The sequence below is a fragment of the Niveispirillum sp. FG156 genome (assembly GCF_057809555.1).
Genome location: NZ_JBMDKE010000019.1, coordinates 1 through 57,671, shown reverse-complemented (window position 1 = coordinate 57,671; position 57,671 = coordinate 1). Strand labels below are relative to the sequence as shown.

The window sequence follows — 57,671 nt, the reverse complement described above, 5'->3', positions numbered from 1 at the left end:
GGCGGCCACAATCGCGGCCTCCACCTCCAGATGATCATCGCTGATCACCGCCTCCACGCCATATTTGGCGGCGGCATCGCGCACATCGCGGGCAAATTCTCGCATATAAGTGCCAAGGCCGCAGACCCGGAACCCCAGTTCCTCCGACGCGATGCGGGCGGCGGCGATGGCGTGAGTGGCATCGCCGAAAATGAAAACCCGCTTGTTGGTCAGATAGTTGCTGTCGATGGAGCGGCTGTACCAGGTCAGGCGGTCGCGGGTGCTGCCCTCCCGCGCCGGCAGGCCGGCCATGGCCCGCACTTCATCAACAAAGCTCTGTGTCGCCTGCACCCCGATGGGAATGGTGGAGATGAAGGGCATACCATGCGCGGTTTTCAGCCAGCGGGCCGTGACATCGGCAATTTCGGGATAGAGCACGATGTTGAAGGCCGCTTCCGGGATACGCGCCAGATCGGCGGGCGTGGCGCCCAGCGGGGCCACGACGCGCACGTCCAGCCCCTCTTCCGTCAACAGCTTCACAATCTCCGTCACATCATCGCGGCAGCGAAAGCCCAGCGACGTGGGGCCCAGGATATTGCAGCTATTGGCGGGAATGTTATCGGGGCGCGGGTTGCGGCCCACAAAGGCGCGGACCAGACGATAGAACGTCTCCGCCGCACCCCAGTTTTCCTTCTTCTGATAGGATGGCAGTTCCAGCGGCACCACCGGCACGGGCACATCAAGGGTGCGCGCCAGACCGCCCGGATCATCCTGCAACAGTTCCGCCGTGCAGGACGCCCCGACCAGCAGCGCCTCCGGCGTGAAGCGTGCCACCGCATCACGACAGGCCTTCTTGAAGATATCCGCCGTGGACCCGGCCAGATCGCGGGCCTGGAAGGTGGTATAGGTGACCGGCGGGCGGGATTGCCGCCGTTCGATCATGGTGAACAGCAGGTCGGCATAGGTATCGCCCTGCGGCGCATGCAGCACATAATGCACACCCTGCATCGAGGCGGCGATGCGCATGGCGCCCACATGCGGCGGGCCTTCATAGGTCCACATGGAGAGCTTCATCGCACAGCCTCCCGCCGCTCGACCCCATTGGTCAGGATGGCGTTGCGCATCAGGGGGCGGGCGAACAGCTCCGCCAGATCACCGGCCTGTTCAAAGCCCTGAATGGGGGTGAAGCTGAATTCGATGGACCATTTGCTGACCCGTCCCTCCGCCTCAAACGGATTGGCAAGGCCAAGGCCACAGACGATCAGATCGGGGTTGGCGGTGCGGCAGCGGTCGATCTGTTCATCGACATCCTGGCCCTCCGACAGGGTGACACCCGCCGGCAGCAGGGCCAACTCACCCGCCACATGCTCACGATGCAGATAGGGGCTGCCGACCTCCAGCAGTTCCGACCCCATTTCCCGCGACAGGAATCGTGCCAGCGACGGTTCCATCTGGGAATCGGGGAAGAAGAAGACACGGCGCCCTTCCAGCCAGGGCCGGTAATGGGCCATGGCCTCTGCGGCGCGGCGGCGCGGCTGTGCCACCACCGCATCGAACCGGGCCATATCGACCCCGAAGGTCGTGCAGATGGCGCGCAGCCAGGCGCTCGTCCCCTCCGCCCCCAGCGGGAAGATGGAGTCGATGCGCCGGGCGCCACGCGCTTCCAGCGCAGCGGCAGCGGCCCCCAGATAGGGCTGCGCCAGGATGAAGCGGGTTTCAGGACCGACCACCAGACCCTTGATGGCATCCCGGCCCGGCAGGAAGGTGACGCCGGACAGGCCCAACTCCGCGAACAGGCGGGAGAACTGATCCTCCACCACATCGGCCAGACAGCCCAGAACCACCAGCTTCGCGGCCTCACCAGCCGACCGGGTCGACGCCTTGTCAGCAATCAGGGCGGCCAGAAAATTGTCCTCACCCTGCGTGAAGGTCGTCTCAATTCCGCTGCCGGAATAGGCGATCACACGGTGGCGGGGGGCATGCACGGCATTCAGCCGGGACGCCGCCCGCGACAGGTCCAGCTTGATCACTTCCGACGGGCAGGAGCCGACCAGGACCAGCATGCGGATGTCGGGCCGGCGTTCCAGCAGGCGGGCCACCACATTGTCCAACTCATCATGCATGTCGGCCATCCCGGCCAGATCACGTTCTTCCATGATGGCGGTGGCAAAGCGCGGTTCGGAAAAGATCATCACGCCCGCCGCCGATTGCAGCAGATGCGCACAGGTGCGTGACCCCACAACCAGGAAGAAGGCATCCTGCACCTTGCGGTGCAGCCAGATGATGGAGGTCAGGCCGCAGAAAACCTCATGCTGGCCCCGTTGGCGGATGGGCGCCGGTTCGGCGCAGCTGGCGAGTTCGGGCATGCTCATGACACCCTCCCCGCTGCTGACAGGACCGCTTCAATACTGCCGGGATTGCCACCCATCGCCGCATTGGCGCGCCGCGCCGCGTCCAGCCGCGCCAGGCGCAGCTTCCACACGAACTGTCCGGCATTCACCATGTAGGTGGCATAGGCCGCCAGGGCCAGGACCATCAGGCCGGCAGTCCCCAGAGTGCCCGCCCAAAGCGCCACCAGATAGGCGCTGTGCAGGGCCAGGACCAGCATGGAGAAGACGTCTTCCCAGAAGAAAGGCCGGGCGAAGAGGTAAACCCCAAACACCTCCTTCTCCCAGATCGAGCCGGTGATCATGATCGCATAGAGGGTCAGGGTTTTGACCACGACCGACATCTGCGCCATGGCCAGACCTTCGCCGGTGGCGAGGTAGCGCATGATCAAACCCAGGCTGATCAGGAAGACCAGGAACTGAACAGGGGCAAGTATGCCCTGGACCAGAGTCCAACCGCTCGCATCGCGACGGCGCCGTTCCTCGTCGGTGTATAGAGCAGGGCCCGGATGAGGTTGGTTGATCTTACCGATCACGCTGTCTCCTTCTCCCCGTCCGGCTGTCCATCGGGCTCTCGGGATAGGCAACAGTCCCATCGAAATGCAAAAGTGTCAATCTAAGTTGACGTAAATTTTGATTTACATCACGGAGCAAGCCGGCCATTCTGAGGACGCTCGCCAGTGTGCTGGTCCCCTGAACCACACCCGCACCTTGCGCCGCGCAAGCTCTGGGTTGATAGGGGGGCGTTCTCGCGGCGGGCACATGGGCAGAATATTCGCAGACACCGACAGCCATTACAAAGTGCGCTCGACCCTGCGGGCCGAGGGGCCGGTGAGAGGGGTATCGCTTGCCCCCCAAGGCCAACCAGGGTACCTAGCGTCAAGCGAACGGGACGGGCTCCGCCGCATTATCCAAAGGACCGTGGCGCCAATGACCGCCGGAAAGCTGGCAGCGCGCTATGACATCGGATTGGAGCATGACCAGCGTTACGACGCGGCCCTGTCGGATTTCTGCGCCCAGGTGGTCCGACCGGGGGTGCGCGCGTCGGCCCTGCGCGAGTTCATGCGGCGCGAAATCCCCCACGACCAGCCGGATATTGTCTCGGTCCTGTTCATTGAGGCGGTGGCCCGCCTTCTTGGCCGCAGATGGGTCGATGACGATTGCGACTTCATCGATGTAACCATCGGCACTGCCCGGCTTCAGGAGATTATCCGACTGCTCTCCTTCGAGTTCCGTGGCCGGCAGCCACGCAGCTGGGTCCCGTTTGTCGCGCTGGTCACCCCGTACGGGGAGCAGCACACATTGGGCTCCCACATTCTGGGGCTGCTGTTCGATGCCATGGGCTGGTCCAACCAGATCCTTGAAGGGAGCGATCCGCAGGGGGTGAACCTGCGCTCCACCCTGAAGCGGGCGGACATCGTCTGCATCGGGTGGAGCAACCATCGGCTCAAGAAGGAGTTCGAGGATATTGTGGTCGCGGTGCGAGCCGTGTCGCCCGGTGCGCGGACACCGATTGTCGCAGGCGGGGTCGCTGCATTAGAGTTTGTTGATTTTCTGGTGGGTTTGGGGATTGACTGCATCTGTGACAGTGTTTATTCCGCGTCAAAGATATGTGAGAAATTTTATGAGCTGGAAGCATTCGGCCATCAGGCACAAGCATCTGGCCAAAGGGTCCTTGTCAATGACAGACGACCTGATTGGCTTCTAAGATGAAGACGCTCAACGGTAAGAACGCGATGCATGGCACCGAAGTTGCCCTCAGCCTGCTGAAATCGCTGGATGCCGATTCTATTTTGGCTCTTGTTGGTCTGGGCGCCGATATTGTTATGCTGGTCGGCCATGATCATACCGTCCATCGTATTCATTTTGCAGATCCTGATATGGGCAACTATGGCCTGACCAGGGCCGTCGGCAAGCGGCTTCAGGATCTGGTGACTGTGGAATCCGTGCCCAAGATCGACGCCATGCTGACCGGTCAGGACAGCGCGCGGCAGGCCCGTGGCTATCAGGTAAACCACAGCTGTGACGGCAAGCCGGACCTGCCCGTACTCTATTCGGGTTTTTCGGTGGCCGACTCACCCTACATGCTGGTGGTTGGCCGTGAATTGCGCCAGCAGATGAAGGATCAGCAGCGTCTGGTGGAAACCCAGATGGAGCTGGAGGCTGATTACCGCGAGCTGCAGGAGGCGGAGGCCCGGTACCGTACCGCCTTTCGCGTCTCAACCATCGCGCATGTCATGCTGGATGGTGAGCGCAAGACGGTGCTGGACGCCAATGCCGCAGCCATCAGTCTGGTCGGCGGCGGTTCGACCGGTGTCGTCGGCAAGCCTTTCCGCGATCTGTTCCGCAAACAGGATCGCGACGCGTTGAGCGATGCCATCGGCGAGGCGCGCCACAGCGCCAGCCCCGTGCGGCTGGATACGCTAAAAACGGTCAAGGGTGAACCTGTGTCGCTCTCCCTGCGGTCTTACCGCGAGAACGGCATCACCAATCTCATCATCTCTGCCTGGCAGAGCAGCGACGCCCAGGAAGCCCGGCGTCAGCAGGTGGAAAAGCGGAACGAGCGGCCGGTCGATCTTACCGACGTGCCGGAGCCCGCCGTCCAGACCAATGATCAGGGCCAGATTGTGGGTGCCAACACCCTGTTTCTGGATTTGGCGCATGCCCCGTCCATTGCACAGGTCGTTGGACGCAATCTGGGAACCTGGTTCTCCAAGACATCGCTCGACCTGCATGTTTTCTATTCCAGACTGGCCGAAGAACAGGTGGTGCGTGGCTTTGCCACGACCCTGACCGACAATCTGTCCGGTGATCGTCCGGTACTGGTTTCGGCCAGGCGCAACCCGGAAACCGGCCTGACCCAAGTGATCTTCGTACCGCAGCCGGTCGTCACGACGGAACGGCTGGCCATACCCGCCCCCGGCGCGCCGGAACAGGCTGATGGCTTTGCCAACCTTGTCGGGCGCGTTCCGCTAAAGGATCTGGTGCGCGAGTCGCTGGAAGTGATTGAGAAAATCTGCATCGAGGCGGCACTGGACCAGACGAACAACAACCGCGCATCGGCGGCGGAGATGTTGGGCCTGTCACGTCAGAGCCTCTATATCAAGCTGCGCCGGCACGGTCTGGAAGATTACCGCCCTTCCAACTGATCCCAATCCGCCCACCACTACCCAACCCCGGCCCTCCTGGTCCGGGGCTTCTGCGCGCGTGCGCAGACAGTGGCATGCAGAAAAGTGTCAAATCGGTGAAGTGTCAATTCAGATTGACACTTCCCTTTGGGCAGGCATAGCATCGCCCCCATGGAAATCACCCGCACCGAGATATTGCGACGTGACTGGCCGGGCCCCTCAGCGGTGCTCGCGCTGCTGAAGCCCATTACCTGGTTTCCGCCGATGTGGGCCTATGCCTGCGGGGTGATTTCGTCGGGCAAGCCGCTAAGTGCGGCTTTCATCGCGGCGGCATTAGGCGTTTTGCTGGCCGGCCCCCTGCTCTGCGGGACAAGTCAGGCCGTCAATGACTGGTTCGACCGGCATGTGGACGCCATTAATGAACCTGATCGTGTCATTCCATCGGGCCGGATGCCCGGACGATGGGGTCTGTATATCGCGATCCTGATGTCGCTGCTGTCGATGGCCGTTGCCTCCTTGCTGGGGCCGCTGGTTTTTATCGCGGCACTGGCCGGCCTTGCACTGGCCTGGGGATACAGCGCCCCTCCCTTCCGGTTCAAACAGAATGGCTGGATCGGCAACGCCGCTGTCGGGCTGAGCTATGAGACATTGCCCTGGATCACCGCAGCGACGGCCATGACGGGGCTGATGCCGGCGAACCCGATCCTTCTGGTGGGCCTGCTCTATGGCATCGGCGCGCATGGCATCCTGACCTTGAATGATTTCAAGTCGATCCGGGGCGACAGCGAAATGAAGATTTCGACGCTGCCCGTCCTGCACGGCGCACAGGCCGCAGCCCGCATCGCCTGTATCGTGATGGCGCTGCCGCAACTGACCGTGGTCGGGCTTCTGGCCTATTGGTCACTACCCTACCACGCCCTGGCGGTCGGGGGATTGCTGGCGGTGCAGGTAGTGTGCATGCGCCGCTTCCTGGGCGATCCGGTGGGGCGTGCCGTCTGGTATTCGGCGGTCGGCGTCGGCCTTTATGTCACCGGCATGATGGTGACCGCCTTCGGCCTGCGTTACGCCGCGCTCTCCCCCTCTCCCGGTTGAGGATACTGAAATGAGCCAGAGCGCACAGGCCCTGTCCCACCGCGACGGTTCCCGGAAGACAGGTACGGGTGTCAGGCTGGGCTGGATCGATATTCTGCGTCTGGGTCTTGTCCAGGCGGCGTTGGGGGCCATTGTGGTCCTGACCAATTCGACCCTGAACCGCGTGATGATCGTCGAACTGGGGTTGGCCGCCATTGTGCCGGGCCTGCTGGTCGGTGTGCATTACGGCGTGCAGATCACGCGCCCCCTCTGGGGCCATCGCTCAGATACGGGCGGCTCCCGAACGGTATGGATTCTGCTGGGTCTGGCGCTGCTGGCATTGTCGGGCACGCTGGCATCGGCGACCACCCTGCTGTTTGCAGACAGCCACGCAATGGGCCTGGCCATCGCCTTTATCGCCTATGTGCTGATCGGGGTTGGAATTGGGGCCAGCGGCACCTCGTTGCTGGCGCTGCTGGCCACCCGCACCCCGCCGGAACGGCGGGCAACGGCGGCAACGATCACCTGGATGATGATGATCATGGGCATCATCGTGACATCCATCATCACCGGCATCGCACTGGAGCCCTATTCTCACCTGCGCTTGATCGAGGTTACGGCGGCCACAGGCGCCGCCGCCTTCCTGATCGCCTGGCTGGCCGTGCTGGGGATCGAACGCAAGCCGGCGATCACACCGGTGCAGGCCGCATCAGGAGCACCGGCCCGGTTCAACGACAGTCTGCGGGAGGTCTGGCACGATGGCGAGGCACGGCTGTTCACGCTGTTCATCGCCATGTCCATGCTGGCCTATTCCACACAGGACCTGATCCTGGAACCTTTCGCAGGCCTGCTGTTCGGCATGTCACCCGGCCAGTCCACGCAATTGTCGGGCACACAACATGCGGGCGTTTTCGCCGGCATGGCCGTGGTCGGCCTCGGTGGTTTCCTGCTGGGCAAGCGGGTACCGGGCCTTTCCCGGCTGTTCATCATTGCCGGCTGTCTTGGCTCTGCCGCCACATTGGCGCTGCTCTGTCTGGCGTCCACCGTCGCACCGCATTGGCCGCTGGCCCCGCATATCTTCGTGCTGGGCTTTGCCAACGGCATGTTCGCCGTTGCCGCCATCGGCACCATGATGCAACTGGCGACACGCGGACGAACCGGCAATGCCGGCATGCGGATGGGCGTGTGGGGCGCAGCACAGGCGATATCCTTCGGGCTTGGCGGTCTGCTGGGCAGCATCGCGCTGGACCTGGGCCGGCTGATCGCCGGTTCCGATGGCAGTGCATTCGGTCTGGTTTTCGGTCTGGAGGCGCTGCTGTTCCTGGCCTCCACCATGGTGGCCCTGCGGATCGGACGGGACACCGCACGGTCGGGCAGCATGGTGAGCCCGCATTCCCCCTCCATCCAGGCGGCGGAGTAGATGATGATGGCGACCGGCACACATACCAACCCCACCATGATCGGGAATGACTGGCCACCCTTGTTCGATGTGGCGGTGATCGGCGGCGGCCCCAGCGGGGCGATGGCGGCAGAGCGTCTGGTGGAACTGGGCCACGATGTGTTGCTGGTCGATCCGGGCAACCGGATCAAGCCCTGCGGCGGCGCCATCCCATCGCGCACCCTGCGTGATTTCGCCATTCCGGAAGAAATGCTGGTGGCGCGCGCCGGTGCGGCGCGGATCATCGCCCCGTCGGGCCGCGAGGTCGAAATGCGGATCGGCGATATCGGATTTGTTGGCATGGTGGATCGCGCCACTTTCGACCCCTATCTGCGTGCCCGTGCCGAACGGGCCGGTGCCCGCCTGTTCGTCGGCAAACTGGCGGGGCTGGAGGAGCGGTCGGACAAGACCTTGCTGCTGACCCTGACCGCCACGGGTGCCGATCCCGCGTCCGTGCCAGTCACATTGTCAGCCCGGATGGTGATCGGTGCGGACGGCGCCAATTCCACTGTTCGCCGCCTGATGTTTCCCGCCGGCAAACGGCCGCCCTATGTCTTTGCCTATCATGAGATCATTGAAAGCCCTCCCGATGGCGAGATCCGGGCCTTCGCGCCTGATCGCTGCGACGTCATCTATGACGGGCGCATTTCCCCCGATTTCTATGGCTGGGTTTTCCCGCATGGAAGCCATACATCGGTCGGGTGCGGATCCGGCGTGAAGGGCCATGACCTGCGCGGTGCAACAGAGGATCTGCGACGCGCCGCCGGTCTTATGCACTGCAAGGTCATCCGCCGCGAAGGCGCGCCATTGCCGTTGAAACCCATGCGCCGGTGGGATAATGGCCGCAATGTCCTGTTGACCGGCGATGCCGCCGGTACCGTCGCCCCGGCCTCGGGCGAGGGTATCCATTACGCCATGCTGTGCGGGCGCCTTTGTGCGGATGCCGTCCATACCAGCCTGGAAACGGGGCGCGCCTCCGCGCTACGGCAGGCAAGGCGGCTTTTCATGGGGGCGCATGGCCGTGTCTTCCTGATCCTCGGGATCATGCAGGCTGTCTGGTACCGCAATGACCGGTTCCGGGAGAAATTCGTTTCCATGTGTGCTGACCCTGATGTGCAGCGCCTGACCTGGGAATCCTACCTGAACAAGGCCCTGGTGCGGCGCGATCCGCTGGCCCATATCCGCGTGTTCTTGAAGGATACGCTGGCCTTGCTTGGCATCCGGGCAGGTGGACATGACCCTGTTGCTTGATGGGTTGGCGAATGGCTGGATCAGCCTGATCGCCATCCTGATCCTTTGGGTGGAGACCCTGGTTCTCTCCATGCTGTCCAGCCGGCCTCAGCGGCGGTTTCGCGCCCTGTGGGCCAATGCTTGTTCAGGAACTTGCCTTCTTGCTGCCCTCGGGCTTGCCCTTCGCGGGGTTGGACCTATCTGGATACTCGTCTTGCTAGCCGGCTCTCTGGTCGCGCACGGCATTGACATCCTGCTGCGCGCACCGTCTCACGGACGAGTGTTCAGTCGCAGGACGGAGTAGTTGAGAAATCCAGCTGTTGTGACCCACGCCAGATAGGGGAGGAACAGAAGTGCCGCGAGGTCTGAAACCGGCCAAGCCGTCAGGATGAAGCCGAGAATCGAGGCCCAGAGAACCATGATATCCGCCAGCGCCAGGCGCATTCGGCGCAACCCGAAAAACATCCATGACCACATGGCATTGACCACAATCTGGAGGCCCCAAAAAATAATGGGCAGCGACCATCCGGCCAGGGTCCAGACCCGCCAGCCGGCATAGGCGATGGCCATGTAAAGCAGCGTCCACACGACCGGAAAGGCCCATTTCGGTGGGGTCCAGGATGGCTTGCGGAGGCTTTCATACCACTCACCGGGCTTGAAAACAGCCCCGCTGGAAGCGGCAGCGAATACGAGTACAATAAAGACGAGCGCCGCCATGGAATGCTCCTTTGTCCCGATAGGCAGTTGTGACAGTAAACGAATGACGATTTTGTGCAATGACGCGTTCGGGCTTTTGCCGTAATCGGTCATCAGCCACTGGAAATCTTGCTGGCCCTTCGGCCTCAAGAACTGCAACTACGTTTCGGGAGGTAAGTATGTCGAAATTCCTCACACTCGCTTGCTTGATGACCCTGGCCATCGCGCCGACGGTCGCCCATGCCGATGAGGGCGATGCCGCAGCGGGCAAGCTTGTGTTCAACAAATGCATGGCCTGCCACAATGCCGAGAATGACAAGCCGAAGGTCGGGCCGTCGCTGATGGGCCTGTTCGGGCGGCAGCCGGGAACGGTCGCGGGCTACACCTATTCCAAATCGATGGTCGATTTCGGGGCCGGCAAAACCTGGGATGAGGCTCTGCTGAAGACCTACCTCCCCAACCCCAAGGCGTTGGTCAATGGCACGAAGATGGCCTTTCCCGGTCTGAAGACCGACAAGGAAATCGCCGACGTGATCGCCTATCTGAAGCAGTTCAGCCCCCGGAAATAAGGGCATGAAGGGCGCCACCCGTTCATCGGGTGGCGCCAAAATCATCAAAAAGTGTAAATAAAAGTTTACACACAAGCTGGTTTACCTGACAATCAATCTTGTCACGCCTTGCCTTAAAGGCTTCTGGCGTCCACGCAAAAAGAACGCAGGAACCACCTGCGGGCGCGGGGCGGTTGGTGCTCATGCGCGGGAGGATACGCAATGAGCCTTGTATCCCTATCTTCACAGACGCCCTTGCTCGACGCCATTCAGGAACCGTCGGACCTGCGGGCCTTATCGGATACCGATCTCCTGTGCCTTGCCGGGGAATTACGATCGGAAACCATCGATGTGGTCTCCCAAACGGGGGGGCATCTGGGGTCGAGCCTGGGGGTTATCGAACTGACCGTGGCCATCCATGCCGTTTTCGATACGCCACGGGACAAGCTGATCTGGGATGTGGGGCATCAATGCTATCCGCATAAGTTGCTGACGGGCCGGCGGGAAGCCATGCGGACGCTTCGGAAAAAGGGCGGGGCATCCGGCTTCACGCGGCGCGCCGAAAGCGCGCATGACCCGTTCGGGGCCGCCCATTCCTCCACCTCCATCTCCGCCGGGCTTGGATTCGCGGTAGCACGCGATCTAGGGGCTGATATTGGTGATGTGATCTGCGTGATTGGCGATGGCGCCCTTTCCGCCGGAATGGCGTTCGAGGCGATCAATAATGCAGGTGCGCTGGGCCGTCGAATCTTCGTCATCCTTAATGACAATGCGATGTCGATCTCCCCGCCTACCGGCGCCCTGTCCACCCATCTGGACCGGCTGGCCGGGCCGGTTCGGGCCAGTTCGGGGAACGCAGCGCCCGCTGGCGTGACCAGTCTGTTCGAACAGATGGGCTTTGCCTATCACGGTCCGGTTGATGGTCACGACCTGACAGGGCTCCTCGATACGCTCCGCCATCTGCGGCAAACCGCCGACGGTCCCGTCCTGCTGCATGCGATAACGCGCAAGGGTGCGGGTTATGTGCATGCCGAACGGGCAGCGGACAAGCTGCACGGGGTTTCCCCCTTCGATGTCGCGACAGGCACTCAGGCCAAGGCACGTGCGACCGGCCCCAGCTTCACCAAGGTTTTCGCAACCGCCCTGGTGGCGGAGGCCGAACAGGACCCAAGGATTGTCGCGATTACCGCTGCCATGGCCGGCGGCACAGGCCTTGATATTTTCGCGCGGTCGTTCCCCGACCGGACATTCGATGTGGGCATTGCCGAACAACATGCGGTGACATTCGCGGCTGGCCTTGCCGCCGGCGGCTTGCGCCCCTTCTGCGCGATCTATTCCACCTTCCTTCAGCGCGCCTATGACCAGATTGTTCATGATGTGGCGTTGCAGGGGCTGCCGGTACGGTTTGCCATCGACCGGGCCGGTCTTGTCGGCGCCGATGGGCCCACCCATGCGGGGTCATTCGATATCGGCTATCTCGCCAATCTTCCCGGCTTCACGGTAATGGCCGCCAGCGACGAGGCGGAACTGGTCCATATGGTGGCGACGGCTGCCGCGCATGACGCCGGACCCATTGCCTTTCGCTATCCACGGGGCGAAGGATCGGGCATTGAGATGCCAGCGCGCGGGACCGTTCTGCCCATCGGGCGGGGCCGCGTGATCGAAACCGGCTCCACAGTGGCACTCCTGTCCTTCGGCACACGGCTTGGCCAATGTCTTGCCGCCCGTCAGGCGCTGGAGGCACAGGGTATCTCGGTCACCGTCGCGGATGCCCGCTTCGCCAAGCCGCTGGACAGGGCCCTGATCGAAGATCTGGTATCCCGTCACAAGCTGCTTGTCACGATTGAGGAAGGGGCGACAGGCGGATTCGGGGCACTTGTTCTTCACCACCTCGCCGCCCGCGGCATGCTGGATGGCCGTTGCGGCCTGCGAACCATGACGCTGCCGGACAGCTTCATTTCACATGCCTCACCGGATGAGATGTATGCGGCGGCGCGCCTGAACGCTGAACATATTGAACGTCTGGTCCTGGGGGCATTGGCCCATTCCCGGCGGCGGCATGCGCTGCCCCTGCCCTATGACGGGACCAATGGCGCAGTCAACGGTTCACGAACCATCGCTGCGGAGTGAGTAATCAGCCCCAATCAATGACTAATATCAATCGATCGATGAAAAAAATTGCAGAAACGTGGGGATACGGTAAGCTTTCTGAATAAGGGAGGCTTACTTCCCAGGCCAATCACCGGGGGGGACATGGCCGAGAATGATGATAGCGGACTGCACGGGTTGCAAAACCCGGCGAGATCCGCCAGATCCGGACATACGAAACCAACCGCCATCGAACCCCAGCTCAGCAGCAGCGATCATCGCACGCTTGAGCGGGCAATCCGTGGTTCGGTTTCCAGCATTGTCGGTGCCAGTCACCCGGACAGCATGGCCCCCCATCATGGGCCAAACAGCGAGCATGACCTCGCCCTGCATCCGGAACATCATCCGCTGGCACGCCAGATGCCGGGCGCTGAACAAGCCATAGGTCATCGTGACAGCCTTCTGGCCTGTCTGATCGATCCCGATCCGCGCCGCCACCGCAGCTTCATTGAGGAACTGGTGCGTGCGTCGGTTCCTGTGCGTACGCTTGCCGTGCATCTTTTCGCGCCGGTCGCGGCAGAGCTTGGCAACCGCTGGTGCACGGATGAGGCTGATTTCATGCAGGTTGCCGTGGCCTCCACTCGCCTCAGCATGGTCGTCAACCATGTGTCCCATGCCGCCGCCCATTCAACCGTGGAACCAAGGGCGCAGCGTCGGATTTTGTTGACCCGCACACATGGGGCTCAGCACACGATCGGCGTATCCATCGTCGCCTCCTGCTTTCGCGACATGGGGTGGGCGGTCGAAGGCGGCAGCGATCTTGAAATCGATGAAAGCCTTTACACACGCCTGTCCGACAAACCCTATGATCTGCTGGGTATTTCCGTCAGCCGCGTGGACGAGGTGCGTGACTGTTCGGAGGTGATCCGCCGGGTGCAGGCCACGCCAAAGATCAGGAGGATGAAAATTGCCGTCGGCGGCCCCGCCGTCGTCGCCTCGCCCCTGCCGTTTCAGCGTATCGGTGCGGATTTCGTGACGCGCTCCGCCCTCGACGTCATGCAACTGGCCAGCCACGTCTGAAATATCAGCGAAAGTGGCTAAGTTTCCGCCCGATAGGGTGTAAAACGCGTCGTCGTCTCGTCAACGGTGAGGGGGCGGCCAATGGCCGGGAAGGCCCGTTGCGCGCAATCCCGCCGCTCGCACACCTTGCAGCCGGCACCGATAGGCGTCGCGGCATCCATATCCGACAGGTCCATTCCCTTGGCATAGACCAGCCGCGCCGCATGCCGGATATCGCAGCCCAGGCCGATGGCAAACTGTTTGGCAGGGGTACCATAGCCGCCGGCACCGTGGCTTACCGTCCGCGCCACCCACAGATATTGGCGGCCATCCGGCATCACCGCCCGCTGCGTCAGGATGCGGCCAGGCTGGGCAAAGGCCTCGTACACATTCCAAAGGGGACAGGAGCCACCCACGCGGGAAAAGTGGAAATCGGTGGCCGATTGCCTTTTTGAAATATTGCCGGCCCTGTCGACCCTGACAAAGAAGAAGGGCACGCCGCGCGCGTCGGGGCGTTGCAGCGTGGAGAGCCGGTGGCAGATCGTCTCGTACCCCACCCCGAACTGCCGCTCCAGCCGCTCAATGTCATAGCGCAGGCTTTCCGCCGCCGACAGGAAGGGCTGGTAGGGCAGGATGACCGCGCCCGCGAAATAGTTGGCAAGCCCGATCCGGGCGAGGCGCCGCGCCTCCTCGTCAGAGAAATCAGCCTGGGCCGTCAGTTGTTCCAATGCTTCTGCCTGCTCCAGGAAGGCGACCTGCGTTGCCATGTGAAAGGCCCGCTGCCCCGCCGTCAGATCGGCGGACAGGTAAAGCGTGCGGCTGGTGCGGTCAAAACGGCGGGACGCACCATCACTCTCCAGCCCGCGTTCCACCATCACCACCCTGACATCATGGCGCCGTTCCAGATGTGCCTGAAGGCCGGGTGCCATGTTGCCGATGGTCAGATTGGCGCTGCGGTGCATCTTCTCCGCAGCGCTGTCCAGCGGTTCAACATGGTTATGGCGGGCATAGAAGAAATCCCGCACCTCCTCAAACGGCATCAGGGGTTTTGGCGTGGCCTGCCAATCCTCTCCCAGCCGGGTCGACACCTGCTCCAGCCGTCCCGTGGCCTCGCGGTAACGGCGGTGCAGGAACAGAAACGCCCGGCCCACCGCCGGCATGCTGGACGCCAGTTCCTTCAGTTCCGCAAGAGCCACCCCCTCCTTCACGCCGGTTTCGGTCATTGCCTCCCTAAGGTTGGCCACCAGACGCGCCTCCTCATCCTCGGAGAAGAGTTGCACATCGACGCCGAAAACCGCGTTGATCTTCAACAGGACGGGAACGGTAAGCGGCCGGAGATTCTGTTCCAACTGGTTCAGATAGCTGGGCGACAGTTCAAGCGCCCGGGCCAGCGCCGCCTGGCTCAGCCCCCGCTCCTCCCGCAACCGGCGCAGCCGGACCCCCACAAACTGCTTACGCATGCCACACCATTTGCATCATTCGCAATTTTTCAACACGCTCTGCACAAATATTCACAATATTTAGCAGCAGACGCGATCTCAATTTGCGAATATTGAGAATGATGGAGCACTTGGCAAGCAGATTGAGCGGAGCACCATCACAGTGAATATCAGCCCATACTGGCCGCCCCCTCCGATGCTTCACGATGGCTCAGCGCCATGTTCACAAAGGCCCGCAGATAGTCGATGTCGGCATCGGCCTCACGGAAACCCAGGAAAATCTGCTTGCCGACACCGTCGGGACCCAACCGCACCGGCGACACCCCGAACTTTCCCCCGAGCTCCTCCACCATCCAACGCGGCAATGCCGCCACCCCGCGCCCGTGGGAAACCATCAGCAGCATGATGTCGGTGGTCTCAATCTCCTTGTGCCGCTTCGGCGCCACCCCCGCCGGCATCAGGAAACGGGTATAGATGTCCAACCGGTCGGTCGGCACCGGATAGGTGATCAGTGTCTCGTCCGCCAGTTGCTGTGCCTCGACATACTCGACCCCGCGCAGCCTGTGGTCCGGCCCGACAACCAGCACCTGCTCGTAATCGAACACAGGCTCAAACCGCAGACCGGGCTTGAACAGCGGATCAGGCGTCACAAGCATGTCAATATCATAGCCGAACAGCGCGCCGATGCCACCGAACTGCACCTTCTGCCGGACATCGACATCAACACGCGGCCAGGCATCCAGATAAGGTGCCACGATCTTCAAAAGCCATTGATAGCAGGGGTGACACTCCATCCCGATGCGCAGGTTGCCCCGCTCCCCCTTGGCGAACTGCTGCAACCGCTCCTCGGCATGGGTCAGTTGCGGCAGCAGCCGATTGGCCACCGCCAACAGCCATTCCCCCGCCTGGGTTGGACGCAGGCTGCGCCCTTCCCGGTGCCAGACCGCAATGCCGATCTGATCCTCCAGTTTACGGATGGAATGGCTCAACGCCGACTGGGTCAGGTTCAACTGGCCGGCGGCAGCGGTCAGTGAACCTTGGCGGTCCACCTCACGGATGATGGAAAGATGGATACGTTCCAGGATCGACATGGCGGCTCACGCATGAACAGATTTCATTAATGCATGAAATCATACCATTTTTATTCATCATTTTCACATCCTATGGTCCGGGTCGCTCCCCATTTCCAAGGCGAAAACCATGGTAACGACCCACAATCTCGGTTTCCCGCGCATCGGCGCCAAACGCGAACTGAAGTTCGCCCTGGAAGCCTATTGGAAAGGCCAGAGTTCCCGCGACGCGCTGATCACCACGGGCGCTGATCTGCGGGCCCGCCACTGGCGTGACCAGGCAGCCCTTGATCTGGTGCCTGTGGGCGATTTCAGCTTCTATGACCAGATCCTGGATATGAGCTTCACGCTGGGCAACCTGCCGGAACGGGTACGCGGCTTCCATGGTGATGCGCTGGACAACTATTTCCGCGTCGCGCGGGGCCGTTCGGCGGCGGGCGGTGATGGTCACACCAATTGCTGCGGCGGTGTCGCCGCCGGGGAGATGACCAAGTGGTTTGACACCAACTATCATTATATTGTCCCCGAATTCGACGCCGATACAAACTTCACCCTGGATGCGTCGCGCCTGCTGGAACAGGTGGCCGAAGCACGTGCACTGGGCCTGGCGGCCAAGACAGTGATCGTCGGCCCCGTCACCTATCTGGCCGTGGGCAAGGCCAAGGATGGTTCCGACAGGCTTTCCCTGCTGCCACGCCTGCTGCCTGTCTATGCCGAACTGCTGCGGACCCTGGCCAGCCAGGGCGTGGAATGGGTGCAGATCGATGAACCAATCCTGGTCACCGATCTGGATGCGGCATGGGTAAAGGCCTTCACGCAGGCCTATGCGGCCCTGAAGGACAGCGGCGTCAACCTGTTGCTGGCGACCTATTTCGGCGAACTGCACGAAAACCTGACGCTGGCTGCCAGCCTGCCGGTCCAGGGCATCCATCTGGATGCCATCAATGCCCGCGACGAGGTTGAGGCGCTGATCCGCGCCGTGCCGGATGACCGGGTGATCTCCCTGGGCGTCGTCAATGGCCGCAATATCTGGAAGACCGACCTGACGGCGGTGCTGAACTGGCTGGAGCCGGTGGCCCGGCAACTGGGACATCGGCTGTGGATCGCGCCTTCCTGTTCCCTGCTGCATGTTCCCGTCGATCTGGCGGGGGAACGCAAACTGGATGAGGAAGTGAAGCCCTGGCTGGCTTTTGCAGTCCAGAAATTGGCCGAAATCGACCTTCTGGCCACGGCCCTGCGCCGGGGGCGTGATGCGGTCGCGGCGGAACTGGCCGCCAATGCAGGGGCCATCGCCGCACGCCGTGCATCGGCGCGTGTCAACGATCCGGCGGTGAAGGCTGCCGTGGCGGGGATCGATGCCGCGATGGGGCAACGCAAGGGCGGCTTTGCCGACCGTACGGCCAAGCAGCAGACCCGCCTGAACCTGCCGCTCTATCCCACCACCACCATCGGCTCCTTCCCGCAGACCAGGGAAATCCGGCTGTCGCGCAGCGCCTTTAAGGCCGGCACCCTGGATCTGCAAGGCTATCAGCAGGCCATGCGGCAGGAGATCGAACGGTCGGTGCGCGAGCAGGAGGCCCTGGGCCTGGACGTGCTGGTTCATGGCGAGGCCGAGCGCAACGACATGGTGGAATACTTCGGCGAACAGCTGGACGGGTTCACCTTCACGCAAGCGGGCTGGGTCCAGTCCTATGGCTCGCGTTGTGTGAAGCCACCGATCCTGTTCGGCGATATTAGCCGCCCGCGCGCCATGACATTGGACTGGATCATCTACGCCCAGTCGCTGACGGCGAAGCCGATGAAGGGCATGCTGACCGGTCCGGTCACCATTCTGAACTGGTCCTTCGTGCGCGACGACCAGCCGCGATCCTTGTCCTGCTATCAGCTTGCCCTGGCCATCCGCGCAGAGGTGCTGGACCTGGAAAAGGCCGGGATCGGCATCATCCAGATCGATGAGGCGGCCTTGCGCGAAGGCCTGCCGCTGCGCCGGTCGCAATGGGGGGAATATCTGGCATGGGCGGTGGAAAGCTTCCGCATCACCGCCAACGGGGTGGCGGATGACACCCAGATACACACCCATATGTGCTATTCGGAATTCAACGACATCATCGCCGCCATCGCGGACATGGATGCCGACGTCATCACGATCGAGACGTCACGGTCGGACATGGAACTGCTGAACGCCTTCGACAGTTTCAACTATCCCAACCAGATCGGTCCCGGCGTCTACGACATCCATTCGCCGAACATCCCGACCGAGACCCAGATCATCGACCTGATGAACAAGGCGGCCCAACGCATCCCCGCCGAACGGCTGTGGGTGAACCCCGATTGCGGCCTGAAGACACGCCAATGGAGCGAGGTGGTGCCAGCCCTTGCCAGCATGGTTAATGCCGCCCGGACCTTGCGCGGCCAGGCGGCATGACGGATGGTCTGCGTTGGCGGGGACCCATGGGAACTGTTGCCCCCTCACCCTCCCACGCCTTGGCAGGCGCGGGAGGGTGAGGGTCAGGTGTACCGTTTATCCAGCGCATCCCAATGCGGTTTGCCGACAAGGCGCTGACGTTCGGTGAAAGGGGTGACGAGGCCGCTGGCCTCCGTCACTTCCCGCTCATCGCGCAGCACGGTCAGCGCCTTTTGCATGCCCATCACCGCGCCCTGCAGGGCGGCATTGGCATAGAGCACGATGCCGTACCCAAGACCTGCCAGTTCGGTGGCATTGAAGATCGGGGTCTTGCCGCCAATGACCATGTTCATCAGTTGCGGGCGGTCCAGACGCTGTGGCAGGGCGCGGACCTCTTCGGCCTTGGTCACCGCCTCCACGAACAGGATATCGGCCCCGGCTTCGGCAAAAAGCTGGGCGCGTTCCACCGCCGCCTCGAACCCGTGCACGGCGGCGGCGTCAGTGCGGGCCATGATCAGCAGGTCGGGGTCACGGCGCGCATCGACGGCAGCCTTGATCTTGGACACCGCCTCCTCGGTGGAGATCACATCCTTGCCGTTGAAATGGCCGCAGCGCTTGGGCGCCACCTGATCTTCCAGCTGAATACAGTCGGCACCGGCCCGCTCCAGGGTACGGACGGTGTGATAGACGTTGAGCGCATTGCCGAAACCGGTATCGGCATCGACCAGCAGCGGCACCTCCACCGTATCGCGGATGCGGGCGGTGTGGTCGGCAATCTCCGACAGTCCCATGAAGCCCTGGTCGGGCATGCCAAACCACATGTTGGTGACGCCGGCCCCGGTGACATAGATGGCTTCGAACCCAAGATCCTCCACCACCTTGGCGGACAATGCGTTGAAGGCACCGGGGACGATCACGCCGCGCCGGGCTTCCACCAGGGCTTTGAGCTGCTTGCGGGTAGACATGGCTTTTCCTTCAATCATTCAAATAGGCGGGCGGGGACACGCACCCAGCCTTCCATCAGGATGCGGGCACTGCGGCTCATCACCGCCTTGGTCACCTGCCATTTGCCATCAATCAGGGCCGCTTCGGCCCCGACGCGCAGGGTGCCGGACGGATGGCCGAAGCACACTTCATTGCGGGTGCCGCCGCCGGCTGCCAGATTGACCAGGGTGCCGGGAATGGCTGCCGCAGTCGCGATGGCGACCGACGCGGTTCCCATCATGGCATGGTGCAGCTTGCCCATCGACAGGGCGCGGACCAGAAGGTCGATCTCACCCGCCGGCACGGTCTTGCCGCTGGACGACACATAATCGGCGGGCGGGGCGACAAAGGCGATCTTGGGCGTATGCTGGCGGCGGGCCGCCTCACCCGCGTCGCGGATCAGGCCCATGCGCAGGGCGCCGACGGTACGCAACGCCTCCATCCGGGCAAGCGCCTTCGGGTCCTTGTTGATGTCGCCCTGCAATTCCGTGCCGCGATAGCCGATATCGGCGGCATTCACGAAAATCGTGGGGATGCCGGCATTGATCAGGGTGGCGTTCAGCCGCCGCCCCTCAAACTCCAGCTCATCGACCGGGCTCCCGGTCGGGAACAGGGCATCACCCGCCTCGCCCTCCTCCGCCGGGTCCAGGAATTCCAGCACGATCTCCGCCGCCGGAAAGGTCACGCCATCCAGCAGGAAACCGCCGGTTTCCTGCACCCTGCCGCCCGCGATGGGCACATGGGCGATGATGCTCTTGCCGATATTGGCCTGCCAGATGCGCACCATGCAGACGCCATCCTCCGGCACCAGCGCAGGGTCGATGAGGCCGGCATGAATGGCAAAGGCACCCGCCGCTGTGGACAGGTTGCCGCAATTGCCCGACCAGTCGACAAAGGCACTGTCGATGGCGACCTGACCATAGAGATAATCCACATCATGGCCGGGGCGCCTGCTTTTCGACAGGATCACGCATTTGCTGGTGCTGGACGTGGCGCCGCCCATGCCGTCGATCTGCTGGCCATAGGGGTCGGGGCTGCCGATCACCCGCAGGAACAGGCGGTCGCGGGCGGACCCCGGCACGCGGCAGGGCTCCGGCAGATCGTCCAGCCAGAAGAACACGCCCTTGCTGGTGCCGCCGCGCATATAGGTGGCGGGAATGCGCATCTGGGGGGTGTCAGACATCAGACCGCCTCCCTCTGCGGGTTCTGCGCGGCCAGGAAATCCTGGGCAAAGCGCTGCAGCACGCCGCCCGCCTCATAGATCGACAGCTCCTCTTCGGTATCCAGGCGGCAGGTGACCGGGACCTCCACCCGTTCCCCGTTGCGGCGGCGGATGGTCAAGGTCAGGTCGGCACCAGGCCGGCGGTCGCCCGCCACATCGTACAGTTCCGTGCCGTCCAGACCCAGGGTCAGGCGCGTCGTGCCCGGTTTGAACTCCACTGGCAGGACGCCCATACCGATCAGGTTGGTTCGGTGGATGCGCTCAAACCCCTCGGCCACGATCACCTCCACCCCCGCCAGCCGCACGCCCTTGGCCGCCCAGTCGCGGCTGGAACCTTGGCCGTAATCGGTGCCGGCGATGATGATCAGGGGGCGGCGGCGGTCCAGATAGGTCTCGATCACCTCCCACATCCGCATGACCGTGCCATCCGGCTCCAGACGGGCCAGCGATCCCTGCTGCACCACCCCATCCACCACGGCCATTTCATTGACCAACTGTGGGTTGGCGAAGGTGGCGCGCAGCGCGGTCAGGTGGTCGCCGCGATGGGTGGCGTAGGAATTGAAGTCCTCCTCCGGCACCCCCATCCGCGCCAGATATTCCCCCGCTGCCGAGTTGGCCAGGATGGCGTTGGACGGCGACAGATGGTCGGTGGTGATATTGTCGGGCAGGATGGCCAGCGGGCGCATATCCTTCAACGTCCGGGGATGGGCCGCCAGCGCCCCGACCCCGTCGGTATCCCAGTAGGGGGGCCGGCGGATATAGGTCGACTGCGGCCGCCAGTCATAAAGCGGGCTGACCTTCGCCACCGCTTTCCGGCCCGTGCCGAACATGGGTTCATAGATCTGCCGGAACTGTTCGGGCCTGACACTGGCGGCCACGACGGCATCAATTTCCGCATCGCTGGGCCACAAATCCTTCAGCGTGACCGGGTTGCCATCAGGATCGATGCCCAGCACATCACGTTCAATATCGAAACGCACCGTGCCGGCAATGGCATAGGCGACGACCAGCGGTGGCGAGGCCAGGAAGGCTTGTTTGGCATAGGGATGGATACGGCCGTCGAAATTGCGGTTACCGGACAGAACGGCGGCGGTGTACAGGTCGCGGGCCACGATCTCCCGCTGGATGGCCGGGTCCAGCGCGCCCGACATGCCGTTGCAGGTGGTGCAGGCATAGGCGACGATCCCGAAACCAAGCCTCTCCAGCTCCGTCAGCAGGCCCGCCTCTTCCAGATAGAGCCGGGCCACCTTGGACCCCGGTGCGAAGGAGCTTTTGACCCATGGCTTGCGCAGCAGTCCCAGGGCATTGGCCTTGCGGGCCAGCAAGCCGGCGGCCACCACATTGCGCGGGTTGGACGTGTTGGTGCAACTGGTGATGGCCGCGATGATGACGGCGCCATCGGGCAGCAGCCCGCCCTGTTCCTGTGCCAATGCCTGGCCAAGGTTCCCGGCGATACCGCGTTCCGCCAATGCCGTGGTCGGCAAATGCCGGTGTGGATTGGACGGGCCGGCCATGGCGCGGACCACGCCGGACAGGTCGAATTCCAGAACCCGTTCATATTCCGCCGTCCGCAGGGCATCCGCCCACAGGCCCAGCGTCCTGGCATAGGTTTCGACCAGTGCCACCTGTGCCGGTTCCCGCCCGGTCAGGCGCAGATAATCGATGGTCTGCCGGTCGATATGGAACAGGGCGGCGGTGGCTCCATATTCGGGGCACATGTTGGAAATCGTAGCCCGGTCACCGATGGACAGCCCGTCCGCCCCCTCCCCGAAAAATTCCAGCCAGGCACCAACCACGCGCGCGCCGCGCAGGAAGGATGTCAGCGCCAGCACAATGTCGGTGGCGGTGATCCCCGGCTGGCACTGTCCCGTCAGCCGCACCCCGACAATATCGGGCAGCCGCATCATGGAGGCCCGGCCCAGCATCACCGTTTCCGCCTCCAACCCGCCGACACCGATGGCAACAACGCCCAGCGCGTCCACATGCGGCGTGTGGCTGTCAGTGCCGACGCAGGTGTCGGGAAAGGCCACCCCGTCGCGCGCCTGGATGACGGGTGACATCTTTTCCAGATTGATCTGATGCATGATGCCGTTGCCGGCGGGGATTACGTCGACATTCTCGAACGCGTGCTTTGCCCATTCGATAAAATGGAAACGGTCCTCATTGCGCCGGTCCTCGATGGCCCGGTTCTTGACGAACGCGTCCGGATCGAAACCGGCATGTTCCACAGCCAGCGAATGATCGACGATCAGCTGTGTCGGCACCACCGGGTTCACACGGGACGGATCACCCCCCTGTTCCGCGATGGCATCGCGCAGCCCCGCCAGATCAACCAGGGCCGTCTGCCCCAGAATGTCGTGACAGACGACGCGGGCCGGATACCAGGGAAAATCCATGTCCCGCCGCCGTTCCACCAGCTGTCGCAGCGCATCGGACAGCAGGGATGGATCACAGCGGCGCACCAGTTGTTCGGCCAGGATGCGGGAAACATAGGGCAGACCCGCCCACGCCCCCGCACGGATGGCGTCCACGGCAGCGGGCGCGTCGAAATAGTCGAGCCCAGTACCGGGTAGCGGTTTGCGATAATAACTATTCATGGCACTTCCGATCTTAAACCAGCCTGTGACGGTACGGTCAGAACCGTTGGTCCAAGGGTACGAAGGCGCGGTCTTCGGGGCCGACATAATTGGCGCTTGGCCGGATGATGCGGTTGTCGAGGCGTTGTTCGATGATATGGGCCGCCCAGCCGGAGGTGCGGGCGATCACGAACAGCGGCGTGAACATCGCCGTGGGCACGCCCAGCATGTGATAGGAGACGGCGCTGAACCAGTCCAGGTTCGGGAACATCCGCTTCACGTCCCACATCACGGCCTCAAGCCGGGCGGCGATATCGAACATCTTGGTGGAACCCGCTTGCGTGGAAAGCTGATTGGCCACCCGCTTGATGATTTCATTGCGGGGGTCGCAGACGGTGTAGACCGGGTGACCAAAGCCGATCACCACCTCTTTACGCTCCACCCGCGCGCGGATATCGGCTTCCGCCTCGTCGGGGTTGTCGTAGCGCTTCTGGATTTCGAACGCGACCTCGTTGGCGCCGCCATGCTTGGGCCCGCGCAGGGCGCCGATGGCACCGGTCACGGCGGAATACATGTCCGATCCCGTGCCCGCAATCACCCGGCCTGTGAAGGTCGAGGCATTAAACTCATGCTCGGCATAAAGGATCAGGGATGTATGCATCGCCCGCTCCCACGGCGCGGACGGCTTCGTACCATGCAGCAGATGCAGGAAATGCGCGCCGATACTGTCATCATCGGTATCGACATCGACGCGCTTGCCATTCGTGGACCAATGGTACCAGTAGAGCAGCATCGACCCCAGCGAAGCCATCAGCCGGTCGGCAATGTCGCGCGCACCGGGGATGTTGTGATCATCCTTTTCCGGCAGGGCACAGCCCAGGGCCGAGACGCCGGTACGCATGACATCCATCGGATGCGCCGATGCGGGCAGGCATTCCAGCGCCTGCCGGACATTGGTCGGCAGGCCACGCATGGCGCGCAGCCGGGCCTTGTAGGCCTTCAGCTCCGCCGCTGTCGGCAGCTTGCCATGGATCAGCAGATGGGCCACCTCCTCGAACTCGCACCGCTCCGCGATGTCCAGGATGTCATAGCCCCGGTAATGCAGATCATTGCCGGATTTGCCAACGGTGCAAAGGGCGGTATTGCCGGCCGTAACGCCCGACAGTGCCACGGATTTCTTCGGCTTGAACGCGGATACGGTCTCGGCCACTGCTGCACTCATGGGGCGTTTCCTGTTCTTGATGTGCGTGATAGCGCATCATCGCGGGAACGCCCCCGTCAGGTGAATGGCTGAAATGGTGAATATCTGCCGCGAAAAACCTGTTAATCGGTGAATGTTGTGAAGGCGCACCTCACGACGGCTTGGATGCAACCCGCCATGCCGCCAGGGCCGCGATGGCCAGGGGCACTGCATAGATCAGGAACAGCATGCCGCGGTCGGTACCGATCTGCATCAGGTAACCCGCCGCCAGCGGGCCCAGAATGGCGCCGCTGCGCCCCACGGCCATAGCGGTGCCAATGCCCGTGGTGCGGATTTCCGTGGGATAAAGTTGTGCCGCCATGGGATAGAACGCGTTGAACCCGCCCTGCACCAAAACACCCAGAACCAGAATGGTGGCGAAGGTTGCCATGATCGGCAGGGAGACCCAACCGAACAGCAGCATCGCCAGGGTCGCAGCGCCCAAGAACCCAGGGATTAGCCGGTTCAACGGCAACCGCGTCGCCAGAAGGCCGATGCCCGCACTGCCGACGAAGGCGCCGATATTGAAGGTGGCGCCGGCCATGATGGCCTGATCCAGCGGCAGGCCGGCATTGACGGCGATGCGGGGGATCCAGCTGATCAGGAAGTAAAGCCCGGCCCAGCCCATGGTCATGCCCAACCACAAGGCGGGGGTGGAGCGGGCCAGATGCCCCTCGAACAGGGCCGACAGTTTCACCCCGCGCTTGGCCGGCAGGGGCGGGGCTTCGTTCAAGGCCGGCTGACCCAGTTTCACCAGAAGATGGTTCATGCGCGCCAACCGGTCGGGCGCATCCTGTTTGGCCAGGAACTGCAATGATTCCGGCATCAGCCAGGCGACCACCGGCAGAATGATGACCGACAGAAGGCCCGACCCGACAAATAGCGGCTTCCAGCCATAGACCTGGATCAAGACGGCGGACGCAAAGCCGGTGATGATGGCCCCGATGGGCCAGCCGGCCTGCAGAAACGCCACCCAGAAGCTGCGCAGCCGGGCGTTGGAGAATTCCGAGGTGATGGAGGCCATGGAGGCCAGGATGGCCCCGATGCCCACCCCCGTCACAACCCGCCAGATGGCCAGCATCACCATGTCATGGGCCGTGGCGGCCAGCAGCATGCCGGACCCGATCAGGGTGATGGCGATCAGCACCACCTTGCGCCGCCCGATCATGTCAGCCACCGGCCCCATCAGCATCGATCCAAAGGCCGTACCCAACAGGCTGGCCGTCAGCACAATGCCAAGCGCCCCATCCTTCAGCCCCCATTCCTGGGCGATGACAGGTGCCGCGTAGGTGAGCAGCACCACATCCACCCCGTCCAGCAGGTTCAGGACGAAACAGAGCAGCACCACGATCAGGCGCGTGCGCCCCATGGGTGCGGCCTCCAGGGCGGCGACACGCGCCTGGAATTCGGCACTGGCCCGGTCGGTCTTGTGGCCCGGCTTGTTCGACATTCTTTTCCTCCCTGGTCCGTGCAAGGCCTTCTGTCGGGCCGCGTCACGGCGATTAAGGCAGCATTGCCTTGAAATCCGTCCCCATGTCACCGGCATTCGGTTCGATGCCGGTGAACAGCCGGAAGGCGCCCACCGCCTGGAACAGGGCCATGCCGCCGCCATCCAGCGTGCGGCAGCCCAGCTGGCGGGCCGTGCGCAGCAGTTCCGTCTCAATGGGGAAATAGATGATTTCCGCCACCCAGAGGTCAGGGCGCAGCAGCGTCTGCGCCACCGGTAGGCCCGGATAGTCGGCCATGCCGCGCGGCGTGGTGTTCACCAGACCATGGGCGTGGGGCAGCACCGCATCCGGCGACTGCACGGCCCTGGCGCGCCCTTCCCCGAACAGGCTGTTCAGGCGATCGGCCAGTTCCTCAGCCCGCGCCAGCTGCACATCGAAGATCGACAGGCGGTCGGCACCCAGCCGCAGCAGCGCATAGCCGACGGCGGCCCCGGCCCCACCCGCCCCCAGCTGCACCACATGGCGCAGATCGGCATCGGGCAGGCCGCGCCGGAACCCCTCGGCGAAACCCCACCAGTCGGTATTGTGGCCGGTCTTGCGCCCATCCTTCAGGACGACAGTATTGACGGCACCGATGGCGGCGGCTTCGGGCGACAGTTCGTCCAGCAGCGGGATCACCGCCTGTTTGCAGGGATGCGTGATGTTCAGGCCGTTGAAGCCGAACCGCTGCGCGCCTGCCACCAGATCGGGCAAGGCCGCCACATCCAGACCCAGCTGTTTCAGGTCGATCAGGCGATAGACATAGCGGAGGCCCTGACGCGCCCCCTCCTGTTCATGCATGCGCGGTGTCAGGGATGCCTGTATCCCCGACCCGATCAGGCCCGCGAGGATGGATTTCCCGCTCATGATGGGCTGTTCCCGAGGCTGTTGGCGAGAAAGGTGAGGGCGGCCAGATATCCATCGGCACCAAGGCCGCAAATGACACCTGTCGCCGCCAGCGACACATAGGAATGGTGGCGGAAGGCTTCCCGCCGGTGGATGTTGGTCAGATGCACCTCCACCACCGGGATGGCGCAGGAAAGCAGCGCATCCATGATGGCGACCGAGGTGTGGGTATAGGCGCCGGGATTGAGGATGATCCCCGACGCGTCGCTGCGCGCCGCATGGATCCAGTCGATCAGCGCGCCTTCATGGTTGCTCTGCCGGCAGAGGACAGTCAGGCCCAGCGCCAGCCCATGCCGGCGGCAGCCATCCTCGATATCGGCCAGCGTGCGGCGACCGTATTTTTCCGGTTCCCGCGTGCCCAGCAAATTAAGATTGGGCCCGTTCAGGATGTGAACAGGCTTTCGTTCCACAGGGTCCGGCAAAATTCCCCCCTGCGCCCGGTGAAAGGCGGTGTTTGTCGTTGATCGGCCCATGGGATTGGCCGTTGCGTGAATGTGTACGAAATAGTACGTTCACGTCAAGGTGCGTCTTTCAACGACCCGATAATCAGCAGCAATCATGATAAGGGAGGGGTACCATGGAACGGGCGGAATTGCCGACCGGCGGCCTGGCCAAATCCATTGCGACCGTTTCGATCAGCGGCACCCTGACCGGCAAGCTGGAAGCCGCAGCGGCGGCTGGGTTCAGCGGTGTCGAGATTTTCGAGAACGACCTTCTGACCTTCGATGGCCGTCCCGCCGATGTGCGGCGCATCGCGGCCGATCTGGGCCTGACCATCACCATGTTCCAGCCCTTCCGCGATTTTGAGGGCATGCCCGGCACCCTGCGCACCCGCACCTTTGAGCGGATGCTGCGCAAGTTCGATGTGATGGCGGAACTGGGCACCGACCTGCTGCTGGTCTGTTCGAACGTTTCGCCACAATCGCTGCCGGAACGCGGGCGCATCGTGGATGATTTCCGCGACCTGGGCGAACTGGCGGCGGTGCGGGGGTTGCGCGTGGGGTATGAGGCGCTGGCCTGGGGCCGGCATGTGCATGATCACCGCGACGCCTGGGACATTGTCCACCGCGTCAACCATCCGAATATCGGCCTGATCCTGGACAGTTTCCATTCGCTGGCCCGCAATGTACCCATCGACAGCATCCGCGATATCGACCCGGCCAAGCTGTTCATCGTGCAAATCGCCGACGCCCCGCGCCTGGACATGGATCACCTGTATTGGAGCCGGCATTTCCGCAATATGCCGGGGCAGGGCGACCTGCCCATCACCGATTACGTCAAGGCGCTGATCGCCATCGGTTATCGCGGGCCGCTGTCGCTGGAGATTTTCAACGACCGGTTCCGCGCCGGCTCCGCATCTGGCATCGCGTTGGACGGCTACCGCTCGCTGAAACTGGTGGAGGATGAGGCGCTGGCCCGGCTGAAGCGTCCGGCCACCATGCCGCCGCGCATCGATGTGCGCGGGGTGGAGTTCATCGAATTTGCCGCCACGGAGGAAGAGGCGGGGCCGCTGGGCGCCATGCTGGCCAGCATGGGCTTTGAACCGGTGGGGCGGCATATCAGCAAGGCCGTCACCCGCTGGCGCCAGGGCGACATCAACATCGTCCTGAATGGAGAGACGGAGGGCTTTGCCCACAGCCATTCCATCGTGCATGGCGCGTCGGTCTGTGCACTGGCCCTGCGGGTGCATGATGTGCCGGCGGCGCTGGACCGTGCCGACAGCCTGCGCATCCCGCGCTTTGCCCAGGCGGTGGGGTCGGGAGAGACGGACATTCCTTGTGTCCGCGGGGTGGGCGGCAGCCTGATCTATTTCATCGAGGACGGGACCCAGGAACAGGTTTGGCGCAATGATTTCGTACCGCTGACAGAGGCGGCGGTGCCCGGCGTCGGCCTGACCCGCATCGACCATATCGCGCAGGCCATGGGGTATGAGGAATTCCTGTCCTGGCTGCTCTATTATTTCGCGCTGTTCGACGTGACCAAGACGCCGCAGCTTGAAATCGCCGATCCGCTGGGCATCGTCCATAGTCAGGCGATCGAGAATGGTGACCGGTCGTTCCGCGTCACCCTGAACGGGTCTGCGGCGGCACAGACCCTGACATCGCGCTTCCTGAACCATTATCTGGGTGCGGGCGTACAGCATGTGGCGCTTTCCACCGGCGATATCTTTGCGACCGCAAAGGCGTTGCAGGAACGCGGGCTGGAACGGCTGCCCATCCCCCGCAACTACTATGACGATATCGAGGCGCGGTTCGGCCTGGACCCCGATCTGGTGGAACGGATGGCGGCCCACGACATCCTGTATGACCGGACCGACGATGCCGAGTTCTTCCAGCTTTATTCCCGCGCCTTTGCCAAGCGCTTCTTCTTCGAATTCGTCCAACGGCGTGGATACGACGCCTATGGCGCGGCTAATGCCGCTGTCCGGCTGGCCGCACAGTCCCGGTTCAACACCGACACGGTTTATTGACCCCTTCGTCATCCCGGCGGAAGCCGGGACCCAGGGGCCACATGCCCAACCTTTCCATGATGTCAAACAATGCATCCGGTCGTTGTTCCTACAGCCCACGTGGTCCCGGCTTTCGCGGGGACCACGTGGGGGATCGGGATGGCGAGCGGGTCGTAAAAACAGGAGGAAACATGTCCATCTGGTCCCGCCTGCTACTGGGCGTTGCCTGCCTGTCCCTGCCCGTTATAGCATCCGCCCAGACCGTGACGGTCGATGGCGGCATGATCGAGGGCAAGCGGCTGGACAGCGGCGTCAACGCCTTTCTGGGGGTGCCGTTCGCAGCCCCGCCCCTGCGCGATCTGCGCTGGCGTCCGCCGCAGCCGGTTGCTCCCTGGACGGGGGTGCTGCATGCCGACCGTTTCGCGCCCATGTGCCTGCAACCCATGCGCGGGTCCACCATCAACCATTATTTCGGGCATGAGGCGATCAGCGAGGATTGCCTTTACCTGAATGTCTGGGCACCTAAAGAACCGGCACCGGCGGGCAAGCCCTATCCGGTCATGGTCTGGATCTATGGCGGGGCGTTCAATGTCGGCTCCGCCAGCATGCCCAACTATTCCGGGGAGTTTCTGGCAAAGCAGGGCGTGGTTTATGTCGCCCTCTCCTACCGTGTCGGCACACTGGGCTTTCTGGCCCATCCCGAACTGACGGCGGAAGGCGGGGGCCATTCCGGCAATTACGGGCTGATGGACCAGATCCAGGGCCTGCGCTGGGTCCGCGATAATATCGCGGGCTTCGGTGGTGATCCCGGCAATGTCACCCTGGTGGGGCAATCGGCGGGATCGATGTCCATCGGCCTGCTGATGGCCAGTCCGGAGGCCAAGGGCCTGTTCCACCGCGCCGTCGGCATGAGCGGCAGCCCCTTTGGCGCTCTGCTGCCGCCCATCCCGCTGGCCGATGCGGAGGCAGACGGCAAGCGGTTGCAGGACGCGTTGAAAGCCGGGTCCCTGGCCGACATGCGGGCGGTGGCCGGCGACCGGATCATCGCCACCGCCCTGCCCCGCCGCTCCCCCATCGTGCTGGATGGCAAGGTGCTACCGCTGCCGCCCGATCAGGCGATGAAGACGGACGGGCATAGCGACGTGCCGGTGATGATCGGCTTCACCCGCGATGAAAGCTTCCGCAGCTTGGGCGGTGCCGCCGATCTGCCCGCCTATGAGGCGCTGATCCGGCAATCCTTCCCCAATGTGGCGGACAAGGTCCTGAAGGCCTATGCCGTCAAGGAGGCAGGCGGCATTCCCCGCGCCATCACCGATATCCAGCGCGATGCCACCGTCGGCCGGCAGGTTGCTGCCTGGGCACGCGCGCAGAAGCAGCCGGCCTATGTCTGGCTGTTCACCCGCCGCCATCCCTATACGCCGGGTATCCGCTTCGCCGACCATGATCCGGCAACGGTGGGCGCCTATCATACCGGCGATGTGCCCTACTGGCTGGGCACGCTGGACGCGCTGAACCTGTTCCGCCGCACCCGCGACTGGGAACCGGTGGATATGGACCTCGCCACCCGCATGCAATCCATGCTGCTTTCCTTCGCCAGGGGAGCCGCCCCGTCACCCGACTGGTCGCGTTTCGATGCGAAGAAGCCGCGCCTGATGGAACTGGGTGAACAGGTGCGGGTGGCGGACTGGCCGCGCTATGCCACGCTGGACCTGCTGGCCGGGTGGGAAGCCCCGCCCCCGGCACCGGCCAGCACGCCGCGCGTGCGGGATTGAGGGAGGGCCTGATGAAATATCTGTTTTTGCTGCTGATGCTGCTCTGTCCCGCCGCCAGCCAGGCCTATGAACCGGTCCCCACGCCCGGCCTGCGCCTGGTCCTGCAAGCGCGTGTCACCGTCGATCCGGCGGTGGAGGTGGGGGTGAGCGACCATGGCAAGCGCCGCTTCATCCCCATCACCGGCGGTACCTTCACGGGTGACGGGATCAAGGGCGAGGTGATGGCCGGTGGTGCCGACTGGCAGATCGACCGGCCCGACGGCGTGCGGGAGATTGAGGCGCTCTATTCCCTGCGCACCGATGATGGCGCCGTCATCATCGTGCACAACAAGGGACTGTCGGTCCCCGACCCGCGTTACCTGATGACCACGCCCGCCTTCCATGCGCCCGCCGGCAAATATGAATGGCTGAACCGCCGCATTTTTGTCGGAAGGATCACGCCCGTGCCCGGTGGCGGGGCCGTGATCATCAGTGTCTTTGCGGCGGAAGGCTGAATTCGCTTCAAAACGCGCGGGGCCGCATTATCCTGTGGCCCCGCACCATCATCATCCAACGGATCATCCATGAACGCCCCGGCGCCCAAGTCGAAATCGGCAACCCCGGCCCGCAATCCCCGCGCCGCCGAAGCCGATGAGACCAAGGCCAATATCCTGGCCGTGGCCCGCCGCGAATTCGCCGACAAGGGCCTGATGGGGGCCCGCATCGACGAGATCGCGGAAAAGACCGACACGTCCAAGCGGATGATCTATTACCATTTCGGATCGAAGGAAGGGCTGTATCAGGCGGTCCTGGAACAGGAATATATCGCCATCCGTGATTCGGAGGCGGCCCTGCCCATCCTGGATGTCGGCGCGGAAGAGGCATTGAAGGCCCATATCCGCCTGACCTTCGACCACCATTTCAAGAACCCGGAATTCGTCCGGCTGGTGATGAACGAAAATATCCTGCACGGGTCGTTCATCGGCAATGTCGATGGCATCAAGCGCCGCAGCCAGCATGTGATCCAGGGCCTGAAGGCCATTCTGGACAAGGGTGTGGCCGAAGGGCTGTTCCGGGCGGATATCGACCCGGTCGAGTTGCACATGACCATTAGCGCGCTCAGCTTCTACAACGTCTCCAACCGCTACACCTTCTCCACCATTTTCGGCTACGAGCTGGGGTCCGAAGAGGCTGCGGCACGACGCAAGGAACAGGTGGTGGAGATCGTCATGACCTGGTGCCGCAAGGCCTGAACGGTTCTCAGTCTTCCTCAGGCGCCGGGCGCCGCCATCCGGCGGCTTGGCTTACACGGCATGGGCCGCGCGGCGGCGGTCGCCGCCGAGGCGGTTCCCAGCACGCAGAAAGCCACTCCCATCGCAGATGATTTCCAGCATCCGCAAAGAAACGCACTGCGGTATAACAAACACAATTGACGACGTACGAACTGTTTCGTACATTAACTCCATCGAAAGAAAAGTCGGGCCGTCTGGCATCGTCCGTCGGGACCCGCAAAATCAAAAATAAAGGTCGGGGGGAAGAATGAAGCGTTCCGTCACCGCCATATCCGCGTTCCTGTGCCTGTCGGCCACGGCCATCGGGCCTGTGGCCCATGCCGGTGGCGCCGATGTCGCGGCCAGTGCCGCTGTCGGTGCCTCGGTACAGCAGGTGGGGGCCGATACCTTTTCCACCATCACGGTGCCTTTCGCCGATGGCGTAACCGGTATGCCGGATGTGGTCTACAAGACCGTGCCGGGTTACAGGCCACTGAAGCTGGATCTGTTCCTGCCGGCAGGTGCGGGACAGGATGGCAAGACTCGGCCTGTCATCGTCTATATCCATGGTGGCGGCTGGATGGGTGGTGGCCCGCGCCGCAGTGCGGCCTTTCAGGATTGGCCCAAGGTTCTGGCCTCCATCGCGGCCCAGGGCTATGTCGTGGCCTCCGTCAGTTACCGTTTCTCCGGCGAGGCGCCGTTCCCCGCTGCGGCCAAGGATGTGAAATCCGCTATCCGCTGGCTGCGCGCCAATGGTTCCCGGTTCGGCGTCGATCCCACGCGGTTCGCTGCCTGGGGACAGTCGGCGGGCGGTCATCTGGCGGCCCTGGTGGGTGCAAGCTGCGCCGACCCGGCCTTTGCAGAGGATGCACCGGCCCCCGCCCGGCCCGCCACCGTTGAAACCGTGCCCACGGGTGCGGGTGGGGTGGAACAGGCGTCGGATTGCGTGCAGGCGGTTGTCTCCTGGTTCGGCATCTATGATCTGGCCACCATGCCCAGCTACCTGAACAAGGATGCGCCGCCGACGGAACCGATGCGCCGGTTCCTGGGCTGCACGGGTAGCGGCTGCGACGCTGACCGGGTGCGCCAGGCCTCGCCCATCGCGCATGTCGATGCCAAGGACCCGCCCTTCCTGTTGCTGCACGGCCGCGACGACAATGTCGTGCCGGTGGCACAGCAGGACCGGTTCGCCTCTGCCCTGGCCGCCGCCAATGTCTCTGTAAAGACCCGCATTTTCGACGGCGCCAACCATAGCTGGATCGCCGAAAAGCCCGAACGCACCGTGGAGGTTAGCCGTCAGGCGCTGGCCGACACGCTTGATTTCATCCAGACGGCAATCGGGCCCCGCTGACGGGGACCGGTCGCACAATCAGCAAAAGCAAAGCCGGGGCCCGTGCCGTTGCCGGAACGGTGACCCCTGCACGCTAAAAAGGGGAGGAAAACATGAACAAGAAGATGATCAAGACACGCCCGCCGGTTCATGGCCGGTTGCGGCACGGCGCCTCGCCGCTGGCCCTGTCGCTGGCCGCCGGCATGATGCTGGCCGGCCCGGCGCTGGCCCAGCAGGCCGATGCCGGCAAGGCCGAGCTGATCGAAGAGATCGTGGTCACCGGCTCCTTGATCCAGCGGCCCAACAATGTCGCGGTCAGCCCCATCACCACCGTATCGACGGAATCCATCAAGGAAAGCGGCCAGGTAGAGGTTGAGGCCGCGCTGAACCAGCTGCCTTCCTTCACCGCTGCCGGCACCTCCAGCACAGGCGGACAGGGCGGCGGTGGCCGCGCCAGCCTGAACCTGCGCGGCCTTGGCTCCAACCGCAATCTGGTGCTGCTGAACGGCAAACGCCTGCCGCTGTCCGACATCAACGGCAATGTCGATATCAACATCCTGCCCGAAGCCGTCATTGGCAGCGTCGATGTGATCACGGGTGGCGCATCCGCCATCTATGGTTCCGACGCCATGTCCGGCGTGGTCAATTTCAAGACCATCCAGCCCTTTGACGGTGTCCGCGCCGATGTGCAGTTCGGTCAGGACGAGCGCGGTGACGTTTTCAAGAAATCCGCCTCCGTCACGCTGGGCAGCGCCTTTGCCGAAGACAAGGGCCACATGATGCTGACGGCCAGCTATACTGACCGTCCGGGCCTGCAGGGGTCCAAGCGTTCCTTCTTCGAATTCGTCACCCCCTCCTCCTTCATCGGTACCGGTACCTATGTGCCCAACGCCGCCAACCTGCCGACCCAGGCCGCCATCAACAGCGTCTTTGCCAAATATGGCGTCACCTCCACCGTGGGCCGTACGCTGAACCTGGGCTTCAACAATGACGGTTCGCTGTTCGTGCAGACGGGCGCCTTGAACTACAAGGGTCCGACGGACAATGGCTATGCCATCATTGCTGGCAATGTCCGCATGCCCGTGGGCCAACAGGTGCAGTTCCAGAACTCCCTGGAACGCAAGACAGCCTTCGGCTCCTTCGATTATGAAGTGGCCGACGGCGTCACCGCCTATGGCCAGTTCATGTATGTCGACAGCCTCGTGAACACCGAAAGCGGCGGCAGCCTGACCCAGATCGGCAATCTGACCACCATTCCCACCACCAATCCTTTCATCCCCGCCGACCTGCGCGCCATCCTGGCATCGCGTCCCAACCCCAATGCCCCCTTCACCTGGAACGGTCGTTATGTCGGCATTGCCGACAAGAACTGGGACGAACAGTACAAGGTCAGCCAGTTCGCCCTGGGCCTGAAAGGCGATCTGGCCGGCAGCTGGAAGTGGGATCTCTACAGCTCCTATGACCAGAGCCTGCATGATCAGGCGCTGTACAATGCCGTGGTGAAGAGCAAGGTGCAGAACCTGCTGAACGCGACGGATGGCGGCAATTCGCTGTGCGCGGGCGGGTTCAACCCGTTCGGCATCAGCAATTCCACCCGCATCTCCGACGCCTGCAAGACCTATATGACCAAGACGGCGCTCAGCACGGAGAAGCTGAGCCAGAGCCAGGTACAGGGGCAATTGTCCGGCCCCGTGGTCGAACTGCCCGCCGGTCCGTTGCAGGTGGCGCTGCTCGCCTCCTACCGCCGCAACACCTACCGGTTTACGCCCGACAGCGATCTGGCCGCCCAGAATATCGAGGCGGTGACCGGTTCCGCATCGGCACGCGGCAATATCAACCTGAAGGAAATTGCCGGTCAGGTGGATATCCCGCTGATCAGCGGGGCGGAGTTCGCGGAGGAACTGGCCATCGGTGCCGCCGCCCGCTATTCCGACTATTCCACCACGGGCAGCGTCAAATCCTATGAAGGTGACTTGCGCTGGAAGCCGGTTGACGCCCTGATGCTGCGCGGGTCGTATCAGCGCGCGGTGCGTGCGCCGAATATCGGGGAGCTGTTCTCCCCGCCGACGGGCACGCAGGTGCAGTTCGGCACGCCGCCGGCCTCTGTCGGTGATCCCTGCGACGTGCGCTCCATTGCCCGCACCGGCGCCGGCGGGGCACAGGTCCGCGCCCTTTGCATCGCGCAGGGCGTGCCGGCCAACGTCATCGACACCTACACTTTCCCCACCACGGCAACCGGCGGCACCATCCGTGGCAATCTGGGTCTGACCCCGGAGAAGGCCGACACGTTCAATATCGGCACCGTCCTGACCGTGCCGGGCGACAGCCCGTGGTACGGCGGCACCACCATCTCCGTCGACTATTACAACATCAAGATCAAGGAGGTGATCTCCGGCGTGCCGGGCCTCACCACCTTGTCCAAGTGCTATAATCTCGACGGTTCCAACCCCACCTATGCCGCGACGAACGAGTTCTGCCAGTTGCTGACCCGCGACGCGCAGGGCCAGTTGCAGGATGTCAGCCTGCCCTTCCTGAACCTGGGCGGGCTGGAAACCGACGGTATCGATGTGCAGATCAACTGGTCGGCCAGCCTGTCGGATATCGGTGCCGATGTCGGCGATCCCAGCGCCGAGATTTATGTCACGCCCGTCATCGGCTGGGTCAACCACTACAATATCCAGACCCTGCCCGGCAGCGCGTTCCAGGATTATGTGAATACCAGCACGCTGGGCCGCGCCCTGCCGCGCTGGAAGGCGCTGACCACCGTCGGCTACCGCTCCGACCTGTTCGGCATCGGTCTGCGTTGGCGGTATCAGGGGGCGATGGATGACGTGACGGCGGTGACCACGCCCACCAACCCGTCGCGCGGCGTGCCGGCCTATAACCTGTTCGACCTGTTCGGCAATGTCCGGGTCAATGAGAGCATCGAACTGCGCGCCGGTGTCACCAACCTGTTCGACCGTGGCCTGCCCATCGTGGCCAGTTCACAGAACAGCACCGATGTCGCCGTCTATGACGCGGTTGGTCGCTCCTACTATGTCGGCCTGCGGGCGAAGTTCTAATGAATGGTCGCTGCTGATCTGGATCAGCAGCGACCCAATTCCCCCCTCGCACAAACGGCGGCACAGGATATCACCTGTGCCGCCGTTTTCATTTCCGATTCGGGGAAAAAACGGATACGTCCCCGTCGAAACTGCGCGCATGCATGTATCGCACATATGCATGTTGACCCGCTGCCTTTGACCCGCTATCGCATCTGCGAATTATTCTCAATTTCATGTGAGGGTTCTAAAAATGCGGGCATGGTGGATGATGGGCGTTTGCGCCGCCACGTTGATGGGTGGGGCCGCGATGGCGGAACCGGCGGCGACGATGACGGAAGAAATCATCGTCACGGGCCGCGTGCAGCGCCTGTACCGGGTGGAAGAAACCACCATCGGCAAGGTACCCGCCAACATCCTGGATATCCCGCAGGCGGTGCAGGTGATCAACGCGGAACTGATCAAGGATCTGGGGGCGCGCAACGTCACGGACCTGTACCGCAACATTTCCGGCCTGTCCTTCTTCACCTATGCCGGCGTCACCTTCCGCGGCTTCCGCCAGGAACAGGCCTATTATGACGGGATGCGCGGTGACCCGTTCATCGGCTTTGCCGTACCGCAATTGTTCAATATCGAACGGGTGGAGGTGCTGAAGGGTCCGGCAGGTATGCTGTATGGCCCGGCGGCACCGGGCGGGTCCTTGAACTATGTTACCAAGACGCCCCAGGACGATTTCCGGGGCGAGGTGCGGGCCTTTGCCGGCAATTACGACCGTTTGGGCGGTGCGGCGGAGGTGACGGGCCCCATCGATGAGGAAGGCCGCTTCGCCTACCGTGTCGGTGCCTATTATGAGGAGATGGACAGTTTCCGGGTCGGCGCCGGCAACGAGACGGCGATCGGCGATGCCAGCCTGCGCATCCGTCTGGCGGATGAGACGAAGCTGACGCTTCAGGTCATCCACTATGACCAGGACCTGCCCGCCAACCGCCTGCGCGGCATCCCCGTCACCAATGACGGCGTCTATCTGGCCCCCATCACCTGGAACCATAATGAGCCGACGGATTATTCGAAGCTGAAATCCGATGTGCTGCAGGCCAAGCTGGATACGCGGCTGACAGATGCCATCCGCATGGATGCCGGCGTGCGTTGGTTCAAATCCAACGAGGTGCAGCAATATCACGAACCGCGCGGCACCTATGACAGCAACCGCGACGGTATCCTGGACATGGTCCGACGTGAATTCCGTGACCAGAAGCGGGATAGCGATGCCCTGTCCATGGCCACCAATTTCATTGCCGACACGGAACTGGCCGGGCTGGATCACCAGTTCCTGTTCGGTGGCGACTGGTATCGCGAGGATGCGATCCTGATGCAGCGCTCCGCAGCGGCCAGCAATGCCGGCGGTCCCGTGCCTGATACCAGCCTGACCAACCGTGTCTATGGCCTGACCTCCGGTGCCGCCTATAACCTGTCCAATGTGCCGTTCAGCCGGACGGACACCCGCACCGAACGCCAGGGCGTCTACCTGCAGGATCAGGTCGGACTGGGCCAGCACTGGATCGCCCTGGCCGGCATTCGCTATGACCATTTCAAGGACCGCAACCGCGTCAATGGTTCGGACTTCTCCGACGGCGACTACACCTGGCGGACGGGCCTGATCTATAAGCCCACGGACGAAGTGTCCCTCTATGCCAGCTTCGCCAACAGTTTCGAACCACAGGCGATCGCCAGCCAGGCGGACAATGCCGGCGGTCCCTTCGACCCGATAACGGGCCGGCAGGTGGAAGCCGGTGTGAAGACGGCGCTGCTGGGTGGCCGCATCCAGGCCAACGGCGCCATCTACCGCATCGTGCGCGAAAACATGGTGCAGACCGACACCACCAAGGCGCCCGTCAATGGCGTCAACCAGTTGAGCCCCGTGGGCGAGGTGACGGCAAAGGGGCTGGAACTGGACCTTTCCGCCGATATCACGCCCGACTGGGTGTTCACGGCCAATTACGGCTATAACGACACCAAGATCACGGGCACGGTGCCGGGGCAGAGCCTGACCAATGCCGTGGGCAACCGCTTTGCCAATGCCCCGCGCCATAAGGTTGGCTTCTGGACCCGCTATCAGGTGCCGGCTATCGATACCGGCTTCGCCTTTGGCGGGGAACATGTCTCAAGGCGCCTCAGCCTGAACGGCCAGACGGTGAAGCCCTACACGATCTTCGACGCCTCCATCATCACGGATCTGGGCTTCGCGGAAGCGATGTTCCGGGTGAAGAACCTGTTCGACAAGGAATATGCCGCGTCGGGCTTCACCACCCATAACGGCCATTTCCCCGGCGAGCCGCGCACCTGGTTCGTCGAACTGCGGCGGACCTTCTAAACCATGGCGGCGGCGAAAGAACGGAAGCGGCGGTCGGTCTGGTGGGCGGTCCATGCCTGGGCCGGGCTGAAACTATCCCTGTTCATGACCTTCATCCTGGCAACGGGCACGCTGGCCGTGTTCTCCGCCGAACTGGACTGGCTGGTCACGCCATCGATGCGGGTGATGCCGCAGGAGGGACCGAAGGCCTCCTGGGGTACGCTGGCGGCATCGGCGCAGGAGGTCGTGCCCGGCGGGCGGCTGGCACAGATCTATGCGCCGCCGCATCCCGGCTTCGCGGCTGAGGCCTGGCTGGATACGGGAACCGCCCGGCCCACCCGCGTGCATCTGGACCCCTATACGGGGCGGGTCACAGGGGTGGCGGGCTGGTACAATATCCAGCGCTTCCTGCGGGAGACGCATCGCCATCTGATGCTGCCCGTGAAGCTGGGGGTGCCCATCGTCTGCACCCTGGCCATTCTGCTGCTGGCCTCGCTGGTCAGCGGCATCGTCACCTACAAGAAATGGTGGCGTGGCTTTTTCAAGCGGCCGCGCGGCGGGGATGGGCGCAGATTGTCGGGCGATCTGCACCGGCTGGCCGGGCTGTGGAGCCTGTGGTTCGTGGCCCTGATCGCGGTGACAGGCGTCTGGTACATGGTGGAATCGCTGGGTGGTGACGCGCCTGACCATCCTAGGGCCCCTGCCCTCTCCATCACGGTGGCACAGCCGGTGGGACCGGCCCTTGACGCCCTGATCGAGACGGGCCTGCGCGCCTATCCCGGCCTGGATATCCGTGAAATCCGCTATCCCACGGCCAAGGGCGCGCGGGGTCTGGTGCTGATGGGGCAGGCCGATGCCTGGCTGGTACGCGACCGGTCGAACGCCGTCTGGCTGAACCCCGATGACGGCGCGGTTCTGCTGGTCAGCAGGGGGGAGGAACTGACGGCCCATCAGCGCATATCGGAAATGGCGGACCCCCTGCATTTCGGCACACTGGGCGGCTTTGCCACAAAGATTGTCTGGTTTCTGGCGGGCATCCTGCTGACAGGCCTGTCGGTGACCGGGGTGATGATCTACAGCCTGCGCCTTCGCGCCGCCGCCGCATCGGGGACCGAAAGCCGCAATGGCTGGGTCCGGGCCTGGCGCGGCATGGGCTGGTGGGCCTATCCGGCATTGGGCCTGATCATCCTGTCACTGGCCCTTGCCCCCGGCGCCATGCTGGCCTGAAAGGGGGGGTCGCGGAGCAAGGTCCAGGATGCGGGGTGGTTTCGACGAACCATAACATTGAAATATAATGATTTTTAAGGATCAAAAATTTTAAGCTCCTGAATATCCAAAATTGGCTACCATTGGGCGCCGAGATTGGCTACTATTCCTTGGCAGCCGACATCCAAGCCGGCATCATGGACACGGGAGTACTGCACATGAGGAATTTGAAGCGGCTGATGCTGCTGGGTGTTGCGGCAGGGGCTGCGATGGTACCCGCCGCGCATGGCCAGGACATGGCCCTGGAAGAGATTGTGGTCACCGGGTCGCGCCTGTCCGCGACGATTGAGACCTTCCCCGGTTCCTACACCGTCGTGGGCCGCAAGGATCTGGAGGATCAGTTGTCGACGACGGCTGATATCGGGTCGGTCCTGTCCAACATGGTGCCCGGCATCGCCGCCTCCAACGGCACCGCCGCGAATGTCGAACAGAGCCTGCGCGGTCGTCCCCTGCGCGTCTTCATCGACGGCATCCCCGTGTCCAACCCGCTGCGTGACGGTGGCCGCGATCTGCGCCTGATCTCCCCATCCGTCATCGGCTCGATTGAAGTGATCCGTGGCGCCTCGGCCCTTTATGGTCAGGGTGGTGCCGGCGGCATCGTCAATTACATCACCAAGGACGCGCCCTCGACCCAGGAATTCCGTTTCAAGACGGAGATCGGGACCAGCCTGTCGACAGAGCATCTGGCCGATAGCGCACGGCCCAGCATTTCGCAAAGTGCGTCGGGCGCCATCGGTGGTTTCGATGTCAACCTGAACGGTTCGTATGAGCGGGTGAACGGCCAGTTCGATGCCGATGGCGACCGCCTGGCGCCCGATCCGCACAATTTCGGCGGCATCGCCGACAGCAATATCTATAACCTGTTCGCCAAGCTGGGCTATTCCTTCGGTGACCAGCGCATCGAAGCGATGGTCAATTACTACCAGCAGAAGCAGGACACCAACTACGTCACGGTCAGCGGCAATATCGCCAGGGGCATCAAGGAAACGGCGATCAAGGGCATGGCCGATCCCCGCGCCCTGGACCCGGAAAACCGCAACACCATCTCGTCCCTGGCTTATGAGAATGGCGACATTCTCGGCTCTGCCCTGAATAGCAAGATCTACTATCTGGAAAATTACAGCGTCTTTTCCTTCGATGCGGCGCGCCTGGGCGGGACCCAGACCACCATCACCTCGGAAAAGATCGGCTGGCAGACCGATTTCACCACCAAGCTGGATGATTGGGCTCTGGACGGGGGAACCGCGCTCTGGGGCTTCGACATTGCCCGTGACACCACCGAACAGCCGCTGATCCCGCTGACCAACAAGCCGGGCGATGGCCGCACCTTCACGCCGCCGCTGAAGCAGATGAACTATGCGGCCTTCATTCAGCTGGACGTGCCGGTCACCGACTGGTTCACCCTGCGTGCCGGCATCCGGCATGACGAATTCAAGATGAAGATCGATGATTTCGTGGCCGGGCTGACCAATGTGAAGGTGGCGGCGGGCGAACTGGATTACAGCGCCACGCCGGTCAATATCGGCGGCACACTGCATATCCTGCCCGAAGCAGAAGTCTTTGGCGGCTTCTCCCAGGGTTTCTCCATCCCCGATATCGGCGCGCCCCTGCGCCGCGTGACGGCACGCAATCTGGACAATTTCGATCCCAAGCCGCAGTTGGTGAATAACTACGAAATCGGCCTGCGCGGATCGGTCCTCGATATCGGCTACACGGTCGCCTATTTCATCAGCAAGTCGAAATACGGCACCGATTTCGTGATCGACACCGTGAACCCGACCGAGGCCGCGACCCTGCGCGAGAAGGAACGCATCCACGGCATCGAGGCTACCCTGAGCGGCAAGATCGGCGACAGCACAAGCTGGGGCGGCAGCTTCGCCTGGTCGGAGGGCAAGCGCGACGCCAATCATGACGGCAAGGTCGACACCCCCCTGACCGGGCGCCGCATCGGGCCGGAACAGTATAATGCCTGGCTGGAACAGGAATTCACCGCTGACTGGACAGGCCGTTTGCAGGTGAACCGCACCGGTTCGCGCAACAAGTTCCCCACTGCCAGGATCAATGATTTCTACACGGGCCGCGTGCGTCCCGTGACGCGTGTCGATGCGTCCACCCAGTACAGCATGAACAACCTGCTGTTCACGGTCGGTGTGAACAACCTGTTCAACAACGACTATTATTCCGTCACGTCCCAGATGATCAACCGCGACCAGCTGTACAGCAAGGCGGAGGGCCGTACCCTCTTCCTGAAGATGTCTGCGGAATACTGATCCGGCTGTCCCGGTCCTGCGGCTTTGTCCGCACCCCGGCACCGGGCCGATCCCTCCCGACATGGATGACAAGAATGACTCTGCCCGTGAACGGCGCGGAACGGGGCTTCACGCCCTATGATATCGGCAGGACACCGGCAACGGCCTGCCGTATCGACCAGCGCTTCTCCTACTGCCTTTATGTACCTTCCCGGCTGGTGGAAAACCCGGCGGGCGGGCGCATCCTGGCGGCGGTCCATGGCACGGACCGTGGCAATCAGGCGCTGCGGGACCTGTTCATCCCCTATGCCGAGGCAACGGGCAGCATCATCCTGGCCCCCTTGTTCCCCTGTGGGATCGGCGAGCCGCAGGAACGGGACAATTACAAATACATTGAATACCAGGGCATCCGCTTCGACCATCTGTTGCTGGACATGGTGGCGGAGGTGGCGGCGCGCTATGGCATCAATGCCGGGCGGTTCGACCTGTTCGGCTTCTCCGGTGGGGCGCATTTCGCCCATCGCTTCCTCTATCTGCATCCCGGCCGGCTGCGTGCCGTGTCGGTCGGGGCGCCGGGTTCGCCGACGCTGTTGGATACGGGCCGCCTCTGGTGGCTGGGTGTGGCCGATATGGAGCAACGGTTCGGCGTGCCGCTGGACCTGGACGCCATGCGGAAGGTCCGGGTGCATCTGGCCGTCGGGTCGGATGATACCGACACCTGGGAAATAACCCACACGCCGGGCTCCCGCCATTGGATGGAAGGCGCCAACGATGCCGGGGCGACGCGGGTCGAACGGCTGCATACGCTGGCCGCCAATCTGGCGGACAATCGCATTGATGTGCGGCTGGACATTCTGGACGGGTTCCGCCATTCCCGTGACGCCCTGGTCGGGGCCGCCATCGCCTTCCTGAACGGGCTGGCGGCGGAAGGGGGTGGCGATGTTTCGACCTAACCGCTTAAAGCGCCTGCTGCGGGAAAAGCGACCGGCGCGCGGGGCCTGGCTGTTCATGGGCAGCCCCGCCGTGACCGAGGCATTGGCCCCGCTGGGCTTCGATGCCCTGATCATCGACCATGAACATTCACCGGGCGGGCTGGAAACCGCCATCCATCAGATGCGGGCCATGGCGGGCACCGGCACCACGGTCCTGGCCCGCCTGCCAGACAATCACCCTGCCCCCGTCCGGCACCTTCTGGATGCCGGTGCCGAAGGATTGCTGGCCGCTAATCTGGAAAGTGCGGATGCCGCCGACCGGCTGGTGAAGGCCACACGCTATCCCCCGCACGGTATAAGGGGCGCGCACTACACCGTCTCCCGCGCCGCCGGCTGGGGTGCCTGGAGCTGGGAGGTGGCGGAATTCGGGGAGGCGGAAACCCTGACCATCGGCCTGATCGAAAGCGTAAAGGGCGTGGATGCCATCCCGGAGATGGCGAAGGTACCAGGCCTCGACATGCTGTTCATCGGGCCGCTGGACCTGTCGATCAGCGCCGGCGTGCCCGGACAATATGACGCCCCCGCATTCAAGGCTGTTCTGGAAGCGGCGGAACGGCGCATTCTGGAGGCGGGGCTGGCCCTGGGTGGAACCACGCTGCCGGGCCAGACGGCGGAGATGATGTTCGACCGTGGTTATGGCTTCGTCACCCTGGGCGCCGATGTCACCTTTCTGCGCCGGGGGGCCGGATTGGCCCTGGGCCAGACGGGTTGAAGGGGGAGAGATGATGAAGGACCGATCACCAGCCGCCCCTTCCCCCCCGATGCCGCCGCGCCGGCAGGTCATGGCCGGCATCGCCGCCGCCGCCCTGTTGCCGGGCATGGCCCGCGCCGATGATCCGGTCACGGCATCAAAGGCCGAAGGCGGCCTGCTGATCTACTCGATCATGGCCGAGTATAATTGGCGCCCCCTGCTGCGCGGGTTCCAGGCGCTGTACCCCTGGATCAAGGTCAATTGCCTGGACATGGGCCCGTCGGAAGTGTTCGAGCGTTATTACGCCGAAACCTCCGTCAACCGGCCCTCGGCCGACCTTATCGTGTCCAGCGCCCCTGATGCCTGGATGCGCTTCGCGGCCAAGGGCGGTATCGGCGCCCATATCAGCCGGGAAGAAGCCAGCCTGCCGGCCTGGAGCCGGCCCCTGCCCGGCCTCTACACGCTGTCGGCTGACCCGATGGTGATGATCTACAACAAGCTTTTGCTGAAGCCGGAGCAGTATCCCGACGGGTTGAACCGGCTGGCGGCTCTGGCGACAGAAAATCCGCTGAAGTTCCGCAAGCGCGTCACCACCTATGACGCCGCCGCCCATGCGCTCGCCTATGCCGTCCATTGGGCCGCCATCACCAGCGGACGCCCCGGTGGCTGGGACCTGATGCAGCGCCTTTCGCCCGCCGTGCGGGTGGAAAGCGGTGGGGCCGCGATGATGGAAAAGGTCACGACGGGCGAATATCTGGTCGGCTTCAATGTCTCTGCTGTCACCGTCTGGCCGCAGATGGCGACCAAGGGCCGGTCAGAGATCGTGGATTGGACCCTGGACAAGGATGGAACGGTGCTGGTGCCGCGCGGCATGGCCGTCACCGCCGGCAGCCGCAGCCCGGCCAGTGCCCGGCTGATGCTAGATTACCTGCTGTCGCATGATGGTCAGGTGGCGGCGGCTCAAGGCGGGTTGATGCCCTACCGGTCCGATGTCCGGCCCGACGAGGTGCCGTACCTGACCTATGATGGTCTGGTACGGCGGCTGGGGGGCGAGGACAGGATCGTCCATGTCGGTTACGACCCTACCATGCTTGACCATTATCAGGACTTCATCGCCCGCTGGAACGCCACGTTCAAGGCGCGGCGGTGAGGGTGGCCGCTCTCTCTACCGTCACCCCGGCGAAAGCCGGGGCCCAGTGTAAGGCGCGGTCAGCGCCGACATGACTCTTATCGCGGCAGACGCCGCTCTACGCCTGGGCCCCGGCTTTCGCCGGGGTGACGGTGATGAAGCGGGATGACGCAACGATCACTACCCCCACCCCCTGACATCAAGGACCGGACCGGCCCATGTCCCTGGCGGAACCCCAATCCCGATTTTTCCGGCCCGACCGGGCGCTGCTGATCCAGGCAGCGGTTGCGCTGGCGACGCTGGCCCTGGTGCTGGGGCCATTGGTGCCCGTGCTGTGGCAGTCGCTGCTGGACCGCCCGCTGTACGAGGCTGACCCGCTGTTCAGCCTGGACAATTATGTCCGGCTGTTCGGCAATCCCCGCTTTCATGATGCGTTGGGTAACTCGGTGCTGCTGGCACTGCTGTCCACGCTGATCGCCACGGTCCTGGGCGTGGCCTTCGCGCTGTTCCTGGAACGCACCGATATGCCGGGGCGTGGCTGGCTGCGCAACCTCACCCTTTGGCCCATGTATGTGTCGCAACTGGTGTTGGCCTTTGCCTGGTTCATCCTGTACGGCCCGTCCGGCTATGTCACGCTGGCGGTGGAACGGATGGCCGGCGTGCCGCTGTGGGACATGTATACGATCCTGGGCATGGGGCTGCTGGCCGGCACGTCGCAGGCACCCGTCGTCTATCTGTTCTGCTCCTCATCCGCCCGCATGGCCGACGCCACGCTGGAGGATGCGGCCCGTTCCGTCGGTGCTGGCCCCCTGCGCGCGCTCTGGTCCGTGTCCCTGCCCCTGATGCGGCCATCCATCATCTATGCAGCCTTGCTGACCTTCATCGGTTCGCTGGAAATGCTGGCGGTTCCGCTGGTATTCGGCAAGCCGGTGGGTTTGGAGTTCTTCACAACCTTCCTCTATATGGAGGGGCTAGGCGCCATCACCCCGGATTACGGGCTGATCGGGGCGGCGGCGACCCTGCTGCTGGTCGTGATTTCCATTCTGCTGGTGATCCAGGGCCTGCTGCTGCGCCAGTCCAAGCGTTTCGTCACGGTGCGCGGCAAGGCCCAGCGGCCCAAACTGGCGCCCATCGGTCGGGTCGGCTGGGTCGTCTGCGGATTGATGAGCCTCTACACCGCCCTTGTGCTGTTGCTGCCGCTGGCCGGGATCGTGCTACGCTCGGTCACCAGTTTCCTCACCCCCCTGATGTCACCCTTCGACCTGCTGACGCTGGACCATTTCGAGATTCTGTTCGGGTACGAGGCCTATCGCCGCTCCATCGTCAATTCGGTGTTCATCGCGGCCTTTGGCGGGGCGCTGGCCACCCTGTTCGTGGCCATGGTGGCGCTGGTGGCCCACCGGTCGGAATTCCGGTTCCGTCGCGCCCTGGAATTCGTGGCGCTCTATCCCCGCGCCATGCCGGGCATCATTGCGGGTATCGGCATGTTCTGGGCCATGCTGCTGCTGCCCTTCGCCCATGTGTTGCAGGGCACGATCTGGCTGCTGATGCTGGCCTTCACCATGCGCGGCATTCCCATGGCCTTCGGCGCCCTGTCGCCCACCCTGCATCAGATCGGTCGCGAACTGGACCAGGGCGCGCGGTCAGTGGGGGCCGACTGGTGGACCACGGTCCGCGTGATCATCTTGCCCCTGATGAAGCCGGCGCTGTTTTCGGCCTATGTGCTGCTGTTCCTGGCCTTCTTGAAAGAATATGCCGCCGCCGTGTTCCTGTTCGCTCCCGGTGCAGAGATCATCGGCACGACGATGCTGACCTTCTGGACCAATGGCAGCACAGGACCGGTCGCCGCCCTCTCCGTCATTCAGCTCGCCATCACGGCCCTGTTCGTGACGCTGGCGCGCCGCAGCTTGAGGACCAACAAAGATGTCTGAGGTTGTCGTTGATCGTCTGAACAAGCATTATGGCCCGGTGCAGGCCCTGTACGAGGTCAGCCTGCATGTTCCCGACGGGGAATTCCTGACCCTGCTGGGGCCATCGGGCTGCGGCAAGTCCACGACCCTGTTCGCCATCGCCGGGCTGGACAGCCCGTCGAGCGGGCGCATTACGGTGGGTGGACGGGACTTCTACAATGGGGCCAGCGGCCTGGAACTGCCGCCGGAAAAGCGCAATCTGGGTCTGGTTTTCCAGTCCTACGCCCTGTGGCCGCACATGAATGTGCGCCAGAACCTGGCCTTCCCCCTGCGCCTGCGCAAGGTGGGGAAGAAGGAGCAGGATGCGCGGATCGAGGAGGCACTGGCCCTGGTGGAGATGGGCGCCTATATCGACCGTTACCCACACGAATTGTCGGGCGGGCAGCAGCAGCGCGTAGCCCTGGCCCGCACCCTGGTCTTCCGCCCCTCCCTGCTGCTGCTGGACGAACCCTTGTCCAACCTGGATGCCAAGCTGCGTATCAAGGCGCGGTCCTGGTTGAAGCAGTTGCAGCGGCAGCTGGGCCTGACCACGCTGTACGTCACCCATGACCAGTCCGAAGCCCTGGCCCTGTCCGACCGGATCGTGGTGATGGAGAAGGGGCGCGTATCGCAACTGGGCAGCCCGGAGGAAATCTACCGCCGCCCCGCCAACGCCTTCGTGGCCGATTTCGTGGGCGCCAGCAATTTCCTGCCCGGTGAGGTGGTGGATCGCAACGCCACCGCCGGCACCTGCCGGGTGAAGCTGGCGGGCGGGGATGTGCTGACGGCCCTGTGGCCCGACACCTCCGCCCCGCCTGCCGGCAACCTGCTGACGGTGCGTCCCGAACATGTCAAGCTGTCGGCGGAACCGCCCCTGCCCGGCCCGGAGGTCAATATCCTGACGGGCCGCATCCTGGAACGGGCGTACCTGGGTGCGCGCCTGCTCTACACGCTGGATTGCGGCCATGGCATGGTCGTGATGGCGGAGACGGAGACGCGGGTGGAGGGCGATACGGCCTGGCTGTGCTTCGCCATCGACGACACGCTGCTGGTCAGGGCCTGACGGATCGGGAGGGGCGGGTATGTACAGGATCGACCTGGCGGGCACCCGCCACCGCTTCCCCGATCTGAAATCGCTGCTGGCGGCGGCCACGCCCCTGCGGTCGGGGGACGAACTGGCCGGCATCGCGGCGGAAAATGCCGAGGCGCGGGTGGCCGCCCGCCACATCCTGGCCGACCTGCCGCTGAAGATTTTCTTGACCGAAACCGTGGTGCCGTATGAGGAGGATGAGGTCACCCGCCTGATCATCGACAGCCATGATCAGGCCGCCTTCGCCACTGTCGCCAGCCTGACGGTGGGGGAATTCCGCGACTGGCTGCTGGATGACCGGGTACGGGCACGCGACCTGACGGCCCTGTCGCCCGGCCTGACGGCGGAGATGGCGGCGGCGGTATCAAAGCTGATGCGCAATCAGGATCTGATCGCCGTGGCGCGCAAATGCCGGGTGGTCCGGCGCTTTCGCAGTTCCATCGGACTACGCGGGCGGCTGGCGGTCCGGTTGCAGCCCAACCATCCGACCGACGATCCAGCGGGGATCGCCGCCTCGATCCTGGACGGGTTGCTGCATGGCTGTGGCGATGCCGTCATCGGCATCAATCCCGCCACCGACAATGTGGAAGGCGCCATCGCCCTGCTGCGCCTGATCGATGATCTGCGCCTGCGCTACGCCATTCCCACGCAAAGCTGCGTGCTGACCCATGTCACCAACAGTTTACAGGCCATTGAACGCGGCGCCCCCGTCGATCTGGTGTTCCAGTCGGTGGCGGGCACACAGGGGGCCAATCGTGGTTTCGGCATCGACCTTGCCCTTCTGGCAGAGGCGCAGGACGCCGCCCTGTCGCTGAAACGCGGCAGCATCGGCAATGACGTGATGTATTTCGAAACCGGCCAGGGTAGCGCCCTGTCCGCCGGCGCCCATCACGGCGTGGACCAACAGACGCTGGAGGTTCGGGCGCAGGCGGTGGCGCGGGCCTTCCGCCCCCTGCTGGTCAACAGCGTCGTCGGCTTCATCGGACCTGAATATCTCTATGACGGGCGGCAGATCATCCGGGCGGGCCTGGAGGATCATTGCACGGGCAAGCTGCTGGGCCTGCCGATGGGAGTGGATGTCTGCTACACCAACCATGCCGAGGCCGACCAGAACGACATGGATAACCTGCTGACCCTGCTGGGCGTGGCCGGTGTCTCTTTCGTCATGGGCGTGCCGGGTGCCGATGACATCATGCTGAACTATCAAAGCACATCCTTCCACGACGCGCTTTATGTGCGCGACGTGCTGGGCGTGCGTCCGGCACCGGAGTTTGAGGCCTGGCTGGAAGGCATGGGCATGCTGGACACGCGGGGCCGCGTGGCCCCGCGCGACATCGCCACCCTGCCCCTGGCCCGCGCCATCGCCGATCAGAGGTTCACGACGCCATGAACCAGCCGCCCGCCGACGATCCACTGGCCCGGCTGCGGGCCGCGACCCAGGCCCGTATCGGCTTGGGCCGGGCCGGCCATGCCATGCCCACCCGCGCCTGCCTGGATTTCGACCTGGGTCATGCCCGCGCCCGAGATGCCGTCTGGACGCCGCTGGACGCGGACGCCGTCACGGCGCAGGCCGGCGACTGGCCGGTGATAACAGTCCGCAGCCAGGCGCCCGACCGCGCAACCTATCTGCGCCGCCCCGACCTGGGCCGCGAACTGGCGGCGGCGGACGGGTTGCCGGCAGGGCCGTTCGACCTGTCCATCATCATCGGCGACGGGCTGTCGGCCCGCGCGGCCCAGGCGCATGGTGCCGCCCTGGCGCTGGATCTGCGTCACCGGCTGCCCGGCTGGTCCCTGGCCCCGCTGGTGCTGGCGCATCAGGCGCGCGTGGCGCTGGGCGATGCCATCGCCGCCAGCATGGGCGCCCGCTTCGCCCTGATGCTGATCGGGGAACGGCCCGGCCTGTCGGCCGCCGACAGTCTGGGCGCTTATCTGACCATCGATCCGCGTCCGGGCCGCATGGACAGCGAACGCAACTGTGTTTCCAACATCCGCCCGCCGCACGGGCTTTCCATTGCCCAGGCCGGGGAAAAGCTGGCCTGGCTGCTGATGGAGGGACGGCGGATCGGGGCCACCGGCATCGCGCTGAAGGATGCCGCACCAACCAGGGACAGACCCCATGTTCACCATCAATCCCATGCCCCCGATCCCGCCCGGCCCGCTTCTGGACAAGCTGTTGCAGGTGGAGACGGCGACGGTGGGCCATTTCCGCCATGACGGCTTCATCGACCCCGCCATCCGCCTCGTCCTGCCCTGGGCGCGCATCGCGGGGCCGGCGGTGACGGTGCGGATTGCGGGGCCTGACAGCACCCTGCTGCACCATGCCGTCAGCAGCGCGCGGCCCGGCGACGTGCTGGTCATCGACCGCTGCGGGGACACGCGCCATGCCTGCTGGGGCGGGGTGACGACGAATGCCGCGCGGCTGGCCGGTATCGCCGGGGTCATCATCGACGGTCCCGCCACCGATTTCGGGGAAATCGTGAAGGCGGGCCTGCCCGTCTGGTGCCGGGGCCCCTCGGCCCTGACCACGAAATTCCTGCCCCTGGATAGCGCCATGAATGTGCCGGTCAGCGTCGGCGGCGTGGCGATCAATCCCGGCGACCTGATCCTCGCCGATGACAGCGGGGCCATCGCGCTGCCCCCGGACGCGGCGGAGGCCGCCGCCGACCGCGCCATCGGCCTTCAGGAACGCGAACGTCTGGTGCTGGCCCGGTTGGCGGCGGGTGAGAGGCTGGCCGATATCTCGGGCGCTTCCGACCTCATTCGGCGCGCGGGTGCGGCGTGACCGTACAGCGCTGGCACCGCTGGGCCGGGCTGTTCCTGGGGCTGTTCATCGCGGTCCAGGGGCTGGGCGGTGTGCTGCTGCTGTTCCGGCAGCCCCTTAATCACCTGCTGCACCCCGCCGCCTTCACCCCATCGCCCCCCGCGCTGGACGCCAATGTCGACGCCGTGCGAGCCAGCGGCTGCACCATCAGCCGCATCGACCTGCCCGACCTTGCCACCGACCCGCTGTTCTTCCACCTGACCTGCGCGGGGGAGGCCTTCATGGCGACGGCAGGTGGCGGGCGGGTGCTGCGTCTGGCGCCGCTGGGTGACTGGCCCATGGAATGGCTGTTCCAGTTCCATTACCGGTTGGCCGCCGGCACGGCGGGACAGCAGGCGGTGGGCTGGATCGGCGTGGCGCTGCTGGCGCTGTGCCTGACGGGCTTCTGGCTGCTGGCACGCACGGCCCGTCGGGACGGCTGGCGGTCGCTGTTCCGCCCTGGCTGGCCCGCCGCACCCCTGCGTCGCTGGCGTGACCTGCACCGCGCCGCCGGCCTGTATCTGGTTCCCGTCCTGGCCCTGCTGGCCCTGACCGGCATCGGTATGGCCTGGAACCCGACCGTGACGGCGGCACTGCCCGTCACGCCGCGCCCATCGCCACAGGTCCCGGTGCGCCCGGATACACCCTTGTTGCCGCTATCCAGCATCATCGACCGGGCAAAGGGGGAGGCGCCAAGCAGCATCCGCCTGCCCGGCGGGCATGGGCGGGTAGTGATGGTCATGCTGGGCCGCGCCGACAGCCCGGATTATGAACAATTCTGGTTTGATGGCTATACCGGCACCCTGCTGGGCACCCGCCGCGCGGCGGAACGGGCAGTGGCGGACCGGTTCATGGACCTGTTCTATCCACTGCATACGGGCAGCCTTCTGGGTCCGGCGGGCACAGCCCTGATGCTGCTGGCCGGCCTGTCCTTGCCGGGTTTCCTGGCCACAGGCCTCTATCTCTGGTCACGACGACGCGGGCCGACAACGCTGCTGCTGCGGGTTGCGGCCCTGTCGCGCGATGGCACCGGCGTGCTGCACATCACCCTGCGTCACCGGTTCGGCCTGCCCCTGCCGCGCTTTGGCGCCGGTGACCATGTGGATGTGCATCTGCCCAATGGCCTGGTCCGGCAATATAGCCTGTGCGGACGGCCCGGACGGCGCCGTTCCTGGCAGATCGCGGTGCGCCTGTCGGATGTCTCCGCCGGCGGATCGGCCTGGATTCACACACATCTGGCCGTGGGGTCACATCTGCGCCTGGGACAGCCACGCGCGCACTTCCCGCTATCATCCGGGAACGCTCCCGTCCTGCTATTGGCCGGCGGCATCGGTATCACGCCGCTTCTTTCCATGGCCTGGACCTTGTGGGGAACGGGACGGCCCTTCACCCTGCTGGTCTGCGCCCACGACCGCGCCGCCCGCCCCCTGGCCGGGGCCATCACCGCCACGCCCCTGGCCCCTTTCGTGCGCTGGCATGACAGCGCCGCGGATGGCCGCATCGATCTTCGCACCCTGATAACCGCGCAGGCACCCGGCACGCATCTTTACACCTGCGGTCCCGATGCCTTCATGCAGGCGGCACTGGATACGGCCCACAGCCTGGGCTGGTCACCCGACCGGCTGCATTGGGAAGCCTTCGCCCCCACCACACCCAGCGGCCCCGCCTTTACGGCCATTGTGGAAGGGAAGGCGATACCCGTGGCTGCCGGTGAAAGCCTGCTGGATCGGCTGCTGGCCGAAGGCATCGCCCTCCCCCATTCCTGCCGCCGGGGCCTGTGCGGGCAATGCGTGGTGACCGTGCGATCCGGCGCGGTGGACCACCGCGACAGTATCCTGACACCGGACGACCACGCCGCCGGTCGCATGACCACCTGCTGTTCCCGCGCCGCCGCCGACGGCGGGACCCTGCACCTTTCCCTGACGCCATAACGCCGCCCGACAGCGAAGCCTGTTGACATGCGGTAGATGGTAGCCAATTTTGGCAGTATATATTTCCGCCATGATGGAGCCTGCGATGCCCCCCCTGTCCGTCGCCTGTGTGCAAAGCACGGCGACATCCGACCCACAGCACAATCTGGCCGCCATCACACCGCTGATCCGTCAGGCGGCGGCGGGCGGGGCGACGCTGATCTGTCTGGCAGAGGCGTTCGACTTTCTGAACCCCTCCTTCACGGCGCTGCGCGACTATGCGCTGCCGGAGGGGGAGCATCCGGCCTTGATCTTGCTGTCGCATCTGGCGCGGGAACTGTCGGTCTGGCTGCTGGCCGGGTCGGTGTCGGTGAAGCTGGCGGATGGGCGCATGGCCAACCGGTCGGCCCTGATCGGCCCGGATGGTGCGATCACCGCCCGCTATGACAAGATCCACCTGTTCGATGTGGACCTGCCCGACGGGTCACGCTTCCGCGAAAGCGATTTCTATCGCCCCGGCGACCGGGCCGTGGTGGCGGATGGGCCGGATGGCGCACGGATCGGCATGGCCATCTGCTATGATGTGCGGTTCCCGCATCTGCACCGGACGCTTGCCCAGACGGGCGCCCAGATCATCACCGTGCCCGCCGCCTTCAGTTCCATGACAGGCCCCCTGCATTGGGAGGTGCTGCTGCGCGCGCGTGCCATCGAAACCGGCTGTTTCGTGCTGGCCCCGGCCCAATGCGGCGACAATTACGCTGGCCGCCGCTCACACGGGCAAAGCCTGATCATCGATCCCTGGGGCCGGGTTCTGGGCCGGCTGGGGGATGAGCCGGGGGTGCTGTCGGCCAGCCTGGACCTGGATCAGGTCGCCGCCTTCCGCGCCGCCATCCCTTCCCCCGTCACCAACAATCCGTTCCGGATCGGAGCCTGAAACCCATGCAGACCATCACACGCCGCATCACCCTGCGCGAAGGCCACGAGGTCGTGGCTTACATCCATGGCGCGGGAAAGCGGACCTTGTTCCTGGCCAATGGCGGCCCTGGCCTGCCCAACCGCTACTTGCGTGAACCGCATCTGCGGCTGGCGGAGAAGGGCTATCGCATCGTGGGCTGGGATCAGTTGGGCTGCGGCGCCAGCGACCGTCCCACCGATCCCGGCCTCTGGACCCTGGAACGCTATGTGGATGAAGCCGAACAGGTCCGCCGCGCGCTTGACCTGGGGCCGGTGGATTTCCTGGGCCATTCCTGGGGGACCTGGCTCGGCACTGAATATTGCCTGACATATCCCGAGGCCGTGCGATCCTACATCATCGCCGACGGCGCTTGCGACATCCCGCATCTGGTGGGCGAACTGAACCGCCTGCGTCTGGCCCTGGGGTCGGAGACGGTGACCATGATGGTGGCGCATGAGGCGGCGGGAACCCTTGACCACCCGGAATATCAGGCCGCCGTCACCTTGCTGAACCACCGCCATGTCTGCCGGCTGCGCACCTGGCCGGAACCGCTGACGGCATCGCTGGCCGATTGGAACATGGGCCCCTATGTCACCATGCAGGGGCCTAATGAATTCACCTATACCGGCAATATGAAGGATTGGAACCGCGTGCCCGCCATGGGCGCCATCAAGGCCCCCTGCCTTGTCCTGACCGGCAAGCATGATGAACTGACACCCGCCTGTTCGCTGCGCATGCATATGGCTCTGCCGGACAGCCGTATCCGCATCTTCGAGAACAGTTCCCACATGCCGTTTTATGAGGAGCCGGACGCCTATTTCGCGGAACTGGAAGGTTTTCTGGCATCGGTTGAGAGGTGAGGATGCGGGACAACCGGCCCTTGGCGATTGGATTGGCGGTCTGCTAATATGTTGAGCAGAAATCAGATAACAAATTGGCTACCGCAACCATGGCAACGACCAAGGAAACCACCAGGGACAAAGAAGCCGAGGCCGCCAGCCTTGTCAGCCGGCTGGAAGCGGACCTGCTGGGTGGGGTGTTCCGGCCTGGGGAATGGCTGAAACAAACCGACATCGAAACGAATTATGATGCACATCGTTTCGATGTCAGAATGGCCCTTCTGGACCTTAAGACACGCCAGCTTCTGGAACATGTCCCCAATCGCGGTTACCGCGTGGCCAGCCTGTCGCAGCAGGACCGCGAGGAGTTGATCGAGGCGCGCACTGTACTGGAGGTGGCGGCGGCCCGGCGCGTGGTGGAACGGGCGACCGATGATGATGTAGCCGAACTGGACCAGATCGTCGCGGAATTCGACGCCAATATGGAAGATGCCGACCTGCCGCTGCTGCGCGCCCTCAATGCGAAGTTCCACGACCGGCTTTATGCCATCTGTGGAAACCGCGTGATGATGGAAGAGATCAAGGCCCTGCGCCATCGCGGCCTTCCGGGTGTGCGCGGCTGGCGCGCCAATTCCGCCATCCAACGCTCCAACCGTGACCATGGCGACATGGTTGCCATGATCCGCGCCCGCGATGCCGACGGCCTGGTCCATGCGATCGAACGTCACCTCAATCGCTGGCGGGAGGAGTGATACTAACGGTCAAAATTCTTGACCGTTAGGTCGTAGTAACAATTTAACTACTGTAACCAGAGTGCGACAGCGGCCAATTTGACGAAGCCCAGGAAGTTGACGAGGAGCTTGTCGTATCGGGTAGCAACACGCCGGAAATGCTTGAGTTTGTTGAAGAAGCGCTCCACCGCATTGCGCTCCTTGTAGAGGTCTTTGTCGTAGGGAATGGAGACCTTCCGATGCTTTCTTGGCGGAATGACGACTTCGCTACCCTGATCTTTGATCTTCTGTCGTAGCGGGTTGCTGTCGTAGCCCTTGTCGGCCAGGACGGCACCGGCTTTCAGCCCCTCGACGAGTTCTTCACCTCGGGCGGCATCATTCTGTTGCCCGGGTCCTGCGATCAACCGTACTGGCAACCCTAACGCATCCGTTCCAGCGTGGATTTTTGTGCTCAATCCTCCCCGGGAACGGCCAAGTCCTTGGGCATGCGCCCCCCTTTTACCTTGCGGGCTCCAGCCGCATGCTGATGCGCGCGAATGACCGTCAAATCAATCATCAGCCATTCAAGGTCCGCTTCCTTCGACAACTGGGCGAACAACTTAGAGCTGGTCCCCGGTGAGCGGACAGTTTGGTAAGCTTGGTTTGCCCTTATTGAAGGACGACCGACATGACGGGACAGAGGAAGCGATATTCAGCTGATTTCAAGGCGAAGGTGGCGCTTGAGGCGATCCGGGGCGAGTTGACGATGGCGCAACTGGTGTCGAAGCACGGTGTTCACCAGACAATGATTAACGCTTGGCGCAAGCAGGCGATTGAAGGGATGGCATCGTCGTTTTCCGGCAAGGCCGATGCCAGTCCAGTCGTTGATGGCACCGAGATCGACCGGCTGCATGCCAAGATCGGGCAGTTGGTGGTGGAGCGGGATTTTTTGCGCAAGGCCTCCGGTCGATGAGTGCCGGTCGGAGGCGGGCAATGGTGGACCGATCCCATCCCGGCTTGTCGGTTGTCCGGCAATGCGCGCTGCTGTCGATCAGCCGGTCGCATTATTATGGGCCGGTACGGGGCGAGAGTGCTGAGAACCTGGCGCTGATGCGGGTGATTGATGCGCAGTTTCTGGAGACACCCTGGTACGGCAGTCGGCAGATGACCCAGCATCTGCGGCGCCAGGGGCATGTCATCAATCGCAAACGGGTGCGCCGGCTGATGGGCCGGATGGGGTTGGCCGTCATCTATCAGCGGCCGAAGACCAGCGTTCCCCATCCCGAGCACAAGATCTGGCCCTACCTGCTGCGGGACCTGACCATCGACCGGCCGGACCATGTCTGGTGTACGGACATCACCTACATTCCCATGCGACGGGGTTTTCTGTACCTGATCGCCGTGATGGACTGGGCATCGCGTAGGGTGCTGGCCTGGAAACTGTCGAACAGCATGGACATCGATTTCTGCCTGCAGGCCTTGCAGGAGGCCATGACCCGGCACGGCAAGCCGGAAATCTTCAACACCGACCAAGGCGGCCAATTTACCAGCCCGAAATTCACCGGCATCTTGACCGATGCCGGTATCAAGGTTTCCATGGATGGAAGGGGCCGCTGGATGGACAATGTGTTCATCGAACGGCTCTGGCGGTCGCTGAAATACGAATGCGTCTATCTCCACGCTTTCGAGGCCGGCAGCGAGGCCAGGGCCGGGATCGGACGCTGGATTGAATACTACAATAACCAACGCCCGCATTCCGCGCTCGGGGGACAAACACCGGAGGAGGCATACAGGCGAGGGGCGGAAAGACTGTGTTTGGCGGCGTGAACTGATCAGGACCAAGCTTAACGCCGAACAAAAACTGTCCGCTCACCGGGGACCAGCTCTGGCAGGTCTCGGACGGAGGCGGCGGAGCAAAGCGGCATGGAGCGTCAGACCTTGCGGGAC

44 protein-coding genes and 1 pseudogene (1 of these 45 running past the window's edge) are annotated in these 57,671 nt (G+C 63.8%); 31 read left to right on the top strand and 14 right to left on the bottom strand.

The window, feature by feature from the left end; translation table 11 throughout:
• The 3 genes in view from bchB to bchF are tightly spaced (each overlapping or abutting the next) and all read right to left on the bottom strand, a layout consistent with a single transcriptional unit that may run on beyond the window.
• On the bottom strand, nucleotides 1-1,053 hold the 5' portion of the coding sequence (bchB, locus tag ACODSP_RS13770; RefSeq protein ID WP_488966142.1) for a ferredoxin:protochlorophyllide reductase (ATP-dependent) subunit B. 492 nt of this gene lie to the left of the window's left edge; only the first 1,053 of its 1,545 coding nucleotides appear in the window; its start codon is at nucleotides 1,051-1,053; its stop codon lies beyond the left edge, outside the window.
• Nucleotides 1,050-2,351, bottom strand: coding sequence for a ferredoxin:protochlorophyllide reductase (ATP-dependent) subunit N (locus tag ACODSP_RS13765; protein WP_488966141.1), 1,302 nt, complete (start codon nucleotides 2,349-2,351; stop codon nucleotides 1,050-1,052). Before ACODSP_RS13765 ends, bchB begins: the two co-directional genes overlap by 4 nt.
• The gene (gene bchF / locus ACODSP_RS13760; RefSeq protein ID WP_488966140.1) at nucleotides 2,348-2,902 is read right to left on the bottom strand and encodes a 2-vinyl bacteriochlorophyllide hydratase; all 555 of its coding nucleotides are present in this window, start codon (nucleotides 2,900-2,902) and stop codon (nucleotides 2,348-2,350) included. The genes ACODSP_RS13765 and bchF overlap by 4 nt, the downstream gene beginning before the upstream one ends.
• A 394-nt stretch (nucleotides 2,903-3,296) precedes the next feature.
• On the opposite strand from bchF, the gene ACODSP_RS13755 reads away from it, so the two are divergent.
• From ACODSP_RS13755 to ACODSP_RS13735, 5 genes are all read left to right on the top strand, one after another.
• A complete protein-coding gene (locus ACODSP_RS13755) occupies nucleotides 3,297-4,079 on the top strand; it encodes a cobalamin-binding protein (protein ID WP_488966139.1) in 783 nt (260 codons plus the stop codon).
• Nucleotides 4,076-5,515, top strand: coding sequence for a transcriptional regulator PpsR (gene ppsR, locus ACODSP_RS13750; RefSeq protein ID WP_488966138.1), 1,440 nt, complete (start codon nucleotides 4,076-4,078; stop codon nucleotides 5,513-5,515). Before ACODSP_RS13755 ends, ppsR begins: the two co-directional genes overlap by 4 nt.
• Before the next feature lie 150 nt (nucleotides 5,516-5,665).
• Nucleotides 5,666-6,586: a chlorophyll synthase ChlG gene (gene chlG, locus ACODSP_RS13745; protein ID WP_488966137.1), complete on the top strand. Its 921-nt coding sequence runs from the start codon at nucleotides 5,666-5,668 to the stop codon at nucleotides 6,584-6,586.
• Nucleotides 6,587-6,596: 10 nt separating this feature from the next.
• On the top strand, nucleotides 6,597-7,985 hold the full coding sequence (locus ACODSP_RS13740; protein WP_488966136.1) for a BCD family MFS transporter: 1,389 nt from the start codon (nucleotides 6,597-6,599) through the stop codon (nucleotides 7,983-7,985).
• The gene (locus ACODSP_RS13735; protein WP_488966135.1) at nucleotides 7,986-9,254 is read left to right on the top strand and encodes a geranylgeranyl diphosphate reductase; all 1,269 of its coding nucleotides are present in this window, start codon (nucleotides 7,986-7,988) and stop codon (nucleotides 9,252-9,254) included.
• Between the two features lie 249 nt (nucleotides 9,255-9,503).
• On the opposite strand, the gene ACODSP_RS13730 is transcribed toward ACODSP_RS13735, so the two are convergent.
• A complete protein-coding gene (locus tag ACODSP_RS13730; RefSeq protein WP_488966134.1) occupies nucleotides 9,504-10,043 on the bottom strand; it encodes a TspO/MBR family protein in 540 nt (179 codons plus the stop codon).
• A 65-nt stretch (nucleotides 10,044-10,108) separates the two neighbouring features.
• Between ACODSP_RS13730 and ACODSP_RS13725 the strand changes: the two genes are divergently transcribed.
• From ACODSP_RS13725 to ACODSP_RS13715, 3 genes are all read left to right on the top strand, one after another.
• Nucleotides 10,109-10,498, top strand: a complete 390-nt coding sequence (locus ACODSP_RS13725; RefSeq protein ID WP_488966133.1) for a c-type cytochrome — start codon at nucleotides 10,109-10,111, stop codon at nucleotides 10,496-10,498.
• A 201-nt stretch (nucleotides 10,499-10,699) separates the two neighbouring features.
• Nucleotides 10,700-12,607, top strand: a complete 1,908-nt coding sequence (locus tag ACODSP_RS13720; protein ID WP_488966132.1) for a 1-deoxy-D-xylulose-5-phosphate synthase — start codon at nucleotides 10,700-10,702, stop codon at nucleotides 12,605-12,607.
• Between the two features lie 48 nt (nucleotides 12,608-12,655).
• Nucleotides 12,656-13,645 (top strand): cobalamin B12-binding domain-containing protein, encoded by a 990-nt coding sequence (locus tag ACODSP_RS13715; RefSeq protein WP_488966131.1) that lies wholly within the window; start codon nucleotides 12,656-12,658, stop codon nucleotides 13,643-13,645.
• 17 nt (nucleotides 13,646-13,662) lie between these two features.
• Here ACODSP_RS13715 and ACODSP_RS13710 read toward each other — a convergent pair whose 3' ends face one another.
• Both ACODSP_RS13710 and ACODSP_RS13705 read right to left on the bottom strand, forming a co-directional pair.
• Nucleotides 13,663-15,084: a short-chain fatty acyl-CoA regulator family protein gene (locus ACODSP_RS13710; RefSeq protein ID WP_488966130.1), complete on the bottom strand. Its 1,422-nt coding sequence runs from the start codon at nucleotides 15,082-15,084 to the stop codon at nucleotides 13,663-13,665.
• A gap of 149 nt (nucleotides 15,085-15,233) precedes the next feature.
• Nucleotides 15,234-16,154 carry a LysR family transcriptional regulator gene (locus tag ACODSP_RS13705; protein ID WP_488966129.1) on the bottom strand — a complete coding sequence of 307 codons (921 nt, stop codon included), beginning with the start codon at nucleotides 16,152-16,154 and terminating at the stop codon, nucleotides 15,234-15,236.
• 109 nt (nucleotides 16,155-16,263) lie between these two features.
• On the opposite strand from ACODSP_RS13705, the gene metE reads away from it, so the two are divergent.
• On the top strand, nucleotides 16,264-18,558 hold the full coding sequence (gene metE, locus ACODSP_RS13700) for a 5-methyltetrahydropteroyltriglutamate--homocysteine S-methyltransferase (RefSeq protein WP_488966128.1): 2,295 nt from the start codon (nucleotides 16,264-16,266) through the stop codon (nucleotides 18,556-18,558).
• Between the two features lie 83 nt (nucleotides 18,559-18,641).
• Here metE and ACODSP_RS13695 read toward each other — a convergent pair whose 3' ends face one another.
• From ACODSP_RS13695 to aroQ, 7 genes are all read right to left on the bottom strand, one after another.
• Nucleotides 18,642-19,502, bottom strand: coding sequence for an isocitrate lyase/PEP mutase family protein (locus tag ACODSP_RS13695; protein ID WP_488966127.1), 861 nt, complete (start codon nucleotides 19,500-19,502; stop codon nucleotides 18,642-18,644).
• Between the two features lie 14 nt (nucleotides 19,503-19,516).
• Nucleotides 19,517-20,704 carry a 2-methylaconitate cis-trans isomerase PrpF gene (prpF, locus tag ACODSP_RS13690; RefSeq protein WP_488966126.1) on the bottom strand — a complete coding sequence of 396 codons (1,188 nt, stop codon included), beginning with the start codon at nucleotides 20,702-20,704 and terminating at the stop codon, nucleotides 19,517-19,519.
• The gene (acnD, locus tag ACODSP_RS13685) at nucleotides 20,704-23,340 is read right to left on the bottom strand and encodes a Fe/S-dependent 2-methylisocitrate dehydratase AcnD (protein ID WP_488966125.1); all 2,637 of its coding nucleotides are present in this window, start codon (nucleotides 23,338-23,340) and stop codon (nucleotides 20,704-20,706) included. The genes prpF and acnD overlap by 1 nt, the downstream gene beginning before the upstream one ends.
• A 37-nt stretch (nucleotides 23,341-23,377) precedes the next feature.
• The gene (gene prpC / locus ACODSP_RS13680; RefSeq protein WP_488966124.1) at nucleotides 23,378-24,541 is read right to left on the bottom strand and encodes a bifunctional 2-methylcitrate synthase/citrate synthase; all 1,164 of its coding nucleotides are present in this window, start codon (nucleotides 24,539-24,541) and stop codon (nucleotides 23,378-23,380) included.
• Between the two features lie 130 nt (nucleotides 24,542-24,671).
• Nucleotides 24,672-26,009 (bottom strand): MFS transporter, encoded by a 1,338-nt coding sequence (locus ACODSP_RS13675; protein WP_488966123.1) that lies wholly within the window; start codon nucleotides 26,007-26,009, stop codon nucleotides 24,672-24,674.
• 52 nt (nucleotides 26,010-26,061) lie between these two features.
• Nucleotides 26,062-26,913 carry a shikimate dehydrogenase gene (locus ACODSP_RS13670; RefSeq protein WP_488966122.1) on the bottom strand — a complete coding sequence of 284 codons (852 nt, stop codon included), beginning with the start codon at nucleotides 26,911-26,913 and terminating at the stop codon, nucleotides 26,062-26,064.
• On the bottom strand, nucleotides 26,910-27,374 hold the full coding sequence (gene aroQ, locus ACODSP_RS13665) for a type II 3-dehydroquinate dehydratase (protein WP_488966121.1): 465 nt from the start codon (nucleotides 27,372-27,374) through the stop codon (nucleotides 26,910-26,912). The genes ACODSP_RS13670 and aroQ overlap by 4 nt, the downstream gene beginning before the upstream one ends.
• Before the next feature lie 155 nt (nucleotides 27,375-27,529).
• Here aroQ and ACODSP_RS13660 point away from each other — a divergent pair, with 155 nt between their 5' ends.
• The 21 genes from ACODSP_RS13660 (at nucleotide 27,530) to ACODSP_RS13560 (ending at nucleotide 55,766) form a co-directional block, all read left to right on the top strand.
• Complete coding sequence (locus tag ACODSP_RS13660; RefSeq protein WP_488966120.1) at nucleotides 27,530-29,422, top strand: bifunctional sugar phosphate isomerase/epimerase/4-hydroxyphenylpyruvate dioxygenase family protein; 1,893 nt, start codon at nucleotides 27,530-27,532, stop codon at nucleotides 29,420-29,422.
• 170 nt (nucleotides 29,423-29,592) lie between these two features.
• Nucleotides 29,593-31,173, top strand: coding sequence for a carboxylesterase/lipase family protein (locus ACODSP_RS13655; protein ID WP_488966119.1), 1,581 nt, complete (start codon nucleotides 29,593-29,595; stop codon nucleotides 31,171-31,173).
• A gap of 11 nt (nucleotides 31,174-31,184) precedes the next feature.
• The gene (locus ACODSP_RS13650; RefSeq protein ID WP_488966118.1) at nucleotides 31,185-31,667 is read left to right on the top strand and encodes a DUF3237 family protein; all 483 of its coding nucleotides are present in this window, start codon (nucleotides 31,185-31,187) and stop codon (nucleotides 31,665-31,667) included.
• 69 nt (nucleotides 31,668-31,736) lie between these two features.
• Entirely contained in the window at nucleotides 31,737-32,405 is a 669-nt protein-coding gene (locus ACODSP_RS13645; RefSeq protein WP_488966117.1) for a TetR/AcrR family transcriptional regulator, read from the top strand.
• A gap of 286 nt (nucleotides 32,406-32,691) precedes the next feature.
• A complete protein-coding gene (locus tag ACODSP_RS13640) occupies nucleotides 32,692-33,774 on the top strand; it encodes an alpha/beta hydrolase fold domain-containing protein (protein WP_488966116.1) in 1,083 nt (360 codons plus the stop codon).
• Nucleotides 33,775-33,866: 92 nt separating this feature from the next.
• Nucleotides 33,867-36,815, top strand: a complete 2,949-nt coding sequence (locus tag ACODSP_RS13635) for a TonB-dependent receptor domain-containing protein (protein WP_488966115.1) — start codon at nucleotides 33,867-33,869, stop codon at nucleotides 36,813-36,815.
• A 232-nt stretch (nucleotides 36,816-37,047) separates the two neighbouring features.
• Complete coding sequence (locus ACODSP_RS13630; RefSeq protein WP_488966114.1) at nucleotides 37,048-39,165, top strand: TonB-dependent siderophore receptor; 2,118 nt, start codon at nucleotides 37,048-37,050, stop codon at nucleotides 39,163-39,165.
• Nucleotides 39,166-39,168: 3 nt separating this feature from the next.
• Entirely contained in the window at nucleotides 39,169-40,371 is a 1,203-nt protein-coding gene (locus ACODSP_RS13625) for a PepSY-associated TM helix domain-containing protein (RefSeq protein ID WP_488966113.1), read from the top strand.
• Between the two features lie 197 nt (nucleotides 40,372-40,568).
• Nucleotides 40,569-42,680, top strand: coding sequence for a TonB-dependent receptor (locus tag ACODSP_RS13620; protein ID WP_488966112.1), 2,112 nt, complete (start codon nucleotides 40,569-40,571; stop codon nucleotides 42,678-42,680).
• A 74-nt stretch (nucleotides 42,681-42,754) separates the two neighbouring features.
• Complete coding sequence (locus ACODSP_RS13615; RefSeq protein ID WP_488966111.1) at nucleotides 42,755-43,612, top strand: alpha/beta hydrolase; 858 nt, start codon at nucleotides 42,755-42,757, stop codon at nucleotides 43,610-43,612.
• Nucleotides 43,599-44,363, top strand: a complete 765-nt coding sequence (locus ACODSP_RS13610; RefSeq protein WP_444732324.1) for an HpcH/HpaI aldolase family protein — start codon at nucleotides 43,599-43,601, stop codon at nucleotides 44,361-44,363. The genes ACODSP_RS13615 and ACODSP_RS13610 overlap by 14 nt, the downstream gene beginning before the upstream one ends.
• Nucleotides 44,364-44,373: 10 nt before the next feature.
• Nucleotides 44,374-45,492, top strand: a complete 1,119-nt coding sequence (locus ACODSP_RS13605; protein WP_488966110.1) for an ABC transporter substrate-binding protein — start codon at nucleotides 44,374-44,376, stop codon at nucleotides 45,490-45,492.
• Nucleotides 45,493-45,689: 197 nt separating this feature from the next.
• Nucleotides 45,690-47,402, top strand: a complete 1,713-nt coding sequence (locus ACODSP_RS13600) for an ABC transporter permease (RefSeq protein ID WP_488966109.1) — start codon at nucleotides 45,690-45,692, stop codon at nucleotides 47,400-47,402.
• Nucleotides 47,395-48,483, top strand: coding sequence for an ABC transporter ATP-binding protein (locus tag ACODSP_RS13595; protein ID WP_488966108.1), 1,089 nt, complete (start codon nucleotides 47,395-47,397; stop codon nucleotides 48,481-48,483). The genes ACODSP_RS13600 and ACODSP_RS13595 overlap by 8 nt, the downstream gene beginning before the upstream one ends.
• 19 nt (nucleotides 48,484-48,502) lie before the next feature.
• Nucleotides 48,503-49,900, top strand: coding sequence for an ethanolamine ammonia-lyase subunit EutB (locus ACODSP_RS13590; protein ID WP_488966107.1), 1,398 nt, complete (start codon nucleotides 48,503-48,505; stop codon nucleotides 49,898-49,900).
• Nucleotides 49,897-50,724, top strand: coding sequence for an ethanolamine ammonia-lyase subunit EutC (eutC, locus tag ACODSP_RS13585; protein ID WP_488966106.1), 828 nt, complete (start codon nucleotides 49,897-49,899; stop codon nucleotides 50,722-50,724). Before ACODSP_RS13590 ends, eutC begins: the two co-directional genes overlap by 4 nt.
• Entirely contained in the window at nucleotides 50,627-51,292 is a 666-nt protein-coding gene (locus ACODSP_RS13580; protein ID WP_488966105.1) for an RraA family protein, read from the top strand. The genes eutC and ACODSP_RS13580 overlap by 98 nt, the downstream gene beginning before the upstream one ends.
• Nucleotides 51,289-53,241 carry a PepSY domain-containing protein gene (locus tag ACODSP_RS13575; protein WP_488966104.1) on the top strand — a complete coding sequence of 651 codons (1,953 nt, stop codon included), beginning with the start codon at nucleotides 51,289-51,291 and terminating at the stop codon, nucleotides 53,239-53,241. Before ACODSP_RS13580 ends, ACODSP_RS13575 begins: the two co-directional genes overlap by 4 nt.
• An 85-nt stretch (nucleotides 53,242-53,326) precedes the next feature.
• Nucleotides 53,327-54,154: a carbon-nitrogen hydrolase family protein gene (locus tag ACODSP_RS13570; RefSeq protein ID WP_488966103.1), complete on the top strand. Its 828-nt coding sequence runs from the start codon at nucleotides 53,327-53,329 to the stop codon at nucleotides 54,152-54,154.
• A 5-nt stretch (nucleotides 54,155-54,159) separates the two neighbouring features.
• A complete protein-coding gene (locus ACODSP_RS13565; protein ID WP_488966102.1) occupies nucleotides 54,160-55,035 on the top strand; it encodes a proline iminopeptidase-family hydrolase in 876 nt (291 codons plus the stop codon).
• A gap of 89 nt (nucleotides 55,036-55,124) precedes the next feature.
• Nucleotides 55,125-55,766 carry a GntR family transcriptional regulator gene (locus tag ACODSP_RS13560; protein WP_488966101.1) on the top strand — a complete coding sequence of 214 codons (642 nt, stop codon included), beginning with the start codon at nucleotides 55,125-55,127 and terminating at the stop codon, nucleotides 55,764-55,766.
• A gap of 47 nt (nucleotides 55,767-55,813) precedes the next feature.
• Here ACODSP_RS13560 and ACODSP_RS13555 read toward each other — a convergent pair.
• A pseudogene (locus tag ACODSP_RS13555) lies at nucleotides 55,814-56,358 on the bottom strand (IS5 family transposase); the annotation flags it as partial.
• 54 nt (nucleotides 56,359-56,412) lie between these two features.
• Here ACODSP_RS13555 and ACODSP_RS13550 point away from each other — a divergent pair.
• Nucleotides 56,413-57,551, top strand: a protein-coding gene (locus ACODSP_RS13550) for an IS3 family transposase (RefSeq protein ID WP_488966100.1) whose coding sequence is annotated in 2 segments (ribosomal slippage) — nucleotides 56,413-56,668 and nucleotides 56,668-57,551 — 1,140 coding nt in all. Because the reading frame shifts where the segments join, the coding sequence is not laid out codon by codon here.
• Nucleotides 57,552-57,671: the final 120 nt, after the last annotated feature.

Coding starts and splice junctions, on each gene's coding strand:
- ACODSP_RS13765 (WP_488966141.1), bottom strand. CDS start 2,351: ATGAGCATGCCCGAACTCGCCAGCTGCGCCGAACCGGCGCCCATCCGC.
- ACODSP_RS13755 (WP_488966139.1), top strand. CDS start 3,297: ATGACCGCCGGAAAGCTGGCAGCGCGCTATGACATCGGATTGGAGCAT.
- ppsR (WP_488966138.1), top strand. CDS start 4,076: ATGAAGACGCTCAACGGTAAGAACGCGATGCATGGCACCGAAGTTGCC.
- chlG (WP_488966137.1), top strand. CDS start 5,666: ATGGAAATCACCCGCACCGAGATATTGCGACGTGACTGGCCGGGCCCC.
- ACODSP_RS13740 (WP_488966136.1), top strand. CDS start 6,597: ATGAGCCAGAGCGCACAGGCCCTGTCCCACCGCGACGGTTCCCGGAAG.
- ACODSP_RS13735 (WP_488966135.1), top strand. CDS start 7,986: ATGATGATGGCGACCGGCACACATACCAACCCCACCATGATCGGGAAT.
- ACODSP_RS13730 (WP_488966134.1), bottom strand. CDS start 10,043: ATGACCGATTACGGCAAAAGCCCGAACGCGTCATTGCACAAAATCGTC.
- ACODSP_RS13725 (WP_488966133.1), top strand. CDS start 10,109: ATGTCGAAATTCCTCACACTCGCTTGCTTGATGACCCTGGCCATCGCG.
- ACODSP_RS13720 (WP_488966132.1), top strand. CDS start 10,700: ATGAGCCTTGTATCCCTATCTTCACAGACGCCCTTGCTCGACGCCATT.
- ACODSP_RS13710 (WP_488966130.1), bottom strand. CDS start 15,084: ATGCGTAAGCAGTTTGTGGGGGTCCGGCTGCGCCGGTTGCGGGAGGAG.
- ACODSP_RS13705 (WP_488966129.1), bottom strand. CDS start 16,154: ATGTCGATCCTGGAACGTATCCATCTTTCCATCATCCGTGAGGTGGAC.
- metE (WP_488966128.1), top strand. CDS start 16,264: ATGGTAACGACCCACAATCTCGGTTTCCCGCGCATCGGCGCCAAACGC.
- ACODSP_RS13695 (WP_488966127.1), bottom strand. CDS start 19,502: ATGTCTACCCGCAAGCAGCTCAAAGCCCTGGTGGAAGCCCGGCGCGGC.
- prpF (WP_488966126.1), bottom strand. CDS start 20,704: ATGTCTGACACCCCCCAGATGCGCATTCCCGCCACCTATATGCGCGGC.
- acnD (WP_488966125.1), bottom strand. CDS start 23,340: ATGAATAGTTATTATCGCAAACCGCTACCCGGTACTGGGCTCGACTAT.
- prpC (WP_488966124.1), bottom strand. CDS start 24,541: ATGAGTGCAGCAGTGGCCGAGACCGTATCCGCGTTCAAGCCGAAGAAA.
- ACODSP_RS13675 (WP_488966123.1), bottom strand. CDS start 26,009: ATGTCGAACAAGCCGGGCCACAAGACCGACCGGGCCAGTGCCGAATTC.
- ACODSP_RS13670 (WP_488966122.1), bottom strand. CDS start 26,913: ATGAGCGGGAAATCCATCCTCGCGGGCCTGATCGGGTCGGGGATACAG.
- ACODSP_RS13660 (WP_488966120.1), top strand. CDS start 27,530: ATGGAACGGGCGGAATTGCCGACCGGCGGCCTGGCCAAATCCATTGCG.
- ACODSP_RS13655 (WP_488966119.1), top strand. CDS start 29,593: ATGTCCATCTGGTCCCGCCTGCTACTGGGCGTTGCCTGCCTGTCCCTG.
- ACODSP_RS13650 (WP_488966118.1), top strand. CDS start 31,185: ATGAAATATCTGTTTTTGCTGCTGATGCTGCTCTGTCCCGCCGCCAGC.
- ACODSP_RS13645 (WP_488966117.1), top strand. CDS start 31,737: ATGAACGCCCCGGCGCCCAAGTCGAAATCGGCAACCCCGGCCCGCAAT.
- ACODSP_RS13640 (WP_488966116.1), top strand. CDS start 32,692: ATGAAGCGTTCCGTCACCGCCATATCCGCGTTCCTGTGCCTGTCGGCC.
- ACODSP_RS13635 (WP_488966115.1), top strand. CDS start 33,867: ATGAACAAGAAGATGATCAAGACACGCCCGCCGGTTCATGGCCGGTTG.
- ACODSP_RS13630 (WP_488966114.1), top strand. CDS start 37,048: ATGCGGGCATGGTGGATGATGGGCGTTTGCGCCGCCACGTTGATGGGT.
- ACODSP_RS13625 (WP_488966113.1), top strand. CDS start 39,169: ATGGCGGCGGCGAAAGAACGGAAGCGGCGGTCGGTCTGGTGGGCGGTC.
- ACODSP_RS13620 (WP_488966112.1), top strand. CDS start 40,569: ATGAGGAATTTGAAGCGGCTGATGCTGCTGGGTGTTGCGGCAGGGGCT.
- ACODSP_RS13615 (WP_488966111.1), top strand. CDS start 42,755: ATGACTCTGCCCGTGAACGGCGCGGAACGGGGCTTCACGCCCTATGAT.
- ACODSP_RS13610 (WP_444732324.1), top strand. CDS start 43,599: ATGTTTCGACCTAACCGCTTAAAGCGCCTGCTGCGGGAAAAGCGACCG.
- ACODSP_RS13605 (WP_488966110.1), top strand. CDS start 44,374: ATGATGAAGGACCGATCACCAGCCGCCCCTTCCCCCCCGATGCCGCCG.
- ACODSP_RS13600 (WP_488966109.1), top strand. CDS start 45,690: ATGTCCCTGGCGGAACCCCAATCCCGATTTTTCCGGCCCGACCGGGCG.
- ACODSP_RS13595 (WP_488966108.1), top strand. CDS start 47,395: ATGTCTGAGGTTGTCGTTGATCGTCTGAACAAGCATTATGGCCCGGTG.
- ACODSP_RS13590 (WP_488966107.1), top strand. CDS start 48,503: ATGTACAGGATCGACCTGGCGGGCACCCGCCACCGCTTCCCCGATCTG.
- eutC (WP_488966106.1), top strand. CDS start 49,897: ATGAACCAGCCGCCCGCCGACGATCCACTGGCCCGGCTGCGGGCCGCG.
- ACODSP_RS13580 (WP_488966105.1), top strand. CDS start 50,627: ATGTTCACCATCAATCCCATGCCCCCGATCCCGCCCGGCCCGCTTCTG.
- ACODSP_RS13570 (WP_488966103.1), top strand. CDS start 53,327: ATGCCCCCCCTGTCCGTCGCCTGTGTGCAAAGCACGGCGACATCCGAC.
- ACODSP_RS13565 (WP_488966102.1), top strand. CDS start 54,160: ATGCAGACCATCACACGCCGCATCACCCTGCGCGAAGGCCACGAGGTC.
- ACODSP_RS13560 (WP_488966101.1), top strand. CDS start 55,125: ATGGCAACGACCAAGGAAACCACCAGGGACAAAGAAGCCGAGGCCGCC.